Here is a 57671-nt window from a genome sequence, read left to right as displayed (position 1 = left end):
GCCTTCGGTCGCCGGTGGTTTTTCGGGGTTGTAGGTATTCAGCGCCACAAGATGAGCGGTTTCCTTCAGCTCGTCGTTAAGCTTGGCTGCATCGCCGAGCTTGAGCTTGCGCGTGCCTTCATCCATCGGCTGAGAAAGCTCAGCTTGCAACTGCTGCTTCTTTTTCTGCAAGTCATGCAGTGTCGTCTCATAGCCCAGCGGTTCATTGAGGAGGTAGTAGGTAATCGCTGCGACTTCTGTTCGCGTGCGCAGGATGTCGATCGGGCTTGAATTGTTCTCAAGCATAAAGAAATGCGGCATCCGCGTCATCGGGCGAAATGCGCGAGGTGACCAGATCCAACTGGCGGTCATCTCCGGCGAAAGTTTGTCGTGCAAATGCGCGAGGCTCGGCCCGACTTTCTTCAGATCGAGTGAATGTCCGATCTGCTCGACAAGGTGGCAGTTGGCGCAGCCAAGTTGTGCAAAGAGTCTGCGTCCTTCAAAGAGCCGGGGCGCGTCGTCACGAATATCAAAGACCTCACTGTGGCAGCGTGAGCAGCTCGACTCGATGTAGTCGAGCGTGTTCATCGGCTTTTCCCAGTGCATGTAATGGACCTCTGCCCAGCCGTACTTGCGAGTCCAGTATTCCTCCTGCGTGATCGCCTGTCGGGTGCCTGATGCGTCGGTGGCGATGCTTGTGTAGATCGCTTCGCTGTCGTGGTGCGGCTCCTCGGGTGCAAAGGGAGCCGGATTATTCGGGTCGGTGAGCTTGATGTCCTGATGAGTGGAGACGCCGTGACCAGACGATCCGTTACCACCAGCATGCGCGTCCTGCTGAGATGCCGCGATGTTGTCGTGAGTCTCACCAGCTTTCGCGGACGCCAGCGTTACCGTTGCAGTGCCGTGGTCGGCAACTTTGGCGTCGTCCTTTCCGTTGCCTGGCGCGTGTTTGTCGCTCTTGAGCAGGAATGCGGGGACCGGCGCACCGGTTGTTGCATCCACCCAGATGTCGCGTGGCGAATGGGCGGTATGCTCGAATTGCGTCTCCTGTCCCGACCCTTCATGGCAGACGGTGCAACCCATCGTCTTCATCGGGTGCTTTGATTCAGCTTCGGCATAGAGATCAAGCCGTGGGTGAGCCAGCAACACCGAGCTGGCACTGACGGGTGATAAGCCAGCCTTTTTCCGCTGCACGTTATAGGCGTCAACCAATGCGTGGCGGTACAACCCACGAACTTCCTTGGATTGCTCCGCTCCCGCTTCCTCGCGGACGATCCGCTTGAGGTCCTCTATATAGAGAACGGCCTGACGCTGGCGGGCACGGAATTGATCTCGTGCAGTATTCCACGCAGCAAGTGCCTTATTTCGGCTTTCCCACTCGGCGTGAGCCTTCTGGTGTTCCGCCTTTTGAGCATCCGTGGCATTCTCAGGCAGGCGTGGTTCGCTGCCGGGCACCGGTTGGGCGCCAAGTGCTGCCTGTCCTGAATTTTCAACAAAGGCATCCAGGCCTGCGTCGTCGATGGCTTTCCCACCCTGCGCGGACAGCAAATCGTTGATCGCGGTCAGTGCCTTTTCCCGTGCTGCTTTAGCTTTGGTCTGCGCCTGCTCTCCGAGCACGTCAATCGCACGCTTCCAGAAACCGGTCATCACCAGCGGCTGGTCGAGTTCGTTCACCGCCTGACCGCCGCTGATCGCCAGCTGACGTTCGACAAATCCGATCAGCGTCGATTCCTCGAACTTGGGATTGTCGATGTTGACGTGGCAGGTCTGGCATCGATCGATCGTCTCGACCGTGAGGAAGTTCAGGTCAGTACGCACGTCAGGAACGACGACCTGCTGGACCTTCTGGTCAGGATTGAACCAGTCGGACAGCGGCGCGTTTCGAAATTTTTCCGTGAACTTTTTACCGAGCGTGTCCGGCTCTAGCTTGTCGATTTTTTCCTGAAGAGTGGTGGTTGTTCGCTCCAGGTCATCGATACGTTTTTTATTTGATGCGATTTCCGACTGCTTGTTTGCGATCTTCTGGCTCAGTTCTTCGATTGCCAGATCAATCTCGGACATCCTCGCAAACTTCTGGTCGTACTCACTCTGCTTTTTCTGAAGGGCTTTGAAGGCATCTTTGGATTGGGGAGAGTCTTCGCCGTAAGCAAGCCGCGCTTTCTCATAGACCTGAGTCAGGGGAGTCAGCTCGCCTTTGTCCTTGCGCATGGGCAGGTCTAGCGTGGCTTTATCCCGTTCCTGAGTATCCAGATCTTTCTGAAGCTGTGTTAGCTCCTCGTCCGGCTTCTGTGCCTGTAACAACGCCAGCTCGTGCTTGCGCTCGGCGAGTTCCGCCTTCTGGTCGGCGTTCATCGCGTTCTTCGCGGCGTCGCGGTTCATTGCGACTTCCCACGTTTTGGCGTCGTCCTGATAACCACGCCAAGGCTTTTCGTGGTCGGCTTTGAGCATCCAGAGCATCGAGCCCAGGAGCAACACTGCCGTCACGGCAAACACGATGTTGAGCTTCTTAATATTCCAAAACGTTTCCGTCGGTACGGGCATGCGATCCTCGCTTAGGGACGCCGATCATTCCCGATCGGCGCGGCAGACCAGTGCGAGTGGGCATTGTAGGAAAAGCGATACCCGACGCAAAAGTGATCCGTTGCTTTTGCACCATCGCCAGCCTGACGGACGGCCTTAATGCGCCGCTGCTTTGCTCCGCCGGCCGGGGCGGGTACAATATCCCCGTGAACTTGGCCCTGATTACCATCATGATTATTGGGAGCAACCCTTGACCGGCAGGGCCTGTGATCGCATTTGATCGACACTAGACCCTGCCTTGGCAGGGTTTTTTTATTCTTGCTGACAATTTCACGATTCAAACAATTCGGCGAGTATCAGTGAAGCATGATGAAGGAGTTTTTATGACGACCTCGAAAACGCAGCCTGAGCATTCCCCCATGACTGCCGAAGCCGCTCCGCCCCGTCACATCGAGATCTATGACACGACTCTACGCGACGGTACGCAGGGTGAAGGCGTTGCCCTGAGTCTGGTGGATAAGCTCAAGATCGCTCAGCATCTCGACGCTCTGGGAGTGGACTACATCGAGGGCGGCTATCCCTTGTCGAACCCCAAAGACGCAGCTTTTTTTGACGAGGTGCGGAAGCTTACTTTTTCCTGCGCGAAAATCTGTGCCTTTGGCATGACACGCCGAAAGGGTATCTCGCCCGATGATGATCCGGGAATGAAGGCTCTGGTTGATGCGAAATCTCCCGTGGTCACCATTGTCGGCAAGACGTGGGATCTGCACGTGGATGAAATATTGCGCATCACCCGTGATGAAAACCTTGCCATGATCCGGGAATCGCTGGCGTTTTGTAAGAGCGCTGGTCGTGAGGTTTTTTACGATGCGGAACACTTTTTCGACGGATTCCGCGCTAATCGTGAATACGCCTTGCAGACTCTCGCGGCTGCGCTCGAAGGGGGTGCTTCTCGAATCGTCCTCTGTGACACCAACGGCGGATCGCTTCCTTCGTGGATCGCGAAAGCTGTCTCGGAAGTTGAGAAATTTCTTAAGACAAACCCGGAGGCCCGACATACGAGGCTGGGCATCCATTGTCACAACGATTCGGGGCTTGCTGTTGCCAACTCACTAGCTGCGGTCGAAGCCGGCTGTGTCCAGGTTCAGGGAACTATCAATGGCATCGGTGAACGCTGCGGCAACGTGGATCTGACTACCGTCATCGCCAACATCAATCTCAAACTTCACGACCGCTACAGGTGCCTTCATGGGCAGTCGCTCGAACGACTCACAGATACGAGCCGGTTTGTTTACGAACTGGCCAACCTCAGTCTGGTGCCGTATCAACCGTTCGTCGGTAGTGCTGCCTTTGCGCACAAGGGCGGAATGCACGTCCACGCAGTGCAGCGATTGGCGCACAGCTATGAGCACGTACCGCCTGAAAAGGTTGGCAATTCTCGACGGGTGCTCGTCAGTGAGCTTTCCGGTGCAAGCAATATCGTGGCGACGCTGGGGAAAAAGTTTTCCATCGAAGACGACAAGGCTGTCCAGCGTAAAGTGCTCCAGCGTGTGCAGGATCTTGAGCATCAGGGTTATCAATTCGAGGCAGCACGCGCGAGTTTCGAGCTGCTTCTATATGAGGAACTCGGTAAGCGGCCCGCCTTCTGGAAGCTGCATCAATACCGATGTGTAATCGCCAAGAGTGACGGCGGAAATCCGACGACCGAAAGCACGGTGAAGCTGGAAGTCAACGGCAAGATCGAACATCAGGTGGCGGAAGGGGACGGACCGGTCAACGCTCTGGATGGTGCGCTGCGACGATGTCTGGAGCCGCATTACCCGCAGCTCAAGTTGGTCCACCTACGCGACTTTAAGGTTCGCGTGGTAAACCCGACTGCCGAGTCAGCAGCGAAGGTGCGCGTCATTATCGAGTTTGCCGTGCGAAAAAACGGCCAGGTAGTTCCGGCGGATTATTTCACGACGATCGGTGTCAATGAGAATATCGTGGACGCTGCGTGGCAGGCGCTTACGGATGCCTTTGCCTATCACCTGATCGAAGCGAAATAGGTTGGCGGATAAATTCTGAACCGGCAGGTGAAGTTCTTACTTTTGCGTCTTGCCGATGAAGAAGCCCGCTGCCGCGAAGACCAGTGCTACCACGATCGCGATGCCGGCATACACCAGGACGTTGGCTCCAGCCATTGCCGCGGTGATCTTGCTGGGTACATCGACAACCGCCGAAGATGCCAGGAAGAGTCCGACGATCAAAATGAAAGTGGCCACCAGCAGTGCGCCGGTAGTCATGCCGCTGCCTGCTGGATCGTACACCTCTTCTTCAGGCGTCATGTTCACCATGGCGACCTGAGCAGTGTCGTTGGGTTGCAGGTTTTCCAAACCGCTGGCACCGGATTCCAGCGCGATCGCGCCGTCGAATACACCTGATGACCCGGGTACCGAAGCACCCTTGGCTGCGCCGCCGCCTTCGCCGCCCGGATAGATTTCATCCAGCAGTTCAGCGCCGAGACTGGTGTCGTCGCTCTCGCGGGTCAGATCGAGCAGACCGCTGCCTGAGCCGACGCTCTCCAGCGCGAGTTGCTCCTGATCCGCGATCGGAGTTGTGACCTGCGTCTGTGCCATCGGGTCGGCATGTTCCACTTCGCTGGAATCGAACACGCTCACGCCGGTCGCCTGTCGCGGGTCTTCCTTGCGAGGAGGTTTTTCATCGGTGAGGCTGATGGCATCGGTGTCGCCGCTACTGGCCAGGGGGATGGAGCTTTCGTCATTAGGGTCGCTCTCACCGCCGGCGAGGTTGTCCACCTGTTCGCGCTTGAACATGAGTTTGTCACGGTCACGGAACTGCTGGAGCTTGCCGGAGGTCGCCATCTCGCGCACCTGATCGGTGCTGAGTTTGAGCTTCTCAGCGGTTTCTTCGATTGTGTAAAACATCTTTGCCATGACTTGCTCCTTGCGGTGCGTGGGTGGCTTTTAGCGGCGACCGTGGCACTGGGCCAGTATCCGCCGTGGGTGTGTAACCATTGTACCCTGCATAAACTTAGGATATTTGGTCGATGCTGACAAGGGGTTTTGATCCGCGAGGGGTTATCTGACGGTCAGGCCTATTGTTTCTGAATCCTTTAATTACGCGAGTAATACGCCGTTCCGCGACTCATTGAACATTTCGATCTGGCCTTCTCGAATTTGCCTGCCTCGCTCGAAGGTCTGCGCATCGCCCACCTGACCGACCTGCATATCGAGCGTCCTCGTCAGAGACATCAGCGGATCATTAAGGAACTGGCACTTTGTCGTCCTGACCTGATTTTTTTTACCGGCGACTACATGAGTTACTCCGGCGATGAGCAGGTCGCCATGACGCAGATGGAGCAGATTACCCGCGGCCTGCGTCCGCCGCACGGCATCTACGGCGTCTTCGGAAATCATGACACGCTTGAGTTCCGAACAATGGCAAAAAATCTACCCGTCAAATGGCTGGTCAATGAATCACATGTGATGCCGGAGCTTGGAATCGAATTGCTCGGCCTGGATATGGATCGCGGTCACCTGACTGATGTGACCCGCCTGGTCTGCGACTGGCATGCGAAGTCGGCCACATCATCATCGGAGCGACCGCTGCTGCGTCTCATGCTCGCTCATATGCATACGTTCCTGCCTGCCGCGGGTGATCTGGGGGTTGACATCATGTTCTGTGGTCACACGCATGGCGGTCAGTGCCGACTACCGGGAGGATTCGCGCTGCGCAATTCATCCGATCTGCCGCTGAGTTTAACCAGCGGAATCTTTCGACATCAAAACACGCTTGCGGCGGTGTCACGCGGCCTGGGGGAGGTGAATCTGCCGTTCCGTCTTTTCTGTCCGCCGCATTTGCCGGTCTATACGCTTCGCCGTGGTATCGGCCTGGGAGAGCACACGTATGAAGTGCGGAGGCTGCGGAAGTGGTGAATCCCCGATGGCTGTGGGGAAGTCTTGTGAAACGAAGACATTCTGCTGTAAGTCAGGTATGTCGGTTGTGTTCTTATGACGCTTCACAACAATATCACTCACATGCCCGGGGACGAGTCCATAACTAATAAGGGTGGTATCGGCGTCACGCTGCGCGATGTCGAGCGGCGGTTTGATGACCAGACTGTGGCTTTTCAGGGCATCAATCTTGAAGTCAACTCCGGTGAGTTCGTGGCATTGCTGGGGCCTTCGGGTTGTGGTAAGTCCACGTTGCTCCGTCTTGTAGCGGGTCTGGATCGGCCGCAGAAGGGAACGGTTTCGCTGGGTGGCCGACATATGGACGCGACGACGGGGCGGTCGGACCTCGCATTCGTTTTTCAGGATGCACAATTATTACCCTGGCGTAACGTCCTTGGGAATGTCGCGCTGCCATTAGAGTTGCAAGGTATTGATAAGGTGCAGCGCGAAGCTGCCGCACAACGCGCGATCGCAGAGGTCGGTCTCAACGAAGCGATCCGCCGATATCCCGCTCAACTCTCCGGCGGTATGAAGATGCGTGTCTCGCTGGCGCGGGCATTAGTAACACAGCCGCGATTGCTTTTGCTTGACGAGCCTTTTGCCGCCCTTGATGAAATGACGCGCCACCGACTCGATGAGCAGCTTCGTGATCTGTGGAACCGACTGAATATGACCGTACTCTTTGTCACGCATTCGATCACCGAGGCTGTGTATCTCGCGCAGCGGGCGGTTGTGTTGTCAAAGCGTCCGGCACGGATTGTGGCTGATGAGCGGTTCGACCTGCCGAGGGAACGGACTCATGTGCTTCGCGAGGATCAGGCCTTTTCTCGCTGGACAGCCAAGGTTTACAAAATACTCGAACGAGAAGGAGCTTGATGAAGGCAGCCCGGATCATCCTGCCGCCTGCCGTTGCATTGTTGGGCGCGATCGTGCTGTGGGAAATCGTGGTGCGCGTGTCCGGTGTCGCTCCGACGATGCTTCCCGGCCCGTTACGGGTGTGGCAGGCTTTTTTAGAGTCGCAGGCCCCGTTATGGCGTGCTGCATGGATTAGCGCGCAGGCGGCGATCGCAGGATTTCTGCTGGCAGGATTGCTCGGTGTGATTGCTGCGATTTTTCTTTCGAGCAGCCGTCTGGTGGAAAGGGCGTTTTATCCCTTCACCATTTTTCTCCAGACCGTGCCGCTGGTCGCCATTGCGCCGCTGGTACTCGTCTGGTGTGGGCCAGGCAAGCTGCCGGTAATCGTCCTGGCACTGGTGGTGTCGATTTTCCCCGTGATCGCCAACACGCTCATCGGCCTGCGTTCCGTGGACCCGGCATTGCATGACATGTTCAAACTCTACGGTGCCTCACCCTGGGCGCGACTTTTCAAGCTCAAACTTCCATCCGCACTACCGAGTATTTTTACCGGCTTGCGCATCGCTGCCGGGTTGGCGGTCATTGGTACGATCGTCGGTGAATCGGTGGCGAGCTTCATTGGGCATGATGCGGGGCTGGGAATGATCGTGCTGGGCAGCTCGCGGGTGGCTCGCACTGATTATCTCTTTGCCGCGGTGGTGATGGCGTCCCTGCTCGGTCTGGTCTTGTTTGGAACCGTGAACCTCACGGGATATCTTCTGCTGCGTCGCTGGCATGCATCGGCACAGGAGCGGGAATAGCCGCTGCTATCGTGATCCAAACGGTCCTCAACCCAATCGGAACTTCACATGACATTACTCAAGCATTGCTTCGTCGCTGCCTCATTGATAGGCAGCCTGCTGCTGATGGGCTGTGATTACAACGCGGAGCCGCCTACCGTCACCGATTCAGCGTCTCCGGCTGCGACGTTAGATAAGGTCAGTCTCCAGCTCAACTGGTTTCCTGAACCGGAGTTTGGCGGGATCTATGAAGCCGAGCGGGCCGGCATCTTCAAAAAGTATGGCCTGGAAGTGACGATCCTTCAGGGCGGGCCCAACGTCCCAGCGGTGCAATTGGTCACCAGCGGACGTGTTGATATGGGCATCGCAGCCGCCGATGAGGTGATTAACTTCCGACTTCAGGGCGACGATCTGGTAGCGATCTTTGCCACCTATCAGACTTCACCGCAAGGCATCATGGTTCACGACAGCAATCCCGCCGGATCGATTCCCGAACTTCTGGCGGCTGGCGGAGACATCGCGGTCCAACCTGAGATCGCTTATGTCAAATACTTCGAGAAAAAATATGACGTGTCCAAGATTCGCTTCATCGCCTACGACGGCGGGGTGGCGCAGTTTCTCAATAATCCCGCATACGTGCAGCAGTGCTTTGTTTTCTCCGAACCGGTCGCGGCCAAGCAACAAGGCGCAAAGCCTAAGGTCTTTCTCATTGCCGACACGGGGTTCAATCCATATACAGCGGTGGTGGTGACACGTGGTGAGTTCTTGAAGAAAAATCACGAGATTGCTGCGAGATTCGCTGCGGCATTGGCGGAGGGGTGGCGGGCGTACCTCGATAATCCCGCCCCCGCCAATGAAATGATGGCCAAACTGAACCCGAATATGGATCTCAAAACATTCGCCCAGGCTGCCGAGGCCCAGAAGCCGCTCATTGAAAATCAGGAAACCGCTGAGCATGGGCTGGGTTCGATGAGTAAGGAACGCTGGATCGAGTTGAGCAAGCAGCTTGTCGAGATCGGCATCGCAAAACACACGGTTGAGCCGGAGAAGTGTTTTGTAAATCTGAAATGATGAGGACGTCAGGTACGCACCACGGCGCGTCATCCCTGTCGGAGTCGGACGCAGCAGGTCAAGCGTAGTTTTCACTTTTATACGGGTACACTCTCGCACATGCTGGCCCAGGTCCACAGCTTTGTTCTGCAAGGCATTGATCCGATCCGTTGTGAAGTCGAAGTGGATGTCGCGGATCGAGGTCTCGCCAGAACGGCCATCGTCGGTCTGCCTGACGCCGCGGTGAAAGAATCACTCGACCGTGTGCGGTCAGCGATCATGAATTCGGGCTTCCCGTTTCCCATGACGCGAATGCTCGTGAACCTTGCGCCGGCGGACATCCGTAAAGAGGGGCCAAGTTTCGATCTGCCCATCGCTGTCGGACTGTTGCTGGCGGAACAGGCGATTCAAACCGAAGCGCATAAGCGATTGCTTTTCGCAGGCGAGTTGGCACTCGACGGCAGACTTCGGCCGGTCAATGGCGTGATTAACCTGGCGATCCTTGCGCACAAGCTGGAGATGCGAGGAATCGTCGTACCAATGGATAACGCGAGTGAAGCTGCTGCCGTCGGCGGCATCGAGGTGATTCCCGCTGACACACTCACGTCGGTCGTGGGTTATCTCAACGGTACGCACGAGATCGAGCCGCAACCGCCGGTGGATTTCGAGGCTACGCTTGCGAGCCATCCTACGCCGGTGGATTTTGCTGATATCCGGGGTCAGGAGGCAGCGAAGCGTGCGATGATGATCGCCGCTGCCGGGTCGCACAATATTTTGATGATCGGCCCGGCAGGCACCGGCAAGACCATGATGGCCAAGGCTCTGCCGGGGATCCTGCCGTTGCTTTCACGAGATGAAGCCCTTGAGGTCACGCGGATTTATTCATGCGTGGGGCAGGTACCCAAGGGACAATCGCTGATGGTGCAGCGACCTGTACGCACCCCGCACCACACCGCCAGCACCATCGCGGTCATAGGAGGCGGAACCATTCCACGGCCCGGTGAGGTGAGCCTGTCGCATCATGGCGTGCTTTTTCTGGATGAGATGCCGGAGTTTCCACGATCAGTGCTTGAGACGCTCCGTCAGCCTCTCGAAGACGGCTGCGTGACTATCGCGCGGGCGCATAGTTCGATCCGCTTTCCAGCTCGGTTTCAACTTGTCGCAGCGATGAATCCGACACCCAAGGGCGGCAAACCGCAGGATGCGTTCGAGCAGAAGGCAATGGATAAATATCTCGCCCGACTCAGCGGGCCGTTGATTGACCGCATTGATATTCACGTTGAAGTTCCGGCTGTGCCGCATCGTCAACTCATGGGCGAAACGCGAGGCACAGACTCAGCGACGATGAGAAGCCGTGTGATGGCTGCGCGTCAGACACAGGTAAAACGAAACGGCAGCGCGACCCGCCCCAATTCCGGATTGTCGGGCAAGGAACTGGACCGCTACGCCAAGCTTGACGCATCAGGTCAGGAATTACTCAAGCAGGCGATGACGGAACTGGGACTTTCCGCCCGTGCGTATGACAAGGTCCGTCGCGTCGCGCGGACGATCGCAGACCTCGAAGACCGGATAGATATTGAATCTCATCACGTCGCCGAAGCGGTTGGTTATCGCTTGCTCGACAGGCAGAAGTAAAAGTGCGTGCAAAGACTGCACTCTTGGCTGAGGGGGAACGGCCTTTTGCCTGGTCATGCCTCTTCGACAGGTATTCCGGACGCAAAAACGATGTCGAAACTTCGTAATGTTTGCTGAATCAAATCGTGATAATTGGTTTGGTGGTTTATTCCTGATGATCTTGCGGTGGTTAATAGAACTGCGGCCGTATTGTCGCTGGAATTTGAACGAAAAAATAGATTTGATTGACAATTCAGCCTCAGGATGGTCTATTGGCCGCCTCGTCTTTTGACGGTTTAACATCCCTTTTATGGAGGATAGAGAATGCGATCCGCTATTGCATTGGGTTTAACGGTAGGGTTATCGTTGACATCGGCGTCATGGGCGACGTCGTCGCCTTCGGTGGAAACCTTCACTTCCGCGACGATCAACTCCTACTCGTCTATCGTTGATCCGACACCTGACGATGCGTTTGACGCGACGGGTGCGGCGTTACAACTTTCGGCGAGCAGCAGCCAGAATCTCGCCTACAACAACGGGTCGGGTGGCTACGCCATCAAACCAACCTCTGACAACGTCTTCGCCCGTGCATCACTGGCTGACGGAGTTCTCAAGTCAAGGTCATTTTTATCCTTTGGCTCTGATGTGGCGGGCAGCGCGGTGATGCCTGTTGGTGTCCGTAACGGATCATCGCGCAGTCAGGTGCGCTTCGCGGACAGTTTCACCACCTATTCGAATAACGCACCGTTCCTTTGGACTGCGGGCGATACGGTTCAGTTTGGTATGTCGGTCACCGGCATCTCCGATGTTCCGGCCGGCTTGCCCGACCCCGTGGATTACAGCCCAGGGCAGACCAAAAATAATGTCTTTGCATTTCTGAGCTTCCAGGCGTTCCAGCCCGGTGGGCTTAGCCTCCTCCGCGAGTTGGAGACATTTGACTTCGGCACCCGGACATACGCGGAATACACCGCGCTGAACGCCCAGTTTGTCGCTTCCCGCATCGCCAACGAATACTGGTACTTCGGCTCGGCGGTCACTCCTTACGACATCGATCCGGCGCACATTCTGGCGGTCGATGCGGTCACGCCGACCAAGGTGTTTGCGACCTTCAACCCCAATGGCGATTTCGATTGGGTGCTCAACCTTGAAACGCTGGTACAACTCGACGCCTCGCAACAGAACGTGTCGGTCGATCTGAACTTCGCTAACAGCGTCGAGACGGCCTACGAAGGTCCGGCAGGAACGACTACCTACTCCGCTTCGGGTCTGTTCCCCAACACGCTTCGTCAGGGGCAAACCCCCGGCAATGCTGTGCCCGAACCTCTGACGGCGGCTCTGGGTATCTTCGGCGTCGGTGCTGCTGTGATGGCGGCAACACGTCGTCGCTCAGCCTGATCGGTTGAAAAGATAATTTCTCAAAGGCTCGGCGCATCCAAATCGCCGAGCCTTTTTATTTGCCAATACGCTCTGCTGAACAAGGAGAATGAGTCACGATCAGCGAGAGGGGGGATTGAAGCAGCGACAGATCAGAGGACCGTCACCCGCAGACCTTGCGCATCGACATTGAAGTCAAAAAAACGCGCCAGTGGATTCGGCGGGGTCGCATCAAGCACACGGCGCACGCGCTGGGCGGCACTCGTATCCCTGGCGACCATGAAGACAAAGCCGCCGCCGCCTGCTCCCGGCAGTACCTTGCCGATCAGGTCACGCTGAATGGGGCGAAGCAGGGATTCGATCTGCGGATTTGTCGAGCCGGGATCTAATCGTTTTTTAAGCTCCCAGTATCTTTCGACTCCTCGGCCGACTGCTTCGAGATTCTGTGAATCGAGGTCCATCTTCATCTGTTCGGCGGCGTCCTTCAGTTCATGAATGATCCGCACTGCCTGCGGATCGCGTGCGAGGTATCGCCCCACGACATTGCGCAGGATGTTCCGCGCCAGACGGCGGTAGCCGGTGTAATAAAGCAGCAACCGTCCGTGAAACGGACTGGTTGGGCCAGTGTCGAAGACCGTCCAGTGCAGGCTCGGCGATTGATCGGCTCCTGAATGGGTGCGAATCAGCTTGACGCCGGGCGTGATGCCGCCGACCTGATCCTGCCACCCGCCGCCAGTGGTCATGAATTGTTCGAGCAGACTGGTGCGGGCGATGAGTTGTTCGCTGGTGAGCGATTCCCCGACGACGCGGGCGAGGCCTGCGAGCATGGCTGCGCCGAGGACGGAGCTGGTACCCAGCCCCGAACCCTTGGGTAGTGCGGAGAAAAGAGTGATATCAAGTCCTCCGCCGAGTTTTTTCAGCCAGCGTTTGAGGTCGCCTCCCTGCCGCGGGCAGATGCCGGCAAGGATGAGTGCCGCTTTGGGTAAGGCGGCCCAGTCGGTGGGATCCTGATACCGCTGGATCGCGGCAGCATCGGTGAGACGAACTGACCGCCCCAGATCGATGCTGTTAAGCACGATGGCCGGCTCCTCACGCAGCTTCGCCATGACCTGCACGGGATATTGGCCGTTGAGCATAATCGCGGCATTGACAACCGCACCGCCAAGCTCGGTACAGATCGGCGGGGTGTCGGACCAGCCGCCGGAAAGATCGATGCGCACGGGTGTCGTGACCCATACCGCTTGATCGGGGAGGATAGCCGCCTTGCTTGGCTGCTGGGGCAACTCGATGTGCTGCGCCACGGCTCGGGCGATGGCATCTGACGCAGCAAGAGGAAGATCGCCGCGTAGTGAAGGCGGGGCGGTTGCTCGCGGATATTCCCGACGCACCATTTCACTGAGCTTGAAAAATCGCGCGTGCTCCGCCGCTGGCCGATTTCGCAGGAGTGAGTCGATTTCGGTCAGGACGCATCGTGCTTCACCCTTGTCACGTATCAGGTTGAGTACGTCCTGCGCGGGGAGCATGGTATTTTCGACCAGCCTTCGACCGACATGCGCCAGCGCGACCTTCCGCTGGATATCAGCTCGATGATTGAGCAATCGTCCATGATCGACGCAGCGGATCAACTCCTCCATGCTCATCCGTCGCTCACGCAGCCAATTTCGCGGCATGGATGATCGCTCTGTATGGCTGTTGCACATCCATAGTGTCTGCTTCAACACCTGATCGATCGGACCGACGCACCAGAGCCTGGCCTCCCAGAGCGTTCGTCGTGATTGAGGCTCACCCGGCCAGAGATCGTTGATGGTGAGGTTGTGACTGGCCATGAACTCGGATAAAGGACGGTTGCCGAAGGTGGCGGTATTGGCCTGTGCAGCGAGTTGCGAGAGACTTTGCTCAAAACCAACAGGCGTTTTGAAGTCGTCATCCACACCCATGAGCGCGACAGCCCATGAAGGGGAGCGATTCGACGCGCCACGGCTCAAGGGCAGGCAGACGAGGCCCCAGCCTTCGGGTAATTTCAGCGGTGTTTTTGCCTCGGCAGGCCATCCCACAACGAGATTGCGACCCGCCAGTGTGACCGGACATTGCGCATCTACCGCTTCGAGCAGCACGCTCCGCCCGGTGCGTGTGCGCGGGTTGGCCAGCAGGCTGTTATAGACAAACGCTCCTTCGAGTGATGCGCGATCGGCAACGACAGCATGGCTGAAATGTTGGAAGCCGTACTCAGTTGCGGTGCGACCAAGGACGTTGACGTTCGCGAGCATTTCACGCATCGAACCGATGTGAAAAAAGTCGCACCATGGCAGGACGTTGACGTGAAACGGCCTGCCGTGAAGGTGCTGGTGCAGTCGCGCAAGCCGCTGCTGATGCGCTCGATGCGCAGCAGGGGAGTCGAGCGGTTTTGAGACGGAATCGAGATAAAGATTGCGTTTCTGTCTGGCTGGAATCGCGATGAGTACCTGCTCATAAAGGTCGATCGCGGGAGTCCGTCCATCGAGTATGTCGCGGAGGAGTCCGAGGTGAATGACGAGTTGACTTGGTGCATCCGATTTCGCGGTTGATGAGGTTGGCTGGAGAGGACGATATTTGCGTCGTCCGCGAGCAGATTGATTGGGATGTTGAGGGGACTTGCTGCTCTTGAGCACAACACCCGCGGCGCGGAGCCAGTGAGCGGTCGTTTGGGGATCAAGGCTTACCAGCCCGGTATCCACGAGCAGGCGACCAACGCTATCAAGTGCGCCACGCGATCGCGCAGTCGCAGCATCAGGCTTTTGCAGAAAATCAACGACACGACCGTCAGCATCAGCGACGTAAACGCCATGTCTGCTGCCGCGCTCGATCGGGCCGGGATAAGCGACACCCACCACGCCGGGCAGGTCGAATCGCACCGCGAACGGATCGAAAGTCAGCAGCACATCGCCTGCGGCCAGCAAAACCTGCCCGCGTTGTGGGACGGGTAACGAGGCGAGATTTTTAACGATGAGGTCAAAGAGTGTCGCAGGCTGGCCTTCCACCTCACAGGGCAGGGGAGTGAATACTTTTCCTTGCGCCGCATAGGCAGCCAGTCGCCGACTGTCGCCCCCGGAATGGATGACGATGATGCGCTTGCCAATGAAGAGGTCGGTCAGTGTACGAGGATTACGATGGTTGCCGAGCAGAGCTTGTGCGACCTCATGGAGCACCCAGAGCGTCGAACCTCCCGACCCGACTCGTCGGCCATGCGGGTCGGCGATCACTTTCCATTTCGAGATCGCACCAAGTGTTCCGGTTTGTTCTCTCTGGCGTAGCTGCGCGGTGTAGCCTCGCGCCTGGGCGGCGTTCGCGGCGGTGAGGATGAGCCAGTCGATGGCGGAGGATGACATGGAGAAGTTTTAACAGATTACCGGCATCCGCTGCGCCGGATGCAGAGAGGATCAAACGCTACGGCAGCCAGCGCATTTCGTTGGTGATGTAGTCGCTGTAGGTGAGACGGGTTTTGACTCCCTGTACATGGCCGTCCATGAAACTGAAATAGTTCCGTCCATTGTGTGCGGGCTTGTCAATAATGAACTGCGACCAAAGGTTCATCTGAACCACTGGGGATGAGATGTAGGGATCCCACAAAAAGACCCCGCCCTCGCTGAGTTGTTTGATGCGCCATTCGTAAAAGAGCACGCTCGATGATTCATGCCCGGAGTATTCGGTGATTTTCCGAAACTTGACGTTGTAATCCGGGGAGATGTTGAGGTTGTAGCCATAGGTCGAGTAGTAATACGTCCAGATGCTGCCGTCGAGGAAGCGGGAGTCCTGCTCATCGGGCGAAATTCCCGGGCACCAATAGACGTTGCGTCCTTTACGCCACGCCAGGAATCTGGCGGTCGTCGCCCATTCGGATTGCCAGTCGAAACCTACGTACGGCGAGAGCACCAGGTAGATGTATCGCGCATACCATGGCGGACCGCCGTTGTCGGTGAACGGCGGTAGTTGTTCTTTGTATTCGTTGGTGTAAGCCAGTGCTGCCGTCGCTACCTGCCTCATGTTCGATGCGCACACCAGTTGCTTACCCGCATCCCTGGCGTTACGCAATACAGGTAAAAGCATCGCAATCAGCAATGCGATAATCGAGATGACTACAAGCAGCTCAATGAGCGTGAATCCGCTTACGCGCGGGTTGCCAGCGGAGCTGCGCCTCGCTGTCGAGCTTGGTCTTCCACACGACTTGTTGCCGCACAGCGGAGCCTTGTCTCCTGCAACCGGATCGTATTGGTCGATGACAAATGATCGCATGGAAGCGAGTCCTGAAAATCTGCGGCAAACGAACATTTATTATTATATCGGTGTAGTCATCCAAACGCTTACGCAATCTTCTTGATCGCTTCGGGGTAAGTGAGCCAGCCGTTTAGAGAGCAAAACGGCTCACCCCCTGATCCTTCAGATACGAGCCGACATGACGGGAGACCATGTCCGGCGTGACTACGAGTCTGGTCTCGCCGCGTGCAGCCATTTCGGGTGCTTCAAAGTTCACCTGCTCAAAGAGCTTTTCGACGATGGTCATCAACCGACGGGCGCCAATGTTTTCGAGTTTGGAATTGGCTTTCGCAGCCAGATCCGCCATGGCTTCGATCGCTCGCGGTTCAAACTCGACATCGATCCCCTCGACCGCCAGCAGCGATTGTTGTTGGCGTGTCAGAGCATTGCCGGGTTCCGTGAGGATGCGGACGAACTCGTCGCGCCCAAGTGCGGAAAGCTCGACACGGACAGGAAAGCGTCCCTGAAGTTCGGGCATTAGATCACTGACAGCCGCCATGTGAAAAGCACCAGCCGCGATGAAAAGGATGTGGTCCGTGTTCACCACGCCGTGACGAGTGCTGACTGCGGAGCCTTCGACGATCGGCAGCAGGTCGCGCTGCACACCTTGCCGGGAGACATCCGGCCCGCCGCCGTTGTTGGCTTTCCCTGACGGAGCCGCGATCTTGTCGATCTCGTCGAGGAAGATGATGCCATCCTGTTCGGTGCGGGTGATGGCCTCGGCGATGAGCTTTTCCTGATCGACAAGTTTTTCGGTTTCCTGTTCTGCGAGAATACGTCGGGCTTCAGCGATGGTCACACGCCGACGTTTAACCTGTTCGGGCATAAGCCGGTCAAAGACGTTAGCCATCTCCGGGTCCATCTGATCGAGACCCATGTTTGCGAACATGGCCGATGGCGAGGAGCGGCGAGTAATTGTCAACTCGATCTGACGTGTTTCCAGTGAGCCGGCATCGAGCTGTTCCGCCAGTCGCTGACGGGCGGGGGATGGGACGGCATCATCGGAATCCGAAGTACCCAGCGGTAACAGCAAATCGAGGATTCGATCGCGGACTGCCTGCTGAGCTCGCTGAGCGACGAGCTTGCTTTGCTCAGCGCGAACCATGGCGATGCCCTGTTCGAGTAGATCGCGGACCATGGATTCGACATCCCGTCCGTGGTATCCCACCTCGGTGAACTTGCTGGCTTCAACCTTAAGGAAGGGGGCACCGGTAAGCTGGGCCATGCGTCGGGCGATTTCGGTTTTACCCACCCCGGTGGGGCCGATGAGGATGATGTTTTTGGGGTAAATCTCACGAGCCATGGATGCGCCGAGCTGTCGTCGCCGCCAGCGGTTACGAATGGCGACGGCGACGGCCCGCTTGGCTGCGGCCTGGCCGATGATGTAACGGTCAAGCTCCGTGACAATTCGACTGGGAGTCAAGTCATGCATGGCCGGTATGGTAGCCGACAGGTCGGCGGAGCCTCACCTGGACAGAGGACTACCCAAAAATAGTTGAAAATAGTGCGGCAAACGCATCAGAAAGCCTTGATTAGTCGTAGGCAGTCCGGCTAACATTAGCCGCCAATAAATCCTGGGGCGACTAGTTTGAGATCTGTGCCCCGCCAATCGCCTCAGGAATATTCCAATATGACCCCCAATCTCGGGTTGAATTCTCCCCCCGACTCAGCCCGAGAACTCGCCCCAGGCAGCAACTCCCCCGACACTGCCTGGGGTTTTTTAGCCCCCAAAATATCCTGAATTTTTGACGTCATATCAGTGTTTCATTTGGCATAACCGATCCAAAAGTAATTTCAGGATTCGCCGCCTCTCTCTAAACCAAGCCCGTGTAATCGTCGATGTTCCACAGCAGGCTGTGTAGAGGCCCAACCCGGACGCGGTGCGTGTGCGGTGCCCCGGAGCACTTGCAGCGGCACGGAGGTGGCATTGTCAATGGCATTTGGATGGAGCAAAACCCGCTACTCGCCGATCGCGGTGGATTTCGGCGCAGACTCGATCAAACTGCTTCAGGTCATTCCCAGCGATCCGCCGCAGGTCATTACCGCGGCCAGTGCGGAAATCCCTGAGCACGCGAGACTGGACCCGACAGCACGTTACGCATTCTTTGTCGAAGCTCTCAAGTCACTGCTCAAGTCCCAGCCGTTCAAAGGTAATCGGGCGATCCTCTCGATCCCCGCGTATCACACGCTGGCGACCCATCTTCAGATTGCGCGAGTCGAACACGAAGACTTCGATGCTCAGATTGGCCTTCAGCTTCGGCAACGGCTCAATGTCGATCCGTCTCGCATGGTCATCCGTCATTTTGATGTCTGCCAGGTTGTGCGTGACGGCTCCCCTAAGCAGGAAGTCATCTGCTTTGCAGCCAGCCGTGATGCTGTCATGCGACATGTTGAGAGTGCCCAGCGGGCAAAACTCGATGTCGTCAGCATGACCTGTGAGCCGCTGGCAATCCTCAAAGCATTCGGCCACCTTTACGCGGCCAATCGTGCTGAGGAACGCACGACGTGTTTCATCGACATCGGCGGGGCGGCGACCAAAGTCATCATCGCGCACGGCGGACAGATGGTATTCGCCAAGACCATTCACGCTGCGGGCGATCACCTCACCCGCGAACGCGCCAAACGTGACAACACAAGTTTCATGGACGCTCGCGCAGCGAGGTACAACGAGGCGGGCGGTAAAGCGTTGCCTGCTGCACAGCCTGTGCCCGAACCAGTGGCTGTCGGTGGCGGTGATCCGACGGGTGGTGCGTTTGCCCTCATCGACACCCAGATCGCTGCTGAGCGAAAGGCGTCAGGCGCTTTACCCGATGCGGCACCCGCTCCGCGATCCGCACCGGCTGCGCAAGCAGACGTTGCCAGCGACACACTTGATTGCCTCATTGATGAGCTTCAACTCTGTGTGCGGTATCACCAGAGTCTGTTCCCCGGCCGCACCATTGAGAAACTCGTCTTTCTTGGCGGTGAAGCCCGGCATGTGGGTACCTGTCAGAAAATCGCCAGGTCACTGCGCATCGGCGCACAACTGGGTGATCCATTAGCTCGACTGCTGCGTGTTAATCAGGCCGGTCCGGGCAAAGGGGTGGACATCAATCAACCTCAACCGGGATGGGCTGTACCGCTGGGGCTGTGCCTCAGTGAAGAACCCGGCAATAAAGGGTGAAGAACAATCGCGGCAGAACTATTCCTCGACTGCCGCTCTCATGATTCCGGAGCCTGTATATGGCGAACTCCAGTTTCCTTCCCGAAGATTACCTCGAGCGCAAGGCGCAACAGCGCACGAATATCTTCAGCTTGACGATGTTCGTGCTGGTCATGGGTGCTGTGGTGGCAGCCTATTACGTGACCAACCGTCAGCGCACCGAGGTGCAGTCACTCCAGGCGCAGGTCAACAGCCGTTTCGAGACAGCCGCCAAGCGGCTTGAACAACTCGATCAGCTTCGGCAGCGCAAAGAGGAGATGATTCAGAAGGCCCGTGTGACTTCGAGTCTGCTCGAGCGCGTACCGCGAACGCTTATTTTCTCGGAACTGATTAACAACATGCCCTCGAACGTGAGCCTGATCGAGGCGAGCTTTGAGACCAAGGTCGTGCGGGTCGATGCTCAGCCGGCGACTTCGATGGAAAAAGCCCGCGAGGAAAAGAAGGCGGAAGCCGCGAAAAAAGCTCATCCTCAGCCGGAGGTGAAGCAGACGGAAGTGACGCTGAGTCTCATCGGTGTCGCGCCGACGGATGTGCAGGTGGCGCAATTCATGTCAGCGCTGGGTCGCTCGCCGCTCTTTATCGACCTGAACCTTGCTTACAGCGAGGAAGTGAAAGTTGAAGACGAAACCATGCGGAAGTTCCGCGTGGAATTGAAGATCAATCAGGGGATCGATCTCCAGAAGATCCAGCCCATGATGGTTAAGCGTGACGCCAAGCAGCGCGACCCGTTGGGTGACACCATCGTGGTGGATGAATCGGGCAAACTCGCCAAGCCCACGCCAACGCTCCCGTTGGGTGTGCAGATCTCCGACTGAGAGACGGTATTCGCGGCGGTGCTGTCGTTCTGGGATCACACAAAGGACCAAAGCCATGCGATTCGGAATGCGAGAAATGCTCTTTCTGCTGGTGCTGCTGGCTCTGCCCGCAGCATCCTATTTCTTTGTCTTTGAGCCGCGTAACAAGCAGATCAACGAGGCTCGCCGTGAGGTGAAACAGAAGCAGGCCAAGCTCGAACAGCTTGAAGCTGCGACACGGAACATTGCTGATCTGGGCGTGGAGATTGACAAGCTCAGCGAAGCCATTCAAGTCTTTGAGCAGAAGTTGCCCGCTGAACGTGAGGTGGAAGTGATCCTCAAACAGGTGTGGGAACTCGCAGCGCGTCACAATCTGACACCCAAGAGCATCCGCACGGATAAGCCGGTGCCCGCCGCCGGCTACTCGGAGCTGCCGATTCGTCTGACGATACTCGGCGACTTCGATGGCTTTTACAGCTTCCTGCTCGACCTTGAAAAGCTCAAGCGCATCACACGGATGCCGCAAATGACGGTCAAAAAGATTCCTCCACAGGAGGGGCAGATGCAGGCTGATTTTGTGCTCAGCATCTTCTTTGAAGCACAGAACCGCGGTGACGATCCAGGAAAGGGCCGGTTGTGAAGCTCAATACCAGCGATGAAAACTTGAACGAGTCAGGCGAAGCCGCACCAGCGGAAGAGGCCAGGCAGATGTCCCTCATGGGTGGTATCGTCGGCCCGGAAGGTCTGCCCGAAGCCAGCGATCTTGACTTCGAGACCAAGCCGAAGCGGTCGATCAGTCACGGCACGCTGCTGCTGCTGGGTGTTCTGATCGTCGCCAGCGGCGGGCTATACCTCATGCGCTTCAGCCAGGGGAATGTGAACAACGCCAACGCCAAAGAGGTCGAAGCGAAGATCGAGCAGGCATTGGCGAAGCTCGCGCAGCCTGCCGGCCTCGCTCCCGATGATCCCCTTGCAAAGAACAACCTCAACGCGCTTTTCAAGGACACCAACTCGATCATCGCGATGTTCGCCAGTGATCCGAGTCAGCGTCAGGTTCCTATCGACTACGTTAAGAAAAATCCCTTTGCTATGGAGCAGGCACGGGAACCTGAAGCGGCTGCCAATCAGCAGACCGCAGCCCCGGTGCGTGAAAACGGTGCGCGTAAAAAGCTCGCCGCTGAAGCACAGGAGCTCAAACTCCAGACAGTGATGAAGGGCCGCGCCGGATCAATCGCCGTCATCAACGGGCAGTTTGTTCAGGTCGGCCAGAAGTTTCAGAGCTTCACGATCAAGTCGATCGAAGGCATGACGGTCGAGCTTGAAGCTGCGGGTGAGATATTCAAGCTCCAGATGGAAGAAAAACCCGGTTCGGGTAATTCGATCCGGGGCGAGCAGTAAGTCCGGCAGTTCAGGCATCAGCCCAGGGGTTCGTAATGGCGAAGGATGATCTCGATCAGTGGTTGGCCCGGACCGCCGCGAAGGCCGGCTCTCCCGCAGCCCCGGTACGCACCGGTGAGTCGCTGAGTGATCTGTGGTCACCTGAAGATGAGTCCGCGCCGGCAGCGGCACCAAGCGATCTGGGTGAAGCACTCATCGCAGCCGGTGCCGCCGACGCTGCGCAGGTAAGCACCGCACGTACCGTTGTCGAAAAGACGCCCGGCAAGACGCTGGCAGACGCTTTTTATGACATGGGTATTGATGAAATCGCGCTCCAGCAGGTCATCGCGCAGATTAATTCGCTGGCATTCCAGCGCGTCGAGAAACCTGAGCAGATCGATGCCCGCCACCTCAGCCGCCTCGGGGCGGATTTTTGTAAAAATCACGGCGTGATCCCGCTCCAAATGTCGGGTACGCGGCTCCTGTTGGGGGTCGTGCATCCTGACAATCTCATCATCATCGACGAAGTACGACACAAGCTCTCTCTTCCGGTCAAGGCTGTCGTCGTCTGCCGCTGCGACATCGCGGCCATTCTCGATGGCATGCGTGAGGAAAGCGAGGAGACCGTCGAGGTCGATCGGATCATCGCCGGTATCCAGGAAGATGACATTGAAGTCGTCCAATCCAAGGAAGAGGATGTTGATCTCGAAAAGATGGCCGGCGAATCACCGGTCATTCGCTATGTGAACTACCTGATCTTCAACGCGGTCAAGGAAGGCGCGAGTGATATTCATATTGAGCCGCAGGAAAAAAAGCTCAAGGTCCGCTACCGCATTGATGGTGTGTTATTCGAGATGATGAACCCGCCGCATCACATGCACGCGGCCATCATCTCTCGTCTGAAGATCATGTCGAATCTCGACATTTCCGAGCGACGACTGCCGCAGGACGGTCGCATCCGCGCCATGGTTCACGGGCGGAAACTCGATCTGCGTCTCTCGACTTTACCCACAGCGCAGGGTGAAAAGGCCGTCATGCGTATTCTCGATACGCGATCGATCCAGGTGAAGCTCGACGAGCTTGGCATGGACGGTGACAGCCTGCTCATGTGGAAACACCAGATCGATCAGCCGCACGGAATCATCCTTGTCACCGGCCCAACCGGCAGCGGTAAGACCACCACTCTCTACGCCTCGCTGGCGCAGATGGATATGCAGAAACTGAATATCTCGACCGTCGAAGACCCGGTCGAGTATCACCTCAACGGTATCACGCAGGTACAGACGCATGAAAAGATCGGCATGAACTTTTCCGCAGCTCTGCGATCGCTGCTCCGACAAGACCCTGACGTCATCATGGTCGGTGAGATTCGTGACGCGGAAACCGCACGCATCGCTATCCAGGCATCGTTGACCGGACACCTCGTGCTTTCAACACTGCACACCAACGATGCGCCAAGCTCGATCACTCGGTTGATCAACATCGGCGTCGAGCCTTATCTGATCGGTGCCGCGGTTAACGCGACTCTTGCGCAGCGCCTTGTTCGCAGGATATGTCCCAACTGCAAAAAGCAGATTGCTCCGCCGGAGCATCTCAAAGAACATCTGGAAATGCACGGTATCCCGGCGGATCAGGTCTGGGTTGGTGCCGGCTGCGACCGCTGCCGCAACACCGGCTACGCCGGCCGCCTGGGGTTGTATGAGTTGCTCATCCTCGACGACATGATGCGAGACAAGATCGCCAGTAACCCTAATGTCACCGAGCTTCGCCGCCTCTGTGTGGAGCGTGGCATGGTGACGCTGCGCGAGGATGGTTTCCGCAAAGTCGCGCAGGGAATGACCACGGTGGATGAAGTTCTCCGGGTCACCGAAAGCACGATCTGACGCATCTCGCCGCACTCTCCGATTCTTCGCCTATTTTGTGTGGTGACGTTACGCGGCACTCTGTTGCCTCGTGCTTCAGCATCGCTCCTGAACAACATAGAATCTATCCATGCGAACCATCCTGGCTACGTTGGTCGTGTTTTGCTTTGCCCTGACGGTCTCTGCGGAACCCGTCAAACCCCCATCGCAGTTGACGACGGAACGGCTGGTCACACAGATGCACGCCTTGATTGAACAGCGGCAGATCAAGCCGCGATTCGATCGTCTCGTCGCGTTCATCGGTGAGCGATTTGACGCCAGCGCGGGCTTAAAGACGTTCTCGGATAAGACCGGCAATTGCCGACTCGCGTGGGTCGATCATCTGCTGCGGCATCCTCTTGAAGCGGTTGCTGAGAGTGAGGTATTCACACGGTTGCTCCATGATGCAGCCAAGGGCAGCACCGACTCCCACCAAGCCAACGGCGATCTTGATCGGATCATCACGATCGTTGCTGCGAAACTGGATGCTTCCGAGCCGGAGCCGGTACGGCAGTGGTCCAAGGATGTGACGCCGATGGATGAGCTTGCCAATGCGCTGAAACAGATTCGTGCTGCGACGGATGCGGCACGAAAAGGTATATCAGCTTCAGAGTGGGCGGAACTTCGAGCGAACCTGTACGCACAGAGTACAGGTGATGCGGGTCTTGGTCATCGCTTTGCGGATGTAACCAAGGGACGGCAGGTTTGTGATCTCCTGGAAAAACTGGATCGTCGCGCGTGGATACGTGCTGCATACGCCGTCGTGCCATTGGTTGACACCGCTTTCCTGACGCGACTTACCGACTTCAAGACAGACCACAACCAGCCTGCCACACCCGGTGCGACCGGCCCGATTGTGCAGATCATCAATACAGCAGAGGGAAAAATCGTGGTAGGAGGACGTGAAGCGAATCAATACAACCTCGACGAAATGAAAGATGTGGCAGCGGTTGTGGACCTTGGTGGTGATGACACCTATCTGGAGGGAACAACCAGTGATGAACGACCGGTGCTGATCGTCATTGACTTAGCGGGCGATGACACATATCGCGGTGAAAAATCAGGCATCCAGGGTTCACCCATTCTCGGTGTGTCGATCCTCATCGACGCAGCGGGTAACGACTCCTACACCGCCCGTGACATCGCACAGGGGTCGGCACTCAGTGGAGTGGGAATGTTGATTGACCTTCGAGGCGACGACAAATATGTCGGCGACCGTCGAGTTCAAGGCTCAGCAATCGGCGGTATCGGTATTCTGCTCGATCGCGCGGGAGATGATGATTTCCGAGCAGCGCTCCTGTCGCAGGGTGTCGGCGGACCGCTGGGCTTCGGGCTGCTCGATGATCTTGCAGGTAAGGATCACTACTACGCGGGGGGCAAGTATCCGGGGGGCTATGACGACACGCCGGGCTTCGGCGGGTGGTCGCAGGGTGTGGGCGTCGGGCCGCGAGGCGTCGCTAACGGCGGCATCGGTGTGTTCCTCGACGGTGGAGGTGATGACGTTTACGAAGCGGACTATTTTTCTCAAGGCGGTGCTTATTGGTTTGCTGCCGGGTTTGCGCGGGACTTCGGGGGTAACGATCAGCGGGTCGGCGCGACACGGACGAACTTCGACTCCACGCCGCGCACCGTGCAGCGATTCGTCCGCTGGGGAACCGGTTACGGTTGCCATTACGCCGCCGGTTTTCTGATTGATGATGCCGGTGACGATACCTATGGAGGTAACCATGCTTGCGTCGGCTTCACATGGGATATTGCCGTCGGCGTGATCCTCGATTTTGCGGGGAATGACCAATACGCCGGCGAGGGTAACGGCGGGGCAGGATCATCGAACAACGCTGGAATTTCCGTGGTGTACGACGCTAGCGGCGATGATGTTTACGCAGGACCGTCGCCGGGTACTGCGAATCCAGCGGTCGATTACCACGAAGACGCGGGCGGAAACTTTTCGTTCCTCATTGATGAGGGTGGAAAAGATCAATACGGCTCCGAGATGATTGAGAATCGTGAACTAGAGCGTGGCTGGAAAGGGGGCTTCCTGATCGATCGTCAGGGGCCGACTCCATGAGACGGTACGGCACTATTCTCCCGTGGGCACCGGCTCGGCTGCCGGCGTAGTGGGTCGCCCGATACCGAAACGATAAATGATCGTCAGGATTACGAGCGTAATCCCCCATCCGCCCAACAGTGCCGGTACTCGGCCGTAGGTTTCGAGCTGCCATATCACCACAAACATCAGAATGAACGCAATGTTGTTGATCGAGTATTGCCCCGCAAGTGTGCGAGGACTGTGACGCATCTCGTAACTGGTGAATACCCCTGCGTAGGGAAATGTTGTAACCGCGCCGAGCAAAAAGTGCTTCAGGCTGAACAGCAGCAGAGCAATCGGAAAGATGATCGGCGTCTTCACATACCACGGCGCGGTGCTGCGATGACCTGGCTCACGGATCGGGTGATAAAGCCAGATTCCCAGGCACCACAGGACCAGCAGGGCACTGATGGCCAGCGGCATGGTTGGTTGCCACTGATATTGGAAGAGTTGTGCCGTTCCGTACGAAGCACTGAGATAAAACACGATCCCCGCTGTCATGCCCACAGCGAGCGGAAAACCTGCTTTTCGGTAAATCGCCCAGACGATCCAGTGATAAAGCGACACATAAAGCACGCCGGTCATATGGGTCGGGTTGATCTTCATAGCCGTCGAGAGGTACGCGCAGGTGAAAGGCACGGGCATGGAGAAAACCAGTGTCTTAATCCGCGGGTTGTGGATGTAGGCGATCGTCGAAACAAAGAGCGTGAGCACTGCTGCGGGCAGAATGAGATTCAACCAGGCGTCGTTGGGAATGGACAGTAGCGCCAAAGCAGGCTGCATGTGACGACACTCCGGCCCCACGCAACGGTGGGAAAGCGGCGAATTGTAAGAAATCTCATGCGACTCGACGTGAAGCGGTTGCGGCTGGACGATCTGCGAGGCGCAACAGATGTTTGTACACCGTCCATTCCTTGCTGAGCCGTTGAGTAAATGTGTAACGCTTCCCGACCCGTTCGTATGCTTGACGGGCAAGCTCTTCACGGCGGGCTGCACTGACCAGGAGCGGTTCGATCAGGCGCGGCCATTCAGTGTGATCCTGCGGCAGTAATGACCCGCACCGGCCGCCATCGAGCAACTCGCTCACGCCGCCCACATCGGTTGCTGCGACTGTGACCTTCATCGCCATCGCTTCGAGGACCACATTCGGCAAACCTTCCGTATGGCTGGGAAGCAGCAGTATGTCCATCATTTCGTAGGCGGGACGTGAATCTTCAAGCCACCCGTGAAACCGTACCGAATCCGCGACGTTCAGGCTCGCAGCCAGCCCCTCCAATGCTGCACGCTGAGGACCGTCACCAAAGAGATGCAGCTCGAGACGGGGGTATTGCGGTTTGAGGTCTGCGAGCAGACGGATCGCGCGATCCACTCCTTTTTCAATGCTGAGCCGACCGACAACACCCATCACCGTGGCGTCCTGTGGAACGGCCCACTCACGGCGTTGCGCGTCGCGCTGTCCCGTCGAGTGAAACTCTGTGATCTCAACGCCATTGGGTATGTAGCTGAGCTTCTCACGAGGAATGCCGAGTTTGAGGCAATGACGGTATAGCTGCGGGCTGACCGTGATGACGTGGTCATAGCGCGGCAGGCACCAGTTATCGACGTGGTAATACAGCCGGGTGCGGAATGTCTCCCCTGTCCAGCCATGCACGGTGGTGACGAGTTTCATCGGCCACCACTTGCGCACGATGAGGCCTAACGCATTGGATTTGTAATCATGACCATGCCAGACCGTCACACGGAGTTTTCGGCAGAGCTGGATCAGCGAGCGGATGGTTCGCGGATCAACGGCACCTGATTCGCCGATTTCATAAAGCGGGCACCCGTGCTGTTGCGCCTGCTGGCGGATGGTGGCAATGCCGGGGTCGCCATGAGGATGAATGTAGGCCGCTGCGACACGGAGCTTGGCGGGATTGAGGTGTTCCGCGGAGCGAAGAATGGTCTTATCCGGCCCGCCACCCTTGCCGGCCACGACTCGCACATGAAGCACGAATGGCGGGCTGACACGCGGACTGTCCGAGCGTGGACGATCGCCCGCCAGTCGCAGTACCGGCGTCACGGAAGGTTCTGGCAGGTGTGGGTGTTCAGCAGGGGTCATGGCTTCCTATGTTCCATTGGAATATTTTCGGTCACCGGCGCCGGCGGCTGATGCTTATTCCCACCGCCGACGTCGATGCCGAAATCCTTCTCCCCGCGCCCCGTCAAATCATGAATCCGGGACAGCTCGCGCAAGGGTTATCCTTCGCGTCTGCTGCCTCCAGTTTGTTTTTGAAGCTCCGTCTTGCCATGCGGTATCGATGACTGTTCCACACCTTCGCGAAGCTTTGCTCAAAGACATTTCCAAAGTCTTCATTCGGATCGAATGAACCGCAGCAGGCGCAGACTGTGCCGTCCCAGTTGATGACGCTGGCTTTCCACGGCCAGGAACAGTCGAACAGTTTTTTTCCGTTGAACTCATCGATCGTCAGGTCATTTTCAAGCAGTTGCTTGTACGGCTTGAGAACATAGGCATCGTCACGCGGCAACCACTTCTCAAGATGATCTCGCACTTTTTTCTTCAAAATGTCCGGAGCCAGTCCCAGGTCGTGGAGCTGCTTATCCCGACCCAGGAAACGGATGTTCATCGAAGCGGTTGAAAAGACAGCTTTGCAACCAAGCTGTTTGGCCAGCGCTTCAAATTTCGGTCTCTCGTGTTCGTTAAAACGGGTAACGACGAAGTTGAGCTGAATGGTCGGCGTCGCGCTGCCCAGGGCGTCACGCACCGCAATGATGTGCTTTACCTTTTCCAGCGTGTCGGCAAAGCTCTTGCCCGGTTGATAAATCGCGAAAGTCTCCTGACTCGCGCCATGAAGTGAGCAGGTGAGCATGTCGAGGCCGCTCTTGACCAACGCTTCCGCCTGACGTTTTTCCGGAGTAATTTTGAGGGCGTGGAGGTTGGAGCTGAGATAGGTCCAGATGCCGCGATCATGTGCGTAACGGATCATGTCGTAGATCTCAGGCACGATCAGCGGATCACCCCACATCGATAAATCCAGCCCAAACAGAAAACGCTTGAGCTGGTCGATCAACTTGCGAAATGCCGAGATGTCCATCCTGCCCTTGGGACGACCTTCAAGCCCCTGACCGGTGGGGCAAAGCTGGCACTTGGTGTTGCAGATATTGGTGGACTCGATCTTCATGTTGTACGGACGGCCGAACACGTACTCGGTCTTAAGACGAAACTGCACATTCACCAGGGCCATGTTGATGAGCTTGATGGCCGTGAGATAGCGGCGATTACGCCATACGTGGAAGATGCCACGGGCGAAGTAGTCCAGACCATGCACCACAGCTTTGGTCGCGCGGAGACGGAAGCGCACTTGCTTGAGGCGCCCCGTGAACGTGACAGTACGGGCCAGTTGACGATCGACGTGGAGCTGAAGGGTACTCATGGCTGTAACGCTCCATGATGGGTGGAGAGCTTCGATCCGAATCCAATCGGGAATGTCCCGGATTGCGGTGGGGGTGCTTCAATCTGCGGTAAAGACTCCGCCAGCTCGTTTTGCACACATCCCGGAAGCACTCCTGACAGCACCATCAAAATCCACGGCAGTTCAAAGACCTCCAGCGAGAGGAACCCTGCACCGAAGGCGAAGATGAGCAGGCTGGATTGACACGCTACCGCCAGCACCGAGGTATCGCGGAGACGCTCGCTTGCTTCCTGCGGCAGCGGAGAATCTGCATCGCTCAGACTGCGACGGCACATTGCTCTGGCGCGAGCACAGGAAATGCCTGCGACGATCAGCATCGCAGCGTAGGTGAGCATCGCAGGGATACCCGAATCGGCAGCGATCTGGAGATACTGGCTGTGAATCGTCCTGCCACGCAGATCGGCACCGTATTGCTGGGAAAAGGCATTGGAATTACGAATCCCGATTCCCGTAAGCGGATGATCCGTTGTGATGCGCCACGCTGCCGCCCAGCTTTCAAACCGGGAGTTGGCACTGTAATCCGACTCGTATTGTGTGGTGGAAAAAAAGCGTGCGCGAATCTCTTTGCCCGCAAGGAGCGGCACGATCATGCAGATGACGAGGAGCATTATCACGGCATGCCGTCGCGGACGGTGATGAATCAGCAGCCAACCCAGGCCCACCATAGCGGAAAGCATCGCGCCGCGCGAGTAGCTCATGAGCATGGCATGAAGGATCAGTACGCCGGCAAACCAGGAAACGCCGCGACGCCACCACTGTTTGCACGTCATGCCAAAGAGATACGCCAGCGGCAGTCCCATCGAGAGCAGGAGGCCGGCTCCGTTATTGTCCAGACCGCCGAAGCCGTTGTGGTAAATATCCATACGGCCATCGACGAAGTAGAGATAGTTCATCTCCCAGCCGATGTAGCCGGTCGCTGCGAAGATCACCAGAGCCAGCAGGCGCAACTCGGAAAGCCGCGTCAGCACGAATGACGCAACTATCGCCATGAGCACGATCTTTCCGTACTCGATGGCCCAGACCTGTGCGGTTGCCGGATCGTAAGCATTGAGCAGGCTCAGCAGGAGGAACAACGCATGCGCCAGAATCAGCGCGATGACGACATTGAAGCGGCCGCGGATGGCGACGGATTTGATGTTGATGACGACGCTGGCGAGCACGAGGGCCCCGGCGATCAGCGACCAGCGGATATCGGGTAAGGCCCATTTCCAGAGGTATTGCGGGCGAAGCACCGCCATGCCGTAATAAAGAAGGATGGGCCATACGGGATTGCTCGTCCCACCGATGGCACTGAGTATGGTCAGCACTGTCATAAAGAGCAGTTGCTTCATACGTCACCCGGCCTTTCTTGAAGGAAAGACGGGCAGCGTGAAACGACGTGTCGATGCAGCAGGGAGAGCGCGACCGATCGCCTCTGCCGCATCGTTGATCTCGTGAAACTGCACGCACACGTGGCCGTTGTCGCATGTCCGCTTGTAGCATGGCCCGCAATCGACACGGGCGATCAGCTTTTCACCCCGACCGAAAAGGTCGATTTCCTGCTCACAGGTTGGACCGAAATACGCGACGACAGCCTTGCTGCGTGCGATGGCGACGTGCATCGCCATCGTGTCGCCGGTGAAGACGACATCGCAGAGATCCACCAGTGCGACGAAAGTTGGCTCGTCATGATCGGTACCTGCATCGATAACGGAGCGATGCGGTACTGCCAGTCCGATTGCGTTGATAATCGGTCGCTCGTCCGGCCCGCCGAGCAACAGAATCTGCGTGTCCGGCTGCGACCGGCGCAGCGTGCGAACGAGTTCAATCAGTCGTTCGACCGGCCACATCTTATTGGCGAACACCTTGCCCGCGCCGACATTGATGCCGATGGTCAAGCGGTCGGGACTCCATCCGCAGAGTTCGAGCTCGACTCGGATACGCTCGGATGCGGCATCCGCGACCGGCAATGTGTAGGACTGACCGTTGTATTCGAGTCCCAGAGCCTCGTGGACCAGTTGCGGATAGCTCCGCGTGTTTTGATGAAACTTCAAGTCATCGCTGAGTCCGAGATGGAAATACGCCTCGGCTTCGGCATTTGCTGGGATCGGCGTTCCAAAAGGACTCAGTGCGATGCCGAGCTTGCGCGACGCGCGCATGGCATTGGCCAGGCTGCAAGGCTCCGCCTCTTTATCGAGGTTGATGACGACATCGAAAACTTCCTGCACGAGTTGCTGTGTCGTTGTCGGAGAAAAGGGGAGTACGCGATCGATGAGCGGATGATCCGCGATCATGCGGCAGCCATTGGGGAGACTGATCCAGGTGATTTGTGCATCTGGATAAGCAGCGCGGAGTGCGGGCAGGATGCAAAGTGTGCGGATGACATCACCCAACGCACCGAGTTTGATGATGCACAGACGGCTTGTGTAAGGAGAGTAGTGCCCGCAGCCATTGCAGAGACGATTTTGAAAGCAAGGTTTGTCGCCGCGATAGTGTCTGCAGTCCGGAGCGATCGCCTGCGTCGGCAAAGCGACGGATTGTTGCTCAGTGTTAAACGACTCGCGGCTCATCGAGCTTCCGTCCGGCCAGGCGTTACAGGCCCTACACACCGTTTCTTCGGCACAAAGAGATGACCGCTTAAGATGACCGCTTAAGGCTTCAAATCACGGGGTCGGACAGTCGCATCGAAGGCAGTTGGTGACAATCAACCGGAAAGCGCTGCTTCAGGAAAACAGCATTACCGGACTCAAAAAATCTCGTGAATTTCAGGTGTATGGCGATCCCGTGAAATGAGTGCCGCCGGTTGTAACTTGCTTGCCGAGCCATCCAGTTCGAGGATAACGCGGTCGATCGGGCGTGCCGTAGCGGAGCTGAGATTGTAGGAGTTTTCGGCTCCGGATTCAGATTTCGGTTGCTTTGGATAAAACCATAGAGTAATATAGACCTCTATCGGTGGGCTAAAGTTGTGCTTACGGAGGTAGCCCATTCACCAAGCCATCCGTCTCAAGCAATGGCTGGACAGTTTTAACGGTCTCAAATCGAAGGGAGATTTGTGCGCACTTCCAACTTTCGTCTGTCTCATTTTGTAACTGCGTTGCTGGTCCTGTTCTTTTCAGCCGGGGCCCTGCACGCGACGGTGCTCACGTACGACATCCGTTTCGGCACCAATAACACGACGTATTGGGGCAACTCGTACTCTCTGATGACCTATTTTTCTCCTACCAATCCAAGCTATCCCACCACCTACTACGGCGACCATGCCTCGAGCGCTGCTGTTACCGTGAACCCGCCTGACGGGAGCAGCACGACCTGGTACAACTATGGCAATGCCGGAGAGGGCTACACGCCCAACATCGGCGTCAGCTATTCCGCCGATACGTCAATATTTGACACTTATGATGACATTTACTGGCCTCGCGTCGCTTTTCTGAACTCTTACGGCCACTACTACATCACTTTCACTCCCGACTCGGGTTATACCGTGCAGGTCAACAGCTTCGTGCTGCGATCGTGGGGTGGCTCTCCCCCGACCTTGACTGCCGACTGGACCCTCTGGAACAACACGGCGGGCGGGACGGTACTGGCCTCCAGCAAGACCGACGGTCAGGGTCAGCTCGGCGGGACGGCGCAGAGCTTCTCCTTCAACAAAGTCAGCCCGCCGTTCAGTATCGCCACGAATGCCGGCTACGGAGCCGGGACGCTCGTCCTGGACATCCACTTCACCGGCGGCGGGGCAGGAAACCTCTCGCTCGACGACGTGAACTTCCAGCAGACCGCCATCCCTGAGCCGGCGAGCTTGGTGCTGCTCGCGCTGGGCACCGCCTGCGTGGTCCGCCGCGGGCGGGGCCGGTCGCGCCGGTGATCCGGACGACTACTCCCGCCTTTCCCATACATAGCTCCGCGTCTGCTTGAAGGTTTGCGGTGGTGGTTCTATGACCACCCGGCTGTGTACGTCCCCGGTTCAGAGGGGAAACTGATCCAGACTGTTACAACTTTGGTCGGTATGACACCGTCACCGCGATAGCATCTCCTGATGAAAAGCAGTGGGTGTAAAAGTCGTAAAAATCCGAATCTCACTTGCATGTCGCAAGCGATGTCGATAAGAACCAATCCAAGTACGTGTGAATAAAAGCAAGTCTGGGCATTCTCGCCTAGACTCGTGAAGAATAGTATGAAATAGCGGTTGGGAATACCGTTTATTGCAGGTGATCGCTTCGCTTTTAGCTCAATAGCTAGTGTCGTAAGAAAGACCTCGCAGATATTTTCCTGCAATTAAAAGCAGCCCTGATCTATACCGAAACTGCCTTTGATACTGTTTTGATAGACTTAGTCGGGTTTGATACAGGGTGATTATCCACGATTCGCTTCAGGGCTTGCATGAATGCCGCTTTGCGCAGAGGTACGCCGTACTCTCTGCTCGTATTCCAGATGTCTCGGAATGCGGTTTTCATCGCGGATTCGAGTTTTGCGAGTACAGCTTCTTCGGTCCAGTGTTCGCCCGCGATGTTCTGTTGCCATTCAAAGCACGACACCGTTACGCCGCCCGCATTCGAGAGTACGTCGGGGACGATCGTGATTCCCTTGGCGATCAAAATATCATCCGCTTCGGGAGTGGTTGGGCCGTTCGCCAGCTCGATGATTGTTTTCGCTTTGATATTTCCTGCGTTCTCAGCGGTGATAACACTCTCAAGTGCTGCTGGAATGAGAATATCAACCTCAAGGCCGAGCAATTCTTCGTTGGAAATATTTTTCGCAGAGGGGAAGTTGACGACACTTCCGTATTTACGTTTGTGTTCTTTGAGGGCTACCAAATCGAGTCCGTCGCCATTAAATACTCCGCCCTTGGAGTCGGATACAGCGATGATCTTGTAACCCTTCGCCGCGAGAATATCTGCCGTGTGGCTTCCTGCGTTACCAAACCCCTGGATGGCCACTCTGGTGTTTTGGGGGACGAAGCCTTTTTTCTTTGACAACTCCTCAATGCAGTAGATACCGCCTTGCGCGGTCGCGTATTCACGGACTTCTGAGCCGCCATCGGTGAGCGACTTTCCGGTGATTACACCGGGATCGCATTTTCCTGAGCATGTCTCGAATTCATCGCGCATCCAGCCCATGATTTCATCATTGGTGTACACATCCGGGGCGGGTACATCGATGTCGGAACCGAGGAAGCGCCAGAGTTTCTGGATGTAGCCTCGTGATAGCCGTTCCAGCTCAGTTTTGGATAGTTTCTTGGGGTCAACGATCACGCCGCCCTTGCCACCGCCCAGCGGCAGTCCAAGCGCTGCACACTTGATCGTCATCCAGAATGAGAGCGCTTTCACTTCGTCAGGGGTTACGTTCCAGTGATAGCGAATGCCGCCCTTATAGGGACCGAGTGTGTTGTTATACTGTGCTCGATACCCGATAAATACACGTATTTCCCCGGAATCCATTACTACGGGTATTGATACTTCGATAACACGATCCGGGCGGGAGAGAAGCTCCACCTTTTCTGTTGTTAAGTTCATGATCTGAGCTGCTTTACGCAGCTGAGACATCGCGTTCTCAAAAGCTGTATGCATAGGCGTAAATCTATGTGTTAGGTATGTTGATATACAACCTAAAGTATCAAGATACTTCAACCATGAGGGTTATCACGCAATTCGATATCCCAATTATAACGAAATCGCAACCGTTGCGATTTCTCGTTCAGCCGTGATCCCCGGAAGGCAGGAATGATTGGAGCGCATCATGCCAGCCAAAAGTGGTTCCGATCCGGCTCATTGCTCAGCAGCCGTGAATCACCGTCGTTTGGCCGTGCAAACTACCTGAAGACATTCCACCAATCACACCCGGACACAGCGTACTGATGAGCTTGATGGAGTCAAGAGCAGCAGCGCGGAGACGAACCCACGGCTCACGAGACCGACCTTCATCGCTGGCTCACTGCTGTGTGTACCAATACGCCCATCCGCTCAACTACCCGTCGCCTCATCCATCAGTCGAGCGGTCCACATCGAGCCGAGGTTTGGCGTCAGCCACACTCTGCCTTGAAAGCTCTGGAGGCACACGATGAGCTTGATGTTGTCGCTTTCCCAAGCCGTAGCGTCACAGGTGCCTTGATCGACGCGCACGACGCTTCCTCGGTTGTTGGTTAATTCTCCCTGATAAGTCAGGTAATCGCGTCGGTGGTTGGCGATGATTTCGAGCGACCACTGACGGAGGGATCGCCAGGACGCAGGCGGATCTGCTGCGCGCGCGGTCCAGAGCGGATTGATCGCGCCGAACTGGCGCGGGTCTTCGATGAGCCAGTCATAATGATCGCCATCAGGCGCGTGGTGGAGCAGCACTGCTGTGGCCAGCCGTGGGAAAGGCGGTTGAGCGGTGGCGGATTCCGCCTGTTGGGGTGGAGCGTTTGGCTTGTCAGCGGGTGCGGCCATTCTTATGCTCTGCGTTGAATATGTCCGATTTTATGCGTCACTCACCGCGGCGATCAGGATCATTCGCGGTTGTGGGACGCCATTAGAGGATAACGCTCATGTACGCCACGAGTCGATTGATCGTCACCCGCTCCGCGGCTGTCATGCTCCCGGTTTTCCTGTCAGCCGCAATCCTCATCGCCGCCGGCTGTCAGAAGCCCAACTCGCTGCTCCGTCGCGACGGCATGGAGGCTCTGGATCTTGATAACGTGCAGGCTGCCGATCAGCATTTCACCACAGCCATCAAGCAGGACTCGACCGACTGGAAATCGCAGTATTACCTCGGCGTGGTGCGGCTCAAGCAGAACCGCCCACTTGAAGCTCAGCTCGCGGAAGAAAAAGCCCTCACGCTTCGCCCGTCTGACAAGCAGTTCACACCGCTGATCCTCGATGCACTGGCGGAGTCGCTCTTTCAACAGGACCAGCAGGCAGCGCTGGCCGCGATGCTTCAGAAAGCTGCCGACGACTACGGTACGGTGCCCGATTATCTCCGTCAGGCGAAATACCTCGGCAAGATCAACGACGTGGATGGTGCCAAACTCGCCTTCCGCAAAGCACTCAAGTTCGCACCTCGAAATGATCCGGCACCCTATATCGCGATGGGTGATTACTTCGCATCCGTCGGCGACACGCAGGGGGCGATCATCGCGCTGGGGAAAGCCTATTACCTCACGCCCCGCAATGAACGCATTGCGGAACGCTTCCGCCGACTTGGTTACACACCCGGCCCAACGCTGGCGATCAAACCGACCTCCGACGAACTGGAGCTTTCGCGTCGGCTGGATATCCCGCCGGTTAATCCTCCCTTACCCCGGTACTGATTATCCATCAACGTCCGCGCTGAGTTCGTCGAGTCCGCGCCGACACGCTGCGTGCAGGCGTTCAGGTCAACCGCGCGATTTCTTCTTTGGTAGCCGGTGATGCAACGCTGCCCTTCGGATGCTCGTACCAGCCGGGATCATCGAAGCTCGTCAACCCATCGCGCACTTTCAGGATGGTGAACATTCCACCCATGTCGATCACCCCGAACGGTCCCTTGCCGCCGAGCATCGGCACGCTGTTCTCCGGCATCGACATGTGCATATGGGACATCTCGCCCATACCCGTCGTTCCCATCGTCATATAGTCGGGCAGCAACTTATTCATCTTTTGACTCAGGCCGTGGGCATCCACTCCGATCATGTTGGGAACATCGTGTCCCATCTGGTTCATGAGGTGATGCGTCATGTGACAGTGAAACGCCCAGTCCCCCGGCGCATCAGCGGTGAACTCGATGGTGCGCGTGGTGCCCACGGGCGCGAGTACCGTGTCCGTAACGGTCTGTATCTCACGCCGCAATGGGCTGGCTCCCGTGGCCGCTATGCGAAACTCGTAGCCATGCAGGTGGATCGGATGATGATCCATCGGCCCCAGGTTTCCCAGCCGGATGCGCACCCGCTGACCGGTCCGTACCACCAGCGGCTCCGTGCCCGGATAGGCGCGGGCGTTCATCGTCAGCACATTGAAATCCGTCATCTCAGTCGGCACGGGGCGCGACGTGCCCGGTTCGATCCGCCATTCGCTGAGCATGATGGCAAAGTCTCGATCCACGATGTCGTCTTCCGCCGGCTCGCGCGGATGAATGATGAACATTCCCATCATTCCCAGTGCCATCTGTGTCATCTCATCGAAATGCGGGTGATACATGTGCGTGCCGTGCTGATTGAGAGTGAACTCATATTTGTATGTCTCACCCGGCGCAATCGCCCGCTGCGTAAGGCCGGCGACACCATCCATGCCGTTAATCAATCGGAGACCGTGCCAGTGAACACTGGTGGGTTCAGGCAGCTTGTTGGTGACGAAGATACGGACGCGGTCACCTTCGACAGCTTCGATGGTCGGGCCATGCACCCGGCCGTTGTAGCCCCAACAGCGGGCACGCAGACCGCTTACAAACTCATGATCGACTTCCTCCGCGATGAGGTGAAATACCTTGACCCCGTCCTCGAGCTTCCACGGCAGAGTCGCGCCGTTGGGTGTGATGACGGGTACGTAATTTCCGCTTGGTCGCGAAGACGCCGGCTCGTGGTGCGTCCGACCTGCAGCCGCGTCCAGCTCGCTTCCAGCATGGTCGTGGTCACCCGATGCGGCTTTCGCGCTTTGTATCATCGCGCTGAGGCTCGCCAGTGCTGCGGCGCTGCCTGCAATCATCTCACGCCGATTAATCATGGCCGGCTCCTCCGTGATGGTGATGACCGGAAGCGGGCTGCGTGACTGGCGCATTTGGCGGTTCCGGTGTAGCTGTCACTGAATCAGCGGGTACCGTGGTCGGAGCAGGTGTCGCCACGGTCGGCAGTTGGCTGCCGATCGCTCGCTCCAACTCCGAACGTGCGATCCAGTAATCCGTCATCGCCCGGACATATTCGCGTCCAGCTTCGATCTCAGCCTGCTTGATCTCGAGAAGCTGAAAAACTCCGATGAGCATGCCGTTGAACTGTTTCTGTGCTTCGTCTGTCAGTGAACGTCGCAGCGGAAGCACCACGTGATGCAGCCGCTCCGCGCGTCGTCGCGCAGCGGACATCCGGCTCAGCGCACGCCGCACGTCGCTGCGGACTTCCACCTCCATCGCGGAATAACGGGACTCACTCTGACGGCGAAGAGCCTCCACACGGGCGATCGCTGCCTGCCCCTGATCAAAAATTGGCAGCGGAACCGACACACTCGGCCCAGCGGTGGTGGTTCCATCGGCTTCACGCTCCATGTGTCCGCCGACTTCCACATCACCCAGCGGTAAGGTGCGGCGTGTCAGTTTCTCCGATCGGCTGAGCGACTCGACCTCCTGTCGCGCCGCTGCAAGATCGAGACGCTGCGCGATTGCGAGAGACTCCAGCTCCGCCTCCGATGACTCGCCTGCGGGCAGGTCCGGCAGCCGTGCCGCTATGGTCCAGTTTGGCTGGTCCGCGCGTCGGCCCATCAATCGCTCCAACTGTTCACGATTCTCCGCTTCGATGACCTGTGCCTCGGTCAAGTCCAGTTGGGTCTGCTCTGCCAGCGCTTGCTGTGCCTCCAGATCAAACTTTTTCAGATTGCCCGCAGCATGAATCCGACGCGCCGCTTCCGCTGCGGCTTCGGTCGCATCAACCACGGAGCGACGCAACTCCACCGTTTGCTTTGCACCCTGAAGCGCGTAATAGGCCGCCCGCGTCCGGGCAGCGTGATCGAGTACCGCATCCGTCACGCGCAGCCGAGTTGCCTCAAACTCAGACTCAGCCACCGCACGACGCAGCGGCAGAAAAATCAGATCAAGCACGCTCTGGGTTACGTCGATTTCCAACGGCAGCCTTGGCCGGCCGGGAAATCGCACTTCAGCCGACAACACGGGATTTCGCAGCAACCCGGCCTGCACCAGATCAGCCTGTGACACTCCAAGGTCTTCGTAGGTCGCCTGAAGCTGCGCGTTATTGAGTAACGCCAGGGCAACAGCATCATCAGCGGAAAGCTCGCGGGACAACAGTGCTGCGATTCGTTCCTGTGCCTGCCGGTCTGCCTCGCTGCCGTTATTCCAATGAACACGTTGACCGATGCGTTCCGTGACGACCTGCTGAACCTGCGGAAATCCTGCATCGCGGTTAGATCGCGCGCAGCCAACCGCTGCCAGCAAGGCCGTCGGCAGCACCATCAGCCGCATGCGGAGGAAGAAATAACTTCGCTGTGCAATCACGGATTCATTGTCATGATCGAGATTGGAAATGCCAAGTGGAATGAAAGTGTAGTACGGCAGCCAATCTGCGCACCAGTCAGATGATCGGGCGGATGACAGAAGTGGGGATACAGTGCTGGATGTAACTATCCACCCAAGCCAGACCGGACAATCGTTGCTGGTTGTCGGAATACTCAGCACGCTCAGAGATGGAGCGATGGGGCGGGGTTGGGAAATGCCTCGCGATGGACTCGAACCATCAACCCGCTGATTAAGAGTCAGCTGCTCTACCAATTGAGCTAGCGAGGCCTGACAACGCGAAGTGTCGCGCGACGAAACATGCTAATGCGTTGCTCACAAGTGTCAAGAACACGACGATGAACGCACAACCTGGCTGCGAATTGCCGCAGAACGGGTCGCCGCTGCGCTTTGCCGGTCGCGGCACGGGCATTTATCATCCGAGTTGTGTCGGCTGACTTCCCCGGAACTTCCGGAGCTCCGTAGTGATCGAATCCACCACGACCTACTTGCCTGCTCAATCCCCGGAAATCCCGCATCCCTCCCGCATTAAATCCGCGATCAGCGGTTGTGATCCGCTCGCAGGCGGTACGGGAGAGTTACGAAAGCAAGCATCTTTCTCCCGCAGTTGGAGGGCGCCACATTCCGATCTGTCCGCGTCTGGACTCGGTTTGCTGAAGGCAGGATGGAAAAACAAGCGGGGGATGCTGGCGGTGCTTGTGTTTGCGCTGCTCTGTGTTTTTGTGACGCCGAGTCTGGCTCAGGAGCGTTACCGACTGACGGATGATGAATGGAAAAAGTTGACGCAATACGACCCGGCGACACCTGAGGGACAGATTCAGGAGATCCGCCGGGCACTGGCTGAGGGCAAAGGAGAGAAAGCAGAGAACCTGTGCAGTAAGTGGATCAAGCGGTATCCCAACCATCCGTTGCTGGTCGAGGCGTGGTTACTCCGTGGTGATGCGAAGGTGATGCGCGGCAATGAGTACAAAGCCCTGCGTGAGTACGAGTACGTCATCCGCGAATTTCCCGGCTCGGAACAATTCACGACCGCACTGGAGCGCGAGTACGAAATCGCCAAGCTCTACACAGCAGGCAGAAGGCGGAAGTTTCTGAACATGCGGATCATTTCCGCGGATGAGGAAGCGCAGGAGATTTACATCCGTATCCAGGAGCGGACTCCGGGCAGTGCGCTGGGTGAGGACGCGAGCATGACGCTGGGTGATCATCTCTTCGCCCGTGCGGATATGCGGAACGCAGCGGAGGCATACGACGCTTTTATTCTGAACTACCCCCGCAGTCCGCGGCGGGAGCGGGCTTTGTTGCGGGTGATCCAGGCGAACCTGGCGCGATTCAAAGGGCCTGAGTTTGACTCGACCGGCCTGATCGAGGCCAACGAACGCATCAAGCAATATCAAAAGGAATACCCTGCGGCAGCGGAGCGCATCGGATCGGATGCTTTGCTGGTGCGCATCGACGAATCGTTGGCGCTGAAAACCTATTACAACGCCAACTGGTATCGCGGTCGAGGTGAAAAGGTCAGTGCCGCGACGATGTACCGTCGTGTCATCAAAGATCATCCGCAGACGGCGGCGGCGAAAATCGCAATGCAGCGACTCAGCGAGATGAACCAGTCGGTCATCGACCCGGAGCAAGGCGGAACCCTTGTCGCGCCGACGACACAGGCGACCGCTGCTAAGGTGCCTGCAACGCAGACCGATGCGACGCAGCCGGCCACGCAAGCGGCACCGGCCAATGCTGCTCCCGTGGGCGATGCGAAATCGCACGACGCTTCGACGCAGCCGGAGGACGCTCAATGAGACTAATGCGTCGTGACAGCATGAGTCGGTTGCTGGCAGCGTGTGTCGCAGCAGCATTGCTGTCGCTAGTGGGGTGCGGCTACACAGCCCGTAAAACATTCCCCGAAGACGTGCGGTCGATTCACGTGCCGATTTTCAAGAATCGCTCTTTTTATCAAGGAGCGGAGTTTGATCTGACGGAGGCCCTGACAAAAGAGATTGAGCGGAGGACGCCTTACAAAGTGGTGTCGTCCAGCGGAGCGGACACGGAACTGGTGGGTAATATCAATTCCATCGATCAGGTGCGGCTGAGTCGGGAGAAAGAGGGCGGCCTGCCCGAAGAGATGGAGATGAAGGTTAACGTGAACTTCATCTGGAAGAATAATCGCACGGGAAAGGTGATCCGAGAGCGCGTCGGGCTGGAGACGATCGGACGCTATATCCCCAGCCAAAAAGTGGGTGAGACCTATTTCACCGGCCAGCATCAGGCCATGGAAAACATGGCGGAGCAGATCGTGGCGTCCATGCGCGGTGATTGGTGAGTATTCGCGGCATCGTCGAGTGAGGCTGCGGATTTTTCCGTGGCCGGCGCGGAATGCTTCTGCCGGGACATCAATTGGCCGATAAGATAGTCATGGCGAAAAAGGGGGCTAAAATGCCCTGTTCGCGGTGAGGGGATGAGATCAGGGTTTCTCGAGTTTGCTGACCGATTGCCTCAACGATTCAAGAGGATGCCAATGTCCGAACCGAACAACGATGAATCGCGCCAGGATCGTCCAAACCGGCAGGGGCCGGGTGGAGGTAAAGGGCCTGGCCAGCGCGGATCGCAGCCGTTCATGTCGCGCAGCGCGATGTGGTGGTTGCTGCTTGGCGTGCTGGCGGTGGTGCTGCTGGTGCTGATGAACAACGCGACGAATCCGGCTCGCGCCGTCTCGCCGATTGAATTCCTCAACTACGCTCAGGCGGATAAGTTTTCTTCGGTCGTACTCGAAGACGATCAGATGATCGGCACGCTTAAGAGTGATTCCACGAGTCGCTCGCAACCCAAAGCCGTTGAGAAAGTCTCTGCCGCTATCAGCCCGACGACCAAAGCGGAATATGTCAAGAAGCTGATGGATCTGGGCGTCAAGTACACCGAGAAGTCCGGCGGATCGCTGTTGCTGCCCTTCATCATTTCGTGGGGGCCGATGGTGATCCTCGGCATCCTGGTTTACTTCCTTTTCTTCCGCTCGCTGCGCGGCTCCGGCGGCGGCCCGGGCGGAATGCTGGGTAACTTCGGACGCAGTCGGCATAAGGTGACCAATAAGGAACACTCAAACGTCACGCTGGCGGATGTGGCGGGTATCGAGGAAGCCAAGGAAGAAGTAAGCGAAGTCGTCGAGTTCCTTAAAAACCCGAAAAAGTTTCAGCGGCTCGGCGGTCGCGTTCCGCGCGGCATCCTGCTCATCGGCGATCCCGGCTGCGGTAAGACGCTGCTGGCCAAAGCCGTCGCGGGTGAGGCGGAGGTGCCGTTCTTCTCGATCTCCGGCAGCGATTTTGTCGAGATGTTCGTGGGTGTCGGTGCCTCTCGCGTGCGCGATCTGTTCAAGCAAGCGAAGGATTCATCCCCCTGCATCATCTTCCTTGATGAAATTGATGCCGTCGGACGCAAGCGCGGCTCCGGGTCGTTCTCCGGCGGGCATGACGAGCGCGAGCAGACGCTCAACGCCATCCTCGTTGAAATGGACGGCTTCGATACCAACGATCAGGTCATCGTCATGGCGGCAACCAACCGTTCCGACGTCCTTGACCCCGCGTTGACTCGGCCCGGTCGCTTTGACCGTCAGATACACGTACCGCTGCCAGACATCCGGGGACGCATGGACATCCTCAAGGTCCACTCCCGCCGCATCAAAATGGGCCCCGATGTCAATCTCGAAAAACTCGCGCGTGGAACGCCCATGTTCTCCGGTGCCGATCTGGCCGCCATCATCAACGAGGCCGCCATCTCCGCGACGCTTCTCAATAAGGATTTCGTCGAACAGGAGGACCTCGAAGAAGCCCGTGACAAGGTCAAGTGGGGCCGCTCCCGCAAGAGCCACAAGATCGACGAGATCGAAAAGAAGGTCATTGCCTACCACGAGGCAGGCCACGCCCTGGTCATGTACCACGATCCCGACAGCGAGCCTCTGCACAAGGTCACCATCATCCCCCGTGGTCAGGCGCTGGGCGTCACCTTCATGCTCCCTGAAAAGGACAAGCACATCTGGACCAAGCGCCAGCTCATGTCCCAGCTTCGCGTCACTTTCGGCGGACGCATCGCTGAGGAAATGTTCTGTGGCGATATCAGCTCCGGTGCGGCGATGGACATCCGACAGGCTTCCCATATCGCCCGCGCCATGATTACTCAATATGGCATGAGCGAGAAGCTCGGATTCCTCCTCTACGGCATGGACGAGTCCCGCAACCCCTGGGAGCAGCCCGAAAAGCTCTACTCCGATGAAACCGCCAAGGCCATCGACGAAGAAGTCAAAAACCTCATCGACCGTGCCTACCACGAGACCCGCCAACTGCTCGAAACCAATCGTGCCCAGCTCGAACGTCTCGCCGAAGCTCTGCTCCGTTACGAGACGCTCAATCGTGACGACGTTGATCGCCTCATGAAAGGTGAACAACTCGCCAAGCCAACCGTCGGCGACCTGCTCAAGGCTGAACAGAATAAGTCTCGGCCGTCAGGTAAACCTACGTCGTCGCAAAACTCCACACTTGACGGCGACAACCCGTCCGTGATGCCCACTCCGGCTTGAAACGCCGCAGTTCGCGGCATGGGGATCACTCGCGAGTCGGGACGTCGTCATCATCCCCGGCGCGATGTTTCCGTGGCGTGCTTTCGTCTCTTATGAACCCGTATTCCTCACGGCAACGGGTTACACCTGTCAGACCGTCGCAGCACGTTCGAGGCAGATCTGGCTCAGCGCGTCACAGGCGTACTTGACGTCCTGAGACGAAAGGAATGGGCCGAAGCTGAACCGCGTCATTCCTCCCAGCTCATGCGTATTGAAGGTGCGATGCGCCAACGGGGCACAATGGATGCCTGAGCGTGTGATGATGCCGTAGCGGGATTCGAGCAGATCGGAAAGCGTCTGCGGCTGGTCGAAGCCCATCCCTGCAGCCAGTCGGACGGAGAAAACCCCGCAGCGATTGCGGATGCCCTGCGGCCCGAAGTAGGTCAGCCCCGGAGTACCCGCTGCATCGGAGAGACCTTCGATCATCGCGCGGCAAAGTTCCTGTTCGTGTCTCCAGAGATTTTCGACACCTCGATCGAGAATCCACTTGACCCCCTCTGAGAGGCCGATGATCCCCAGCGTGTTGTGGCTGCCTGGCTCAAATCGATCAGGCAGAAACTCCGGCTGCGTGTCGCGGTCGCTCACCGAGCCGGTGCCGCCTTCCCGGATGGTGGTCATGAGCTTTTCCATGCCCGGCTTGATGTACAAAAATCCGGTTCCCAGCGGTCCAAGCAGCCCTTTATGGCCGGGTGCGGCGAGCAGGTCGATGTTGTCCGCGACGACATCAATCGGTACGTGTCCCAATGTCTGCGCAGCATCGACGAGGAACGGTATCCCGTGCTCTCTGGCGATTCGGCCGATTTCGCGGATCGGCTGCAACGTCCCTGACACGTTGGAGCCATGCATCATCGCGATGAGTCTTGTCTGCGGTCGAATGGCCCGGCGGACATCATCGGGGTCCACGAGTCCCGTCTGTGGATCGCACCGCACGCGAGTCTGCTCAAAACGATCATGGCGGCAAAGCTCGTTATACGGTCGAAGCACGGAATTGTGGTCAAGAGCCGATGCGATCAGGTGGGCCGGTGACGGAGCCGCCCAGGCAATCCCGCGGATTCCCAGGTTGAGCGCGTCTGTCGTGTTGAGCGTGAAAATAATCTGCTCAGATTTTGATTCATCCGCGCCGATCAATCGGCAAATGCGTTGGCGGCATTGCTTGACCAGTCTTGCCGACTCGCGTGCTTCCTTGTACGCGCCGCGAGCGGGGGCTCCTGATTCAGTGGCGTAGCGTGTAATGGCCTCCAATACCCCAGGCGGTTTGGGGTAGCTGGTGGCGGCATTGTCCATGTATAAGCGGGTGACTTCGGACAAGGCAAACTCCCATCTGTCGCTGAACTAGCACCTCATGGCGCAGGGGAGTATTCTAGGACACGCCGACGCGGAGAACCAATTAAGAGCCTGGGGTGGAAACGTCCCGGCCCTTAATCTGAACGCACCGAATGCGCAGGATGCTCCTGCTTGCCTTGCGGGTGTATTACGGGTGACGCGGCTTAATCAACGCGGAGGCGTGGTCGATCAGTTTTAGTTATCTTCAAAAATACGGGTCGCATTTTGACGGCGGAGCGCGGTTTCCACTCGTTCGATGGACTGATGCAGTTCCTCTGGACGGCGGGAGTTGGGCGTTCGCCTTTCGATGTCACGCAGCACTTCAAGCGATTCACGGTAACGCTTCTGATTTTCTAGCTTCCTCGCTTCAGCAAGCCGGGTGTTCAGATCGGCCGGTGCATCATCGGGCGATGTGATCTCCTCGGCTCGTGAGGCTGGTTTCTCTGTCTCTGTTGTCTCTGTGCTGGTATCAAAGAGTGAGGTCGGCTCGTGCGGCGCAGCCTGATCCGGCGTTGGCGCGGGTGCTGGAGATGGCGGGGGGCTTTCGGGCAGGGCGGGCAGAGCCTGCGGCTGCATCGCGGGTGGGAAATAGGACCCGGCAGGTTGCGGCTGGCGGTCGTGTTCTCCGCTCCAGATCATCATCAGGCCGATCTGTGCCGCCAGCAACGCGACGACCACCACCAGCAGCACGATGATCCAGATGTTTCGTTTCCGCAGCGCATCGCTGTTGGTCGGTTGGTCAGGTTCGTCGGTAGGCTCAAAGTTCAATGCTTCGGGTGATGAAGCGGGTGCGGTCGGCGGGGGCTGCACGGGCGGCTTTGCGGCTACGCGCTGCTTTGCCTCGCGTGTCCGCGGTTTGACCTCGCTGACCACTTCATCCAGCAGGTCAGCCCCGCGTGTCATCGGGTTGAACTCCTCCCGTATTGAGCGGATTGCCAGTCCTTGTTGAACTGCCGAGACATGAGGCAGCGTGGGGTCGGATGTGCCGCCGAATCCCGCCAATGCCGCGATTTCTTTTTCCAATGCCCGCTGGGCTACTTTGGCGTCTCCTGCGGTGGGGTACATCAAGCCCAGTTCGTTGCGTTCCTGCGGCTCATGGAATTGCTCAAAGCATTCTCGGCACGACATGCCGTCAGGCTGGACTCTCGCGCCGCATCGGTAGCAATATCCCAGCAGGTGCGCCACTCCCGGTACGTTCCGCGCCACCGACCAGAACTGTCGTGTCGTCGGACCTCGCATCACTGTCGTGGACTTGATCTTGCCGGCAGCGACCTGCTTAACTATCACGTCATAACTGCAACCCGGCCGGAAGGGATGCGCCTTGTCCCGGATGAACCACGGCCCCATGGAGATCTGCGTTGCGTGGCGACTCAGCGGCTCAAAAAGTCCGCGGCATTCCTCGCAGCGATCAGAATCTGCTTGTTGCGTATGACCGCAGTAGGGACACAAAATCAACTTGCTTTCGGACATCGTCTTTCTCACTTAAGCCTGGTCAGGCGGGTGTTGGAATTCGTTGCCTTTGGTGCCTGTTGGTTAATGATCCGCTTTGACACCACACCACAGGCGATTTAACTTTGCGGGATGGCGCGCTACACGTTAATCATCGGTATTCTCGCGTTTCTCCTTGCCGGATGCCAAAACACCGGCTCTGGTCCCGGCGATTCGGCTGTCTCCGACGGGGGATTCAGCGACACACCCGCCGGCACGCAGCCTGCCGTCGAAGGATCGGCTGCCCCTGTCAAAATCACAGGGAAACCAGCCGCCTATGTGAACGGCCAGGACGTGACGTGGAACGAGATGCAGCAGGCGCTGGCTGAGGCGGCCGGCGGTCAGGTGCTCATCGAGGAAATCGTTGATCGCGGCATCAACAGCCGGCTTCACGATCGCCACCTCACGGTTGATGATGCGATGATCGAGACGGAGCGGCGTTATCTGACCGGCGACCTGAGTGACAATGCCGACGATGCCCAGCGGCTGATTAACGAGCTGCGCGAACGTCGCGGCCTGGGTGAGAGTCGCTGGTCTCATCTTCTGCGCCGCAATGCCGGCCTGCGGCTGCTCGTCCAGACCGAAGGCACCGGACAGGTAACGGAAGCGGCATTGAAAGATGCTTTTGAGTTCCGGTATGGCCCGCGCTATCAGGCGAGGCTGATCGTGACTACGACGATGCCTCAAGCCGCCGAGGCCATTCGCCGCGCCAAGGCGGGCGAATCGTTTTCCGATCTGGCGGTGGAGCTATCGACAGACTCCAGCCGTGCTCAGGGCGGGCTGCTTTCACCCATCAGTCCCGCTGATCCGACCTATCCAGCCGGGGTCCGCTCCACGATCGCGCAGCTTGCGGTCGGCCAGATCAGCGACCCGATCGCCCTTGATCGAGGGTTTGGCGTCCTGAAGATGGAACGTAAAATCGAGGGTTCCAACGTCAAGTTTGACGATGTGAGAGGTGAGCTGACTGCCCGTGTGCAGCGTGACATCGAACGCATAGCCATGCAGCAGTTGGCCCGGACGATCATTGCCGAGTCGCAGGTCGTCGTTCTTGATCCGGCGCTTCAGAGAAGCTTCGCCCAGCAGACCCGGCGGGCGATGCAGGAATAGGATTACTTTGGCAGCCGGAAGGGGGAGGCAGCACCGGGAGAAATCGCCGGTAGTCGATCGTGTCAGTTGCCACAGAGTTCAGGCTTTCTAATCCGGTCGTCTGCTTACACGCGATCGGCGAAATTAACCATGAAGATTCAAACCGCAACGCGTATCGAGCGTCTTCCCCCGTATGTGCTTAACAAGCTCAAGACGTTGATCTACGAGCGCCGTAAAGCTGGTGCCGACGTGATCGACATGAACATGGGTAATCCGACCGACCCGCCTCCCGATGCGGTAGTCGAAAAGCTCCGTGAAGCCTGCACCGATCCTCGCAACGGCCGGTACTCGGCATCTAACGGCATCTTCAATCTTCGCCGTGAAATGGCCTTGAAGTATCGGCGCAAGTGGGGAGTCGAACTCGACCCCAATACGGAAGTCATCGCCACCATCGGTTCCAAAGAGGGCTTCAGCCACATGATTCTGGCCCTCATGGGGCCTGGTGATACGGCGATCGTCGGTAATCCCGCGTTTCAGATCCACACTTACGCGATTATTCTCGCCGGCGGCAACGTCATCTCCGTTCCGCTCGGCAATGACCAGGCCTTCCTCGACCGCATCGAAAAAGTCCTCGAATCCTCAACCCCCAAGCCCAAGCTGGTCATCCTTAACTATCCGCATAATCCGACGGCCATGACCGTCGAGCTTTCCTTCTTTGACCGCGTTGTCCGCATGGCGGAAAAACACCAGGTCATGATTATTCATGACTTCGCCTATGGGGAAACCTGCTTCGATTCCTACAAGGCTCCCAGCTTTCTTCAGGTGGATGGGGCGAAGGAATACGGCGTCGAATTCTCCACGCTCAGCAAACCCTACAACATGGCTGGCTGGCGCATCGGGTTCTGCTGCGGACATCCCGAAATGGTCAAAGCACTGGCGACCATCAAGGGGTACTACGACTACGGCATCTTCCAGTCCGTGCAGATTGCGGCGATCATCGCGATGCGCAGCGGCGATCAGCACATCGAAGATCAGGCCAAGGTTTACGAAGCCCGACGCGACGTACTGGTCAAAGGTCTGCGGAAACTGGGCTGGGAAGTCGAAAGCCCGCGAGCGTCCATGTTCGTCTGGGCACGCGCTAAGCCGGCACACGTCGCGGCATTCGGCGGGAACGTCGTGGACTTCTGCATGGCTATGGTGGATCAGGCAGAGGTGGCGATGACTCCCGGCTCAGCCTTTGGCGAGCTGGGTGAAGGCTGCATCCGTCTTGCGCTGGTCGAAAATGAACACCGCATCCGCCAGGCTCTCAAACAGCTCACCAAAGTGTTATCGCCTTCCCACTCAGCTACCGGAAAAGATCCAGCGTAACGCGATCGCTGATCTCTCAAGCAATGAAGGCGTGAGGATAAATCCGCATTGATGGGCGGAGTCCAACGGCGCGGCCATGTACGAGACGGCTGGTGAGGGGGAAGCTCGATCAGGCTGGTTCGGTCGTCACGTCAGGCTCGCTGGCCTCGCGCGAAACGTCGGGCAGCTTCGGCCAGGCATCGCCGGTTTCCAGTTGATCCAGCAGAGGGTTGGCGCCGTCAAAGACTTTTGACGACTTGAGCAGCCACCACCGGAAAATCAAAGTCAAGATCAGTGCTGCGGTGACCGAGCCGCCAAAAATGCTGGCCGCCAGGATGTTGCGATTGTCCACTACGGGCTTGGGGTCCAGAGCCGCGGCTTCGACTGACTTGGCGGAAGCGGGGCGATCAGCCTTGCGATCTTCGGACATCTGGAATCCCAGATACGCCCGGCTCAACGCTTCGAGTTGGTAGTACACGTCGTTGTTCTTGGCTTCCGGTTGCGACTGGCGCAGCTCGATGGTCAGGCGTCCCGGCGAGGCCGAGGAGAGCCGAAGTGTCTTGTCGAGTCGCTGCCGCAGTTCGGGAACCTTGCCATCCACCCATGAGCCGCGCTGGTTGAGCTGGCTGATCGTCTCGGTCAGGACGCTTTCGTTCAGCAGGATTTCGCGTTGAGACTTGAGCCAGGTATCGCCGGTATCAGCAGGAGGAGCAGCCACTTCGACGGTGGCGGTGGCTCGCCAGACCGGATCGACAGCCCGCTGGCCGATGGAGTAACTGAGTATCGCCAGAAAAACGATGGCGATCACCGTGCCGGCGACCAGCCCCGTCGCGCGGTGCGTGGACCAGCGGCGGACCATCTCTGCTTCGCTCGAAGCGAGAAACCGTTTGACATCCAGAAGCATTTGACGCTGCTGGAGCAGGCTGGCGTATTGCTGCTGAGTGGACTCGGTGCGAGTCTGCGCATGATCGATAGCGCGGGAACGCTCACGGAGAATTTTCTTATAGCGATGCAGCTTGGCGCGGCGTAAGGCCACCGTGGCATCGGCTTTCTTGAGCAGTTCGGCCTTGGCCTGCGCCTTGGCGTTGCGCTCTTCCAGCGAGGCTTCCAGACGGCGGAGCGCTTCGCGTTCGGAGACGAGTTGATCCTTGCTTTTTTGCAGCGTCTCGCGGTACGCGGTGAGCTTTTCCTCAAGCTCGGCCTCACGCTGTGCTAACTGCGTCTGCTGCTGGGCGATCTGGGCCTCGCGTGCGGCAAGCTGACGTTCACGAGCCAGCAGCCCTGCGGAAAGGGCTTCGATTTTCGCCTTTTCGGATTGGGTGATCTCACCGTCGGCGGAGGCTTGCGACAGCGAGGCGGCTGTACGCTCGGCTTCCCACTCCTGCCGTGCAGCGGTCAGATCGGCTCGCTGCTTCTGGACTTCAGCCAGTCCTGCATCAACCTCCGCACGCTCAGTGGCGATCCGTTGACGGGTGGCGTGGAGCTGTCGGACCTCCGCTTCGAGCTTGGCACGCTCGGCGGAAAGGGCGGCATGATGGGCTTTTTCCTGTTCAGCCTGAGCCTGTTCACGCTCGGCCTGCCATGCCTGCTTCGCCGCCTCCAGCGCGGTTTCCTGCTCACGTAATGCCGCAGCCTGATGGGCGAACTCCGACTCCTGTCGCATCAGCTTGGCCTGCTGCTGCGCGATCTGCTGACGTGTCGCTTCGAGTTGTTCCGCCTCCTGCGACAGCCGGCGCGACTCGGACTCCATCTTCGCCTGCTCATCCGCGAGGGCCTGCGCCTGTGATGCGAGCTTCGCCTGAGCAGCTTCGAGGGCCTGCGTATCGGCATGTGTCTGCTCGGCTACCGTTTTTTCCAGCTCGCTTGCCGAGGCCTCGCGAGCGGTGAGCAATTCGTGTTGCTGCGCTTCAATCTGGGCAGCACGGGCTTCGACCTCCGCGCGGCGCCGTTCGAGGGCTGCGCGATCCGCAGCCAATTCCTCCCGCTGCTGTTCGAACTGCCGGGCTTCCGCTTCCAGGGCGGCTTGCTTGGCGGTCAGACTTTCCCGTCCCGCATCGAAAGCGGTCCACTCTGCTTTGATTGCCTGCTGCTTGGCGTTTAGCGCAGCCTGTTGAGTGGTGATGCTGTTTTTGATCCGTTCGACATCTTTCTCACGTTCCGCCAATCGGGCACGGGAAGCCTCAAGCTCCTCACGCTGCCTGTCGAGCTGTTGCTGCGCTTCGCTTCGGGACGCGGTTTCCTGATCCAGCGCTGCACGTGCTTCATCAAGCCGGGCCTGTTGTGCAGCCAGATCATGTTGGGCTGTAGATAAGGCTTCACGCTGGCTGGTGAAAGCCTGTTTCTCCGCTTCAAATTCGATCCACTGTGTTTCCAGCTCAGCCTTGGATGCTTCCTCCTGTGCTGCGCGGTCCTCCAGTTCAGCACGGAGAACTTCGAGTGCCTGCACCTGTTCGGAGAGCGTTCGCTTGCCGGCTTCGACTTCCGCCAGTTGACTTGCCAGACGCTGAACATCCGCAGTTACCTGCTCGCGCTGTGCGGTCAGATCGCTGCGTTCAGCTTCGAGTGATTCGTTGGCTTGATCGTATTGCGCCTGGAGCCGGGCGACTTCCTCACGCTGCGCGGAAACCGCAGACTCCTGGGCGGCGATGGCTTGCCTTGCGGCTTCGACCTGCGCACGCTGGCGTTCAATCTCGACGCCTGCTGCTTCGATCTCCTGCTTGCGGAGAGTTTCAACGGCTGCTGCGTCTTCCTCGATCTTCCGCGCCTGCTGCTGCAATTCCTCGCGACGTCGATCCAGCTCCGCGCTGCGCTGGCTCAGCGTTGCCGTCTCGGTTTTGAGGGACTGCTGCAAGCCAGTCAATTCCTCTCGCGAGGCGGCCGTCTGCTGGCGGTCTGATTCGAGCTTGCGTTGTGCGTCTGCAAGAGATTCCAGCGCAGCTTCGAGGCGCTGCTCACGTTCCTTGAGCTCTGCCTCGTGCTTTTCGCTGTCCTGCTGCCAGTTTTTAAGGGCCCCCAGACGGGACTCCAGATCGCTGAGCAGACTCATCACCTGCTGCGAATCAGGAGCCTTCGCCGCACTGGCCGCGTCTTTGACCGTCATCGACCGCCTCCGAAGCCAAATATCCTGTCGGTAATGGATATATCGGACTGAGAGGCCTCCGACCTAAGCGATTAAGTCGTAAAATGTTGCCTCGCGGCTCTGGTTTTCCGGTTTTAATGCCTGCAATATCGAGTTGCGATTCAACAGCAGCGCAACAGGCGCGGGAGATGCACATGGCTCAAAAGCTCAAACCCGGCGAAAAGGCCCCTGACTTTACCCTGCCCGACATAGCCGGCGGCAAAATATCGCTGGCAGACCGGCTGCCCGGTGCCGCCGCGACCGTGGTGCTTTTCATCTGTAACCACTGCCCCTACGTACAGGCGTATATTCCACGGCTTATCGCACTGGAAAAAGAACTGGGTTCAGCAGGCGGAGCCGCCCGGCCTGCGGCGCAGCTCCTGGCGATCTGCTCCAACGATGCGACGACCTACCCGCAGGACAGCTTCGACAACATGAAAAAATACGCCGCCTCATGGGGTTTGATCTTTCCCTACCTGAGGGATGAAGATCAGGCCGTCGCGCGGGCGTATGGCGCGGAGCGGACGCCGGAAGTTTTCGTGCTCGACGACAAGGGAATCTGCCGCTATGAAGGGGGGATTGACGACAACTATCAGGACATTTCACGGGTCACGCGCCGCCCGTTGCGTGATGCGATCGTGGCATTGTCCCGGGGGCAGTCCGTCGCTGAACCCAAAACGTATGCGATCGGCTGCTCGATTAAATGGAAGTCCGCCTGACCAAACACGCAACGTGTGACCGCTGATGTCGGCGAAGCCTGCGGCACGGGTCGCGTGAATCTGAGAAGGCAACCATGACTGCTGTGCAAAACATGACCGCGACCACAACAAGCCTCATCCTCGCTGCTGAAAACGTCCATTTCGCGTATGACTCGAACGCGCCGGTGCTGTCGGGGTTTACTGCCAGTCTGAAGCCGGGCCGAATCACCGTGCTGCTTGGGCCGAACGCCGCCGGCAAGACGACGCTGCTCCGTCTGTTACTGGGGCAGCTCCAGCCATTACAGGGCTGCGTCAGACTTATGGATAAGCCGATCACGGATTGGCAGGCTGCGGCACGGGCGAGAGTCCTCAGCTATGTACCGCAGCGGTCGAGCGTGAGCTTCGCCTTTACGGTCGAGCAGGTGGTGTCGCTGGGGCGGTTCGCCTTATCCCGTGATCCTGTCGCGATTGATGACGCCATCGCTCAATGTGATCTGGGTTCCCTCAGGCGTCGCGTTTTTTCCGAGCTTTCGATGGGGCAGCAACAGCGCGTGTTGCTGGCGCGAGCGTTGGCGCAATCGCGCGGGCACGGAAAGATCATGCTCCTCGATGAACCCGTCAGTGCTATGGATCTGCGTCACATTCACGAAACCATGAGCACGCTCGCTGCGCTGGCATCACGGGGCATGGCTGTGCTCGTCGTGCTGCATGACCTGAATCTCGCCGCGCGCTACGCGGACGATGTCTGGCTGCTCGATGCGGGAAGGCTGGTTCGGCAGGGGACCTGTCATGAGGTGCTGCAACCGGAAGTGCTCGAACCGATCTACGGCGTTCGCCTGCGCCGTCTGGCTGATGAAAATCGGCCGATTTTGATCGCTGAAGTATGAGTCGGCACGATACACTGATGTAGTCGCTGGCTGATATTCTTCATGCGGACAGATGCGGGGGGGGGCAACGCGGAAGACTTTGATGTGAGCCGGCAGGTCGTGCTGAGGAGACTTGAGTGAAACCATTTCAAATCATCTTCTCGTTATTCATCATCTTTTTCTTCATCGGCGCGCCGTTGTTGAAATGGATTCGTGAGCAGATTGAGGCGGAGAAGCGTCGTCGTGAGCGGATGGAACGCATGGGCGGTGATGCGGCCGATGAGACGAGCGTTCAGACATCCAAGGAAGAAATGGCCAAGCGTCGGATGGAGGAGTTGTTGGCATTGATAGGCTCGCGGCCGTCTGCGCCGCCTCCGCAGCAGCCGGTCTCGGAGCAGCCGACGAATTTATCCATCGCGGAGCGAGGAGCACGCGATCGCGCACGCGCGATTTACGAGCAGCGAGCCGCGGAACTCAGACGGCAGCGAGCGATGGCGCAAGCCCCTCAACAGGTGCCGCAGCAGGCTCAGATCGACATGCAGGAGCGTGCGCGATTAGAAGCCGCCCGCCGTCGCGCTCGTGAGGCTGCACTACGTCAGCAGAAAGCCAACGAAGCCGCCCGCCGCGCCAAGGCCGCCGCCGCGAGGCCCGCACCGCGTCATGAGCCGACTTCGCTTACCCCGCTCGAAGAAATCCCCACCGCACCGATGGCAAAGCTCGCGCCGGCACCCCGGCCGCGTACGGCGCCATCGCAGCGAGCTACACCTTCTCCGACTGCCGCCGCCGCGGCGCGACTCCCGGCGATCAAAGGCCGCAACCTTCGTGACATTTTCATCCTGCGGGAAATCATCGACCCACCGGTCGGCATGCGACAGCCGGACGAATGGTGATGTGCGTTCCATTCGGTACAGATGGAGTCGCTGGCGAGTAACCGGGTCAATTACGCGGCCGACCGCTCATGACTTTTTGGTCATGGATTTGAACCGATGATCCGACGCAGGGTCGGTCATGTCCTTGTTCGCTTTGCAGGTGCGCAGGCCGACGCTGTTAGGCGTGGCCTCGTAGCCCTTCCAGGCATAGGGGTCGATGCCGGCAACGGGGACCACGTTTCGTCGATCCGCCGCTGCGGGGGTCTCGCCTTCCCTCACCTGCCACGGCAGACGTGAGTAGGCGTTCATGTAATGGCTCACCAGCACACGGCGGTAGATGTTGCTGCGGTTCTTGAATGAGCGGTGCAGTAAATAGCCGTTGAAGAAGACGACGGTCCCAGCCTTGACCTCGACGGGAACCTGCTGCTTTTCATCAAAACCATAGCTTTCGCCGGCGAAGTCGAACTCATCGGGATTGTTGTGCGGTCGCTGGTCGTACAGGAGTCCGCTGCGATGTGAGCCGGGGACGACATAGAGGCAGCCGTTCTGAATCGTCGCATCGTCAATGGCGATCCACGCGCCGATCAATGAGCGGTCGCGCGTCGGGATGTAAATCTCATCCTGATGCCATGCCTGTCCTTGAAAATTTGGCGGCTTGACAAAGAGCATGGACTGCATGCACTTGACGCTGCCGTCCCAGTAGGGCAGGTGGGCTGCGGTGATCTGGCTGAGCACACCGCAAATCCGCGCGTGTTTGACATACTTGAGCATCACCTCGCTGATGTAATGCGGCTGGTGGATACAGAGGATGCTCTGTAGCACCTCCGCGTCGGTGAGATTGGCAGGCAGGGGCTTGAGATTTTCGCAGGGGTACCCGCCACGGGCGATCTTAATGGTGTCAGCCTTGAGTTCCTCGATCTCATCGGCTGCGACGAGATTCGGGACGACGAGGTAGCCGTTGTCAACGAAAAATCGAACCTGCTGGTCCGTAGCGGTCTTCGGCACGTCGATACGCTTCGCAGTGGTCACTTCTGGTGAGGTGGTCGCGGTGGTCATGTTTCACTTTCTGAAATAACGGAAGTCGGCACGGATCAGTATAAAACATCCGCGTAACGGGCAATTATACCAACGATACAAAAATATATCGTCGTGGTGTCGTGTGCAGTTCGACGACGGGCAGGATTTTAGTGTCCGCAAAGCAGGTTTTTCGCCGAACCCGGTTATACTTAAGTGTTTGGCGAAAACCAAATCGCCTCCTCTTTTGAAACAGAATCATGATCCAGCGACGTAAAACCCGGCAGGTCACTCTCGGCGATAAACAACACGGCTTTGTAAAAATCGGCGGCGATGCGCCGGTGGCGGTGCAGTCCATGACTGCCGGCTACACGCACGAGATCGACCGCTGTGTGGCGGAGATTCACAAGCTCGCAGCTGCAGGCGCGGATATCGTCCGTGTCGCGGTGCCTGAGCGAAAAGACACCGAAGCGCTCAAGTCCATCCTTCCGCAGGTGAATGTGCCGATCGTCGCCGACGTGCATTTCCACTTCCAGCGGGCCTTGGAAGCGATCGAAGCGGGCGTCCACAAGATTCGGCTCAACCCCGGAAACATTCAGGACCGCGAACAGGTGCTCACCGTCATCGACGCCTGCAAGGAGCGAAAGCTGCCCATTCGTATCGGCGTCAATGAAGGGTCAATCGTCGAGCGGAAAGACAAGCAGAAGCGGATGAAGGAGCTGGGCGGAGTCTTCTCGAATAATCCTCACGGCCACTTGCTGGCGATCATGATTACCAAGCTTGAGGAATACCTCGACATCTTCCACGAGCGCGATTTTCACGACATCGTCATCAGTGCCAAGTCGATCGATCCGCAGATCGTCATTTCCGCCTACACAGAAATCAGCAAGCGGTTCGACTATCCGTTGCATCTGGGGGTGACGCATGCCGGCCCCAGAGAGACGGGCACGATCCGCAGCGTGGTGCCGCTGGGACATCTGCTCGCGTCGGGGATCGGCGACACCATCCGCATCAGTTACGCCAACGATCCGAAATTCGAAGTCGAGGACGGGTTGGAGTTGCTCTACATCCTCGGACTGCGGCAGCGCGTCGGCGCGGAACTGATCGCCTGCCCCAGTTGCGGCAGGATTCAGGTGGACCTGTTCAAACTCGTGCAGGACGTGCGCAAAAAACTGGCTGCAGAAATCGAAATTCCCATCAAGGTCGCTGTCATGGGTTGTGTGGTCAACGGCCCGGGCGAAGCGGAAGGTGCAGACGTGGCGATCTTTGCCGGCGACCGCAAGGGCATCATCTACGTGCAGGGTCAAAAGATGCAGACCGTGCCTGAAAGTGAGATTCTCGAAACCCTCCTTAACGAGTGCCGTAAGTTCCAGGACAAAGTCCGTCGCGGCGAAGCGAAACTGGGCGAAAAAATAGTAGAGATTCTGCCCCCCGATCCGATCGGCGAACTGGGCAGCGGGTTTGACAAGATCGCTTCGGGAAATGTGGAACGGGTGACGCCTCTGACGATCTCAAAATAGCGGTCGATTCCCCTTCGCGTGACCCGGTAAGTCGATCTGAGCCAGCAACGGTTTGTGCAGATCACGTCATCCCCGTGGCGTCGGCGAATTCTTCACGGTAAAGTTTCGTCTGACATGGGCCTCAAGCTCCAGCGACGGCTTCTCTTTCTCCTCATTCTGGCCGTCCTGTCCATTTTCCTGATCTGGCCGATCCTGCTGACCGTCAGCGGTGCGTTCGCGCCGGCGGAAGGGGGAACTTTCTCCGAGCGCGTCGCCTCATCATTGCGTTATTTCATTGGCCCCGATCTGGGTGTTCTGCGTGATGTCGCCTATCTCCAGGGACTCAAAAACA

At 57.9% G+C, this 57671-nt stretch carries 44 protein-coding genes and 1 tRNA gene (2 of these 45 cut by a window edge); 25 read left to right on the top strand and 20 right to left on the bottom strand.

The features are described from left to right. A protein-coding gene (locus IT444_09945) for a c-type cytochrome (protein ID MCC7193087.1) crosses the window boundary here: on the bottom strand, positions 1–2520 show its 5' portion. Its footprint begins 3321 nt before the window's first position; only the first 2520 of its 5841 coding nucleotides appear in the window; the start codon lies at positions 2518–2520; its stop codon lies off the left edge, out of view. Between the two features lie 398 nt (positions 2521–2918). On the opposite strand from IT444_09945, the gene IT444_09940 reads away from it, so the two are divergent. Beyond that, positions 2919–4547 carry a citramalate synthase gene (locus tag IT444_09940; protein ID MCC7193086.1) on the top strand — a complete coding sequence of 543 codons (1629 nt, stop codon included), beginning with the start codon at positions 2919–2921 and terminating at the stop codon, positions 4545–4547. 36 nt (positions 4548–4583) lie between these two features. Here IT444_09940 and IT444_09935 read toward each other — a convergent pair whose 3' ends face one another. After that, complete coding sequence (locus IT444_09935) at positions 4584–5435, bottom strand: helix-turn-helix domain-containing protein (protein MCC7193085.1); 852 nt, start codon at positions 5433–5435, stop codon at positions 4584–4586. A gap of 243 nt (positions 5436–5678) precedes the next feature. Here IT444_09935 and IT444_09930 point away from each other — a divergent pair, with 243 nt between their 5' ends. The 6 genes from IT444_09930 (at position 5679) to IT444_09905 (ending at position 12148) form a co-directional block, all read left to right on the top strand. Continuing rightward, the gene (locus IT444_09930; GenBank protein ID MCC7193084.1) at positions 5679–6437 is read left to right on the top strand and encodes a metallophosphoesterase family protein; all 759 of its coding nucleotides are present in this window, start codon (positions 5679–5681) and stop codon (positions 6435–6437) included. 75 nt (positions 6438–6512) lie between these two features. Continuing rightward, a complete protein-coding gene (locus IT444_09925; GenBank protein ID MCC7193083.1) occupies positions 6513–7331 on the top strand; it encodes an ABC transporter ATP-binding protein in 819 nt (272 codons plus the stop codon). Continuing rightward, complete coding sequence (locus IT444_09920; GenBank protein ID MCC7193082.1) at positions 7331–8110, top strand: ABC transporter permease; 780 nt, start codon at positions 7331–7333, stop codon at positions 8108–8110. The genes IT444_09925 and IT444_09920 overlap by 1 nt, the downstream gene beginning before the upstream one ends. 48 nt (positions 8111–8158) lie before the next feature. Then, complete coding sequence (locus IT444_09915; GenBank protein ID MCC7193081.1) at positions 8159–9160, top strand: ABC transporter substrate-binding protein; 1002 nt, start codon at positions 8159–8161, stop codon at positions 9158–9160. 99 nt (positions 9161–9259) lie between these two features. Continuing rightward, positions 9260–10774: a YifB family Mg chelatase-like AAA ATPase gene (locus IT444_09910; protein MCC7193080.1), complete on the top strand. Its 1515-nt coding sequence runs from the start codon at positions 9260–9262 to the stop codon at positions 10772–10774. Positions 10775–11077: 303 nt separating this feature from the next. Beyond that, positions 11078–12148 carry a hypothetical protein gene (locus IT444_09905; protein MCC7193079.1) on the top strand — a complete coding sequence of 357 codons (1071 nt, stop codon included), beginning with the start codon at positions 11078–11080 and terminating at the stop codon, positions 12146–12148. Between the two features lie 131 nt (positions 12149–12279). Here the strand turns inward: IT444_09905 and IT444_09900 are convergent, their stop codons facing one another. The 3 genes from IT444_09900 to hslU form a co-directional block, all read right to left on the bottom strand. Further along, a complete protein-coding gene (locus IT444_09900; GenBank protein MCC7193078.1) occupies positions 12280–15492 on the bottom strand; it encodes a hypothetical protein in 3213 nt (1070 codons plus the stop codon). A gap of 58 nt (positions 15493–15550) precedes the next feature. Beyond that, positions 15551–16396 (bottom strand): type II secretion system protein, encoded by an 846-nt coding sequence (locus tag IT444_09895; GenBank protein ID MCC7193077.1) that lies wholly within the window; start codon positions 16394–16396, stop codon positions 15551–15553. Positions 16397–16508: 112 nt separating this feature from the next. After that, positions 16509–17849, bottom strand: coding sequence for an ATP-dependent protease ATPase subunit HslU (hslU, locus tag IT444_09890; GenBank protein ID MCC7193076.1), 1341 nt, complete (start codon positions 17847–17849; stop codon positions 16509–16511). 495 nt (positions 17850–18344) lie between these two features. Between hslU and pilM the strand changes: the two genes are divergently transcribed. The 6 genes from pilM to IT444_09860 all read left to right on the top strand — a co-directional run bounded on the left by pilM (position 18345) and on the right by IT444_09860 (position 25759). Continuing rightward, a complete protein-coding gene (pilM, locus tag IT444_09885) occupies positions 18345–19580 on the top strand; it encodes a pilus assembly protein PilM (protein ID MCC7193075.1) in 1236 nt (411 codons plus the stop codon). Positions 19581–19639: 59 nt separating this feature from the next. Continuing rightward, positions 19640–20434: a PilN domain-containing protein gene (locus IT444_09880; GenBank protein MCC7193074.1), complete on the top strand. Its 795-nt coding sequence runs from the start codon at positions 19640–19642 to the stop codon at positions 20432–20434. Positions 20435–20489: 55 nt separating this feature from the next. Continuing rightward, the gene (gene pilO, locus IT444_09875; protein ID MCC7193073.1) at positions 20490–21053 is read left to right on the top strand and encodes a type 4a pilus biogenesis protein PilO; all 564 of its coding nucleotides are present in this window, start codon (positions 20490–20492) and stop codon (positions 21051–21053) included. Continuing rightward, entirely contained in the window at positions 21050–21811 is a 762-nt protein-coding gene (locus IT444_09870) for a hypothetical protein (protein MCC7193072.1), read from the top strand. The genes pilO and IT444_09870 overlap by 4 nt, the downstream gene beginning before the upstream one ends. A 35-nt stretch (positions 21812–21846) precedes the next feature. Further along, positions 21847–23673, top strand: coding sequence for a type II/IV secretion system protein (locus tag IT444_09865; GenBank protein ID MCC7193071.1), 1827 nt, complete (start codon positions 21847–21849; stop codon positions 23671–23673). Between the two features lie 109 nt (positions 23674–23782). Further along, complete coding sequence (locus IT444_09860) at positions 23783–25759, top strand: hypothetical protein (protein MCC7193070.1); 1977 nt, start codon at positions 23783–23785, stop codon at positions 25757–25759. A 12-nt stretch (positions 25760–25771) separates the two neighbouring features. On the opposite strand, the gene IT444_09855 is transcribed toward IT444_09860, so the two are convergent. The 6 genes from IT444_09855 to IT444_09830 form a co-directional block, all read right to left on the bottom strand. Further along, on the bottom strand, positions 25772–26563 hold the full coding sequence (locus tag IT444_09855) for a hypothetical protein (protein ID MCC7193069.1): 792 nt from the start codon (positions 26561–26563) through the stop codon (positions 25772–25774). Between the two features lie 55 nt (positions 26564–26618). Beyond that, positions 26619–27878 (bottom strand): glycosyltransferase, encoded by a 1260-nt coding sequence (locus IT444_09850; protein ID MCC7193068.1) that lies wholly within the window; start codon positions 27876–27878, stop codon positions 26619–26621. 103 nt (positions 27879–27981) lie between these two features. Next, the gene (locus IT444_09845) at positions 27982–29211 is read right to left on the bottom strand and encodes an SPASM domain-containing protein (protein MCC7193067.1); all 1230 of its coding nucleotides are present in this window, start codon (positions 29209–29211) and stop codon (positions 27982–27984) included. After that, a complete protein-coding gene (locus IT444_09840) occupies positions 29208–30581 on the bottom strand; it encodes an O-antigen ligase family protein (GenBank protein MCC7193066.1) in 1374 nt (457 codons plus the stop codon). The genes IT444_09845 and IT444_09840 overlap by 4 nt, the downstream gene beginning before the upstream one ends. A 3-nt stretch (positions 30582–30584) precedes the next feature. Continuing rightward, positions 30585–31799, bottom strand: coding sequence for a glycosyltransferase family 9 protein (locus IT444_09835; GenBank protein ID MCC7193065.1), 1215 nt, complete (start codon positions 31797–31799; stop codon positions 30585–30587). 176 nt (positions 31800–31975) lie between these two features. Next, complete coding sequence (locus tag IT444_09830) at positions 31976–32215, bottom strand: hypothetical protein (GenBank protein ID MCC7193064.1); 240 nt, start codon at positions 32213–32215, stop codon at positions 31976–31978. A 66-nt stretch (positions 32216–32281) separates the two neighbouring features. On the opposite strand from IT444_09830, the gene IT444_09825 reads away from it, so the two are divergent. Further along, entirely contained in the window at positions 32282–33091 is an 810-nt protein-coding gene (locus IT444_09825) for a PEP-CTERM sorting domain-containing protein (GenBank protein MCC7193063.1), read from the top strand. A 427-nt stretch (positions 33092–33518) separates the two neighbouring features. On the opposite strand, the gene IT444_09820 is transcribed toward IT444_09825, so the two are convergent. After that, positions 33519–34853 carry a Glu/Leu/Phe/Val dehydrogenase gene (locus tag IT444_09820; GenBank protein MCC7193062.1) on the bottom strand — a complete coding sequence of 445 codons (1335 nt, stop codon included), beginning with the start codon at positions 34851–34853 and terminating at the stop codon, positions 33519–33521. Between the two features lie 333 nt (positions 34854–35186). Continuing rightward, positions 35187–35651: a hypothetical protein gene (locus IT444_09815; GenBank protein MCC7193061.1), complete on the bottom strand. Its 465-nt coding sequence runs from the start codon at positions 35649–35651 to the stop codon at positions 35187–35189. Between the two features lie 98 nt (positions 35652–35749). Between IT444_09815 and IT444_09810 the strand changes: the two genes are divergently transcribed. Continuing rightward, positions 35750–36511: a hypothetical protein gene (locus tag IT444_09810; protein MCC7193060.1), complete on the top strand. Its 762-nt coding sequence runs from the start codon at positions 35750–35752 to the stop codon at positions 36509–36511. A 61-nt stretch (positions 36512–36572) separates the two neighbouring features. On the opposite strand, the gene IT444_09805 is transcribed toward IT444_09810, so the two are convergent. The 3 genes from IT444_09805 to IT444_09795 form a co-directional block, all read right to left on the bottom strand. Beyond that, on the bottom strand, positions 36573–37898 hold the full coding sequence (locus IT444_09805; protein ID MCC7193059.1) for a copper oxidase: 1326 nt from the start codon (positions 37896–37898) through the stop codon (positions 36573–36575). After that, positions 37891–39390 (bottom strand): TolC family protein, encoded by a 1500-nt coding sequence (locus tag IT444_09800; GenBank protein MCC7193058.1) that lies wholly within the window; start codon positions 39388–39390, stop codon positions 37891–37893. The genes IT444_09805 and IT444_09800 overlap by 8 nt, the downstream gene beginning before the upstream one ends. Positions 39391–39605: 215 nt before the next feature. Beyond that, positions 39606–39678, bottom strand: a tRNA-Lys gene (locus IT444_09795). A gap of 194 nt (positions 39679–39872) precedes the next feature. On the opposite strand from IT444_09795, the gene bamD reads away from it, so the two are divergent. The 3 genes from bamD to ftsH all read left to right on the top strand — a co-directional run bounded on the left by bamD (position 39873) and on the right by ftsH (position 43972). Beyond that, a complete protein-coding gene (gene bamD, locus IT444_09790) occupies positions 39873–41207 on the top strand; it encodes an outer membrane protein assembly factor BamD (GenBank protein ID MCC7193057.1) in 1335 nt (444 codons plus the stop codon). Beyond that, positions 41204–41728, top strand: coding sequence for an LptE family protein (locus IT444_09785; GenBank protein ID MCC7193056.1), 525 nt, complete (start codon positions 41204–41206; stop codon positions 41726–41728). Before bamD ends, IT444_09785 begins: the two co-directional genes overlap by 4 nt. Positions 41729–41923: 195 nt before the next feature. After that, entirely contained in the window at positions 41924–43972 is a 2049-nt protein-coding gene (gene ftsH, locus IT444_09780; protein ID MCC7193055.1) for an ATP-dependent zinc metalloprotease FtsH, read from the top strand. 129 nt (positions 43973–44101) lie between these two features. Here ftsH and IT444_09775 read toward each other — a convergent pair whose 3' ends face one another. Next, a complete protein-coding gene (locus IT444_09775) occupies positions 44102–45319 on the bottom strand; it encodes an aminotransferase class V-fold PLP-dependent enzyme (GenBank protein ID MCC7193054.1) in 1218 nt (405 codons plus the stop codon). Positions 45320–45529: 210 nt separating this feature from the next. Further along, on the bottom strand, positions 45530–46804 hold the full coding sequence (locus tag IT444_09770) for a hypothetical protein (GenBank protein MCC7193053.1): 1275 nt from the start codon (positions 46802–46804) through the stop codon (positions 45530–45532). Between the two features lie 111 nt (positions 46805–46915). Here IT444_09770 and IT444_09765 point away from each other — a divergent pair, with 111 nt between their 5' ends. Continuing rightward, on the top strand, positions 46916–47929 hold the full coding sequence (locus tag IT444_09765; protein MCC7193052.1) for a peptidyl-prolyl cis-trans isomerase: 1014 nt from the start codon (positions 46916–46918) through the stop codon (positions 47927–47929). Between the two features lie 129 nt (positions 47930–48058). Then, on the top strand, positions 48059–49276 hold the full coding sequence (locus tag IT444_09760) for an aminotransferase class I/II-fold pyridoxal phosphate-dependent enzyme (GenBank protein ID MCC7193051.1): 1218 nt from the start codon (positions 48059–48061) through the stop codon (positions 49274–49276). Positions 49277–49385: 109 nt separating this feature from the next. On the opposite strand, the gene IT444_09755 is transcribed toward IT444_09760, so the two are convergent. Beyond that, positions 49386–52355 carry a hypothetical protein gene (locus IT444_09755; protein ID MCC7193050.1) on the bottom strand — a complete coding sequence of 990 codons (2970 nt, stop codon included), beginning with the start codon at positions 52353–52355 and terminating at the stop codon, positions 49386–49388. A gap of 173 nt (positions 52356–52528) precedes the next feature. Between IT444_09755 and IT444_09750 the strand changes: the two genes are divergently transcribed. The 3 genes from IT444_09750 to IT444_09740 all read left to right on the top strand — a co-directional run bounded on the left by IT444_09750 (position 52529) and on the right by IT444_09740 (position 54827). Beyond that, positions 52529–53092 (top strand): thioredoxin family protein, encoded by a 564-nt coding sequence (locus IT444_09750; protein MCC7193049.1) that lies wholly within the window; start codon positions 52529–52531, stop codon positions 53090–53092. Between the two features lie 74 nt (positions 53093–53166). Further along, positions 53167–53958, top strand: coding sequence for an ABC transporter ATP-binding protein (locus IT444_09745; GenBank protein MCC7193048.1), 792 nt, complete (start codon positions 53167–53169; stop codon positions 53956–53958). A 116-nt stretch (positions 53959–54074) separates the two neighbouring features. After that, a complete protein-coding gene (locus IT444_09740; protein ID MCC7193047.1) occupies positions 54075–54827 on the top strand; it encodes a hypothetical protein in 753 nt (250 codons plus the stop codon). A 66-nt stretch (positions 54828–54893) separates the two neighbouring features. Here IT444_09740 and IT444_09735 read toward each other — a convergent pair whose 3' ends face one another. Beyond that, positions 54894–55862: a phytanoyl-CoA dioxygenase family protein gene (locus IT444_09735; protein MCC7193046.1), complete on the bottom strand. Its 969-nt coding sequence runs from the start codon at positions 55860–55862 to the stop codon at positions 54894–54896. Positions 55863–56080: 218 nt separating this feature from the next. Here IT444_09735 and ispG point away from each other — a divergent pair, with 218 nt between their 5' ends. Both ispG and IT444_09725 read left to right on the top strand, forming a co-directional pair. Next, the gene (gene ispG, locus IT444_09730; GenBank protein ID MCC7193045.1) at positions 56081–57340 is read left to right on the top strand and encodes a flavodoxin-dependent (E)-4-hydroxy-3-methylbut-2-enyl-diphosphate synthase; all 1260 of its coding nucleotides are present in this window, start codon (positions 56081–56083) and stop codon (positions 57338–57340) included. A 114-nt stretch (positions 57341–57454) separates the two neighbouring features. After that, positions 57455–57671 carry the start of an iron ABC transporter permease gene (locus tag IT444_09725; protein ID MCC7193044.1) on the top strand. It continues 1637 nt past the right edge of the window, so only the first 217 of its 1854 coding nucleotides appear in the window; the start codon lies at positions 57455–57457; its stop codon lies off the right edge, out of view.

The organism is Phycisphaeraceae bacterium (assembly GCA_020851465.1).
Taxonomy (GTDB): Bacteria; Planctomycetota; Phycisphaerae; order Phycisphaerales; family Phycisphaeraceae; genus JADZCR01.
Note: the sequence above shows the minus strand (reverse complement) of the source record. Positions and strands in the feature narration are given on the sequence as shown.

Excerpts from the sequence above, each read along its gene's own strand:
- pilO (MCC7193073.1), top strand. The coding sequence starts at position 20,490 with ATGCGATTCGGAATGCGAGAAATGCTCTTTCTGCTGGTGCTGCTGGCT.
- IT444_09940 (MCC7193086.1), top strand. The coding sequence starts at position 2,919 with ATGACTGCCGAAGCCGCTCCGCCCCGTCACATCGAGATCTATGACACG.
- IT444_09920 (MCC7193082.1), top strand. The coding sequence starts at position 7,331 with ATGAAGGCAGCCCGGATCATCCTGCCGCCTGCCGTTGCATTGTTGGGC.
- hslU (MCC7193076.1), bottom strand. The coding sequence starts at position 17,849 with ATGCATGACTTGACTCCCAGTCGAATTGTCACGGAGCTTGACCGTTAC.
- IT444_09750 (MCC7193049.1), top strand. The coding sequence starts at position 52,529 with ATGGCTCAAAAGCTCAAACCCGGCGAAAAGGCCCCTGACTTTACCCTG.
- IT444_09830 (MCC7193064.1), bottom strand. The coding sequence starts at position 32,215 with ATGGGCTACCTCCGTAAGCACAACTTTAGCCCACCGATAGAGGTCTAT.
- IT444_09770 (MCC7193053.1), bottom strand. The coding sequence starts at position 46,804 with ATGTCCGAAAGCAAGTTGATTTTGTGTCCCTACTGCGGTCATACGCAA.
- IT444_09935 (MCC7193085.1), bottom strand. The coding sequence starts at position 5,435 with ATGGCAAAGATGTTTTACACAATCGAAGAAACCGCTGAGAAGCTCAAA.
- IT444_09865 (MCC7193071.1), top strand. The coding sequence starts at position 21,847 with ATGGCGAAGGATGATCTCGATCAGTGGTTGGCCCGGACCGCCGCGAAG.
- IT444_09880 (MCC7193074.1), top strand. The coding sequence starts at position 19,640 with ATGGCGAACTCCAGTTTCCTTCCCGAAGATTACCTCGAGCGCAAGGCG.
- IT444_09815 (MCC7193061.1), bottom strand. The coding sequence starts at position 35,651 with ATGGCCGCACCCGCTGACAAGCCAAACGCTCCACCCCAACAGGCGGAA.
- IT444_09860 (MCC7193070.1), top strand. The coding sequence starts at position 23,783 with ATGCGAACCATCCTGGCTACGTTGGTCGTGTTTTGCTTTGCCCTGACG.
- IT444_09755 (MCC7193050.1), bottom strand. The coding sequence starts at position 52,355 with ATGACGGTCAAAGACGCGGCCAGTGCGGCGAAGGCTCCTGATTCGCAG.
- ftsH (MCC7193055.1), top strand. The coding sequence starts at position 41,924 with ATGTCCGAACCGAACAACGATGAATCGCGCCAGGATCGTCCAAACCGG.
- IT444_09855 (MCC7193069.1), bottom strand. The coding sequence starts at position 26,563 with ATGCAGCCTGCTTTGGCGCTACTGTCCATTCCCAACGACGCCTGGTTG.
- IT444_09905 (MCC7193079.1), top strand. The coding sequence starts at position 11,078 with ATGCGATCCGCTATTGCATTGGGTTTAACGGTAGGGTTATCGTTGACA.
- IT444_09810 (MCC7193060.1), top strand. The coding sequence starts at position 35,750 with ATGTACGCCACGAGTCGATTGATCGTCACCCGCTCCGCGGCTGTCATG.
- ispG (MCC7193045.1), top strand. The coding sequence starts at position 56,081 with ATGATCCAGCGACGTAAAACCCGGCAGGTCACTCTCGGCGATAAACAA.
- IT444_09925 (MCC7193083.1), top strand. The coding sequence starts at position 6,513 with ATGACGCTTCACAACAATATCACTCACATGCCCGGGGACGAGTCCATA.
- IT444_09910 (MCC7193080.1), top strand. The coding sequence starts at position 9,260 with ATGCTGGCCCAGGTCCACAGCTTTGTTCTGCAAGGCATTGATCCGATC.
- IT444_09840 (MCC7193066.1), bottom strand. The coding sequence starts at position 30,581 with ATGAAGCAACTGCTCTTTATGACAGTGCTGACCATACTCAGTGCCATC.
- IT444_09765 (MCC7193052.1), top strand. The coding sequence starts at position 46,916 with ATGGCGCGCTACACGTTAATCATCGGTATTCTCGCGTTTCTCCTTGCC.
- IT444_09850 (MCC7193068.1), bottom strand. The coding sequence starts at position 27,878 with ATGACCCCTGCTGAACACCCACACCTGCCAGAACCTTCCGTGACGCCG.
- IT444_09760 (MCC7193051.1), top strand. The coding sequence starts at position 48,059 with ATGAAGATTCAAACCGCAACGCGTATCGAGCGTCTTCCCCCGTATGTG.
- IT444_09895 (MCC7193077.1), bottom strand. The coding sequence starts at position 16,396 with ATGCGATCATTTGTCATCGACCAATACGATCCGGTTGCAGGAGACAAG.
- IT444_09900 (MCC7193078.1), bottom strand. The coding sequence starts at position 15,492 with ATGTCATCCTCCGCCATCGACTGGCTCATCCTCACCGCCGCGAACGCC.
- IT444_09835 (MCC7193065.1), bottom strand. The coding sequence starts at position 31,799 with ATGAGCCGCGAGTCGTTTAACACTGAGCAACAATCCGTCGCTTTGCCG.
- IT444_09745 (MCC7193048.1), top strand. The coding sequence starts at position 53,167 with ATGACTGCTGTGCAAAACATGACCGCGACCACAACAAGCCTCATCCTC.
- IT444_09915 (MCC7193081.1), top strand. The coding sequence starts at position 8,159 with ATGACATTACTCAAGCATTGCTTCGTCGCTGCCTCATTGATAGGCAGC.
- IT444_09785 (MCC7193056.1), top strand. The coding sequence starts at position 41,204 with ATGAGACTAATGCGTCGTGACAGCATGAGTCGGTTGCTGGCAGCGTGT.
- IT444_09735 (MCC7193046.1), bottom strand. The coding sequence starts at position 55,862 with ATGACCACCGCGACCACCTCACCAGAAGTGACCACTGCGAAGCGTATC.
- IT444_09805 (MCC7193059.1), bottom strand. The coding sequence starts at position 37,898 with ATGATTAATCGGCGTGAGATGATTGCAGGCAGCGCCGCAGCACTGGCG.
- IT444_09845 (MCC7193067.1), bottom strand. The coding sequence starts at position 29,211 with ATGAGTACCCTTCAGCTCCACGTCGATCGTCAACTGGCCCGTACTGTC.